At 55.0% G+C, this 57,671-nt stretch carries 53 protein-coding genes (1 of these 53 running past the window's edge); 27 read left to right on the top strand and 26 right to left on the bottom strand.

All coding sequences use genetic code 11. The features are described from left to right. Positions 1 to 398: the beginning of a YicC/YloC family endoribonuclease gene (locus VOI14_RS11470; RefSeq protein WP_323752190.1), read on the bottom strand. It extends 469 nt beyond the left edge of the window; only the first 398 of its 867 coding nucleotides appear in the window; it begins with the start codon at positions 396 to 398; the stop codon falls past the left edge of the window. A 182-nt stretch (positions 399 to 580) separates the two neighbouring features. Between VOI14_RS11470 and rph the strand changes: the two genes are divergently transcribed. Next, positions 581 to 1,297, top strand: a complete 717-nt coding sequence (gene rph / locus VOI14_RS11465) for a ribonuclease PH (protein WP_323752189.1) — start codon at positions 581 to 583, stop codon at positions 1,295 to 1,297. A gap of 148 nt (positions 1,298 to 1,445) precedes the next feature. Here the strand turns inward: rph and VOI14_RS11460 are convergent, their stop codons facing one another. Then, positions 1,446 to 2,252: an exodeoxyribonuclease III gene (locus tag VOI14_RS11460; protein WP_323752188.1), complete on the bottom strand. Its 807-nt coding sequence runs from the start codon at positions 2,250 to 2,252 to the stop codon at positions 1,446 to 1,448. A gap of 80 nt (positions 2,253 to 2,332) precedes the next feature. On the opposite strand from VOI14_RS11460, the gene pyrE reads away from it, so the two are divergent. Together pyrE and VOI14_RS11450 are read left to right on the top strand one after the other, a co-directional pair. Continuing rightward, positions 2,333 to 2,971, top strand: a complete 639-nt coding sequence (gene pyrE, locus VOI14_RS11455) for an orotate phosphoribosyltransferase (protein WP_323752187.1) — start codon at positions 2,333 to 2,335, stop codon at positions 2,969 to 2,971. Between the two features lie 3 nt (positions 2,972 to 2,974). After that, positions 2,975 to 3,634: a DUF4124 domain-containing protein gene (locus VOI14_RS11450; protein ID WP_323752186.1), complete on the top strand. Its 660-nt coding sequence runs from the start codon at positions 2,975 to 2,977 to the stop codon at positions 3,632 to 3,634. Positions 3,635 to 3,722: 88 nt separating this feature from the next. On the opposite strand, the gene VOI14_RS11445 is transcribed toward VOI14_RS11450, so the two are convergent. Next, a complete protein-coding gene (locus VOI14_RS11445; protein ID WP_323752185.1) occupies positions 3,723 to 4,118 on the bottom strand; it encodes a hypothetical protein in 396 nt (131 codons plus the stop codon). A gap of 266 nt (positions 4,119 to 4,384) precedes the next feature. Here VOI14_RS11445 and VOI14_RS11440 point away from each other — a divergent pair, with 266 nt between their 5' ends. Continuing rightward, positions 4,385 to 4,846: a fibronectin type III domain-containing protein gene (locus VOI14_RS11440; protein WP_323752184.1), complete on the top strand. Its 462-nt coding sequence runs from the start codon at positions 4,385 to 4,387 to the stop codon at positions 4,844 to 4,846. 23 nt (positions 4,847 to 4,869) lie between these two features. Here the strand turns inward: VOI14_RS11440 and VOI14_RS11435 are convergent, their stop codons facing one another. After that, positions 4,870 to 5,214, bottom strand: a complete 345-nt coding sequence (locus VOI14_RS11435) for a DUF2782 domain-containing protein (RefSeq protein WP_323752183.1) — start codon at positions 5,212 to 5,214, stop codon at positions 4,870 to 4,872. 99 nt (positions 5,215 to 5,313) lie between these two features. Here VOI14_RS11435 and polA point away from each other — a divergent pair, with 99 nt between their 5' ends. Then, positions 5,314 to 8,034 carry a DNA polymerase I gene (gene polA / locus VOI14_RS11430; protein ID WP_323752182.1) on the top strand — a complete coding sequence of 907 codons (2,721 nt, stop codon included), beginning with the start codon at positions 5,314 to 5,316 and terminating at the stop codon, positions 8,032 to 8,034. A 63-nt stretch (positions 8,035 to 8,097) separates the two neighbouring features. Here polA and VOI14_RS11425 read toward each other — a convergent pair whose 3' ends face one another. The 3 genes from VOI14_RS11425 to VOI14_RS11415 form a co-directional block, all read right to left on the bottom strand. Beyond that, positions 8,098 to 9,534, bottom strand: coding sequence for an OmpP1/FadL family transporter (locus VOI14_RS11425; RefSeq protein ID WP_323752181.1), 1,437 nt, complete (start codon positions 9,532 to 9,534; stop codon positions 8,098 to 8,100). Between the two features lie 145 nt (positions 9,535 to 9,679). Further along, positions 9,680 to 10,801: a PilT/PilU family type 4a pilus ATPase gene (locus tag VOI14_RS11420; protein ID WP_323752180.1), complete on the bottom strand. Its 1,122-nt coding sequence runs from the start codon at positions 10,799 to 10,801 to the stop codon at positions 9,680 to 9,682. Positions 10,802 to 10,838: 37 nt separating this feature from the next. Continuing rightward, positions 10,839 to 11,873: a type IV pilus twitching motility protein PilT gene (locus VOI14_RS11415; protein WP_323752179.1), complete on the bottom strand. Its 1,035-nt coding sequence runs from the start codon at positions 11,871 to 11,873 to the stop codon at positions 10,839 to 10,841. 52 nt (positions 11,874 to 11,925) lie between these two features. On the opposite strand from VOI14_RS11415, the gene VOI14_RS11410 reads away from it, so the two are divergent. From VOI14_RS11410 to VOI14_RS11365, 10 genes are all read left to right on the top strand, one after another. Beyond that, on the top strand, positions 11,926 to 12,627 hold the full coding sequence (locus VOI14_RS11410) for a YggS family pyridoxal phosphate-dependent enzyme (protein ID WP_323752178.1): 702 nt from the start codon (positions 11,926 to 11,928) through the stop codon (positions 12,625 to 12,627). A gap of 75 nt (positions 12,628 to 12,702) precedes the next feature. Continuing rightward, entirely contained in the window at positions 12,703 to 13,536 is an 834-nt protein-coding gene (gene proC / locus VOI14_RS11405; protein ID WP_323752177.1) for a pyrroline-5-carboxylate reductase, read from the top strand. 21 nt (positions 13,537 to 13,557) lie between these two features. Further along, a complete protein-coding gene (locus VOI14_RS11400) occupies positions 13,558 to 14,142 on the top strand; it encodes a YggT family protein (protein WP_323752176.1) in 585 nt (194 codons plus the stop codon). A gap of 224 nt (positions 14,143 to 14,366) precedes the next feature. Next, on the top strand, positions 14,367 to 16,331 hold the full coding sequence (locus VOI14_RS11395; RefSeq protein ID WP_323752175.1) for a dynamin family protein: 1,965 nt from the start codon (positions 14,367 to 14,369) through the stop codon (positions 16,329 to 16,331). 140 nt (positions 16,332 to 16,471) lie between these two features. Continuing rightward, a complete protein-coding gene (metX, locus tag VOI14_RS11390; RefSeq protein ID WP_323752174.1) occupies positions 16,472 to 17,620 on the top strand; it encodes a homoserine O-succinyltransferase MetX in 1,149 nt (382 codons plus the stop codon). Continuing rightward, a complete protein-coding gene (gene metW / locus VOI14_RS11385) occupies positions 17,617 to 18,219 on the top strand; it encodes a methionine biosynthesis protein MetW (protein ID WP_323752173.1) in 603 nt (200 codons plus the stop codon). The genes metX and metW overlap by 4 nt, the downstream gene beginning before the upstream one ends. Continuing rightward, a complete protein-coding gene (locus tag VOI14_RS11380) occupies positions 18,219 to 18,668 on the top strand; it encodes a DUF4426 domain-containing protein (RefSeq protein WP_323752172.1) in 450 nt (149 codons plus the stop codon). Before metW ends, VOI14_RS11380 begins: the two co-directional genes overlap by 1 nt. A gap of 3 nt (positions 18,669 to 18,671) precedes the next feature. Beyond that, the gene (gene rdgB, locus VOI14_RS11375; RefSeq protein ID WP_323752171.1) at positions 18,672 to 19,271 is read left to right on the top strand and encodes an RdgB/HAM1 family non-canonical purine NTP pyrophosphatase; all 600 of its coding nucleotides are present in this window, start codon (positions 18,672 to 18,674) and stop codon (positions 19,269 to 19,271) included. 3 nt (positions 19,272 to 19,274) lie between these two features. Next, the gene (gene hemW / locus VOI14_RS11370) at positions 19,275 to 20,423 is read left to right on the top strand and encodes a radical SAM family heme chaperone HemW (RefSeq protein WP_323752170.1); all 1,149 of its coding nucleotides are present in this window, start codon (positions 19,275 to 19,277) and stop codon (positions 20,421 to 20,423) included. Next, a complete protein-coding gene (locus VOI14_RS11365; RefSeq protein WP_323752169.1) occupies positions 20,423 to 20,965 on the top strand; it encodes a hypothetical protein in 543 nt (180 codons plus the stop codon). The genes hemW and VOI14_RS11365 overlap by 1 nt, the downstream gene beginning before the upstream one ends. An 18-nt stretch (positions 20,966 to 20,983) precedes the next feature. Here the strand turns inward: VOI14_RS11365 and trmB are convergent, their stop codons facing one another. The 3 genes from trmB to VOI14_RS11350 all read right to left on the bottom strand — a co-directional run bounded on the left by trmB (position 20,984) and on the right by VOI14_RS11350 (position 23,630). Next, the gene (gene trmB / locus VOI14_RS11360) at positions 20,984 to 21,709 is read right to left on the bottom strand and encodes a tRNA (guanosine(46)-N7)-methyltransferase TrmB (protein ID WP_323752168.1); all 726 of its coding nucleotides are present in this window, start codon (positions 21,707 to 21,709) and stop codon (positions 20,984 to 20,986) included. A gap of 71 nt (positions 21,710 to 21,780) precedes the next feature. After that, a complete protein-coding gene (locus VOI14_RS11355) occupies positions 21,781 to 23,316 on the bottom strand; it encodes a YifB family Mg chelatase-like AAA ATPase (protein WP_323752167.1) in 1,536 nt (511 codons plus the stop codon). 62 nt (positions 23,317 to 23,378) lie between these two features. Next, the gene (locus VOI14_RS11350; protein ID WP_114334821.1) at positions 23,379 to 23,630 is read right to left on the bottom strand and encodes an accessory factor UbiK family protein; all 252 of its coding nucleotides are present in this window, start codon (positions 23,628 to 23,630) and stop codon (positions 23,379 to 23,381) included. A 369-nt stretch (positions 23,631 to 23,999) separates the two neighbouring features. On the opposite strand from VOI14_RS11350, the gene glnK reads away from it, so the two are divergent. Further along, entirely contained in the window at positions 24,000 to 24,338 is a 339-nt protein-coding gene (glnK, locus tag VOI14_RS11345; protein WP_091997389.1) for a P-II family nitrogen regulator, read from the top strand. 74 nt (positions 24,339 to 24,412) lie between these two features. Beyond that, complete coding sequence (locus tag VOI14_RS11340) at positions 24,413 to 25,684, top strand: ammonium transporter (RefSeq protein ID WP_323752166.1); 1,272 nt, start codon at positions 24,413 to 24,415, stop codon at positions 25,682 to 25,684. A gap of 69 nt (positions 25,685 to 25,753) precedes the next feature. Here VOI14_RS11340 and speE read toward each other — a convergent pair whose 3' ends face one another. Continuing rightward, on the bottom strand, positions 25,754 to 26,635 hold the full coding sequence (gene speE, locus VOI14_RS11335; protein WP_323752165.1) for a polyamine aminopropyltransferase: 882 nt from the start codon (positions 26,633 to 26,635) through the stop codon (positions 25,754 to 25,756). Between the two features lie 137 nt (positions 26,636 to 26,772). Here speE and speA point away from each other — a divergent pair, with 137 nt between their 5' ends. Next, a complete protein-coding gene (gene speA, locus VOI14_RS11330) occupies positions 26,773 to 28,683 on the top strand; it encodes a biosynthetic arginine decarboxylase (protein ID WP_323752164.1) in 1,911 nt (636 codons plus the stop codon). 3 nt (positions 28,684 to 28,686) lie between these two features. Here speA and VOI14_RS11325 read toward each other — a convergent pair whose 3' ends face one another. After that, on the bottom strand, positions 28,687 to 29,733 hold the full coding sequence (locus VOI14_RS11325; protein WP_323752163.1) for an AraC family transcriptional regulator: 1,047 nt from the start codon (positions 29,731 to 29,733) through the stop codon (positions 28,687 to 28,689). A gap of 254 nt (positions 29,734 to 29,987) precedes the next feature. Here VOI14_RS11325 and VOI14_RS11320 point away from each other — a divergent pair, with 254 nt between their 5' ends. Then, a complete protein-coding gene (locus VOI14_RS11320) occupies positions 29,988 to 30,587 on the top strand; it encodes a sigma-70 family RNA polymerase sigma factor (RefSeq protein ID WP_323752162.1) in 600 nt (199 codons plus the stop codon). After that, positions 30,584 to 31,219 carry a ChrR family anti-sigma-E factor gene (locus VOI14_RS11315; RefSeq protein WP_323752161.1) on the top strand — a complete coding sequence of 212 codons (636 nt, stop codon included), beginning with the start codon at positions 30,584 to 30,586 and terminating at the stop codon, positions 31,217 to 31,219. The genes VOI14_RS11320 and VOI14_RS11315 overlap by 4 nt, the downstream gene beginning before the upstream one ends. Before the next feature lie 39 nt (positions 31,220 to 31,258). Here the strand turns inward: VOI14_RS11315 and VOI14_RS11310 are convergent, their stop codons facing one another. Next, positions 31,259 to 31,996, bottom strand: a complete 738-nt coding sequence (locus VOI14_RS11310; protein ID WP_323752160.1) for an SDR family NAD(P)-dependent oxidoreductase — start codon at positions 31,994 to 31,996, stop codon at positions 31,259 to 31,261. 371 nt (positions 31,997 to 32,367) lie between these two features. On the opposite strand from VOI14_RS11310, the gene tcdA reads away from it, so the two are divergent. Both tcdA and VOI14_RS11300 read left to right on the top strand, forming a co-directional pair. Next, positions 32,368 to 33,174, top strand: coding sequence for a tRNA cyclic N6-threonylcarbamoyladenosine(37) synthase TcdA (gene tcdA / locus VOI14_RS11305; RefSeq protein WP_323752159.1), 807 nt, complete (start codon positions 32,368 to 32,370; stop codon positions 33,172 to 33,174). 21 nt (positions 33,175 to 33,195) lie between these two features. Next, a complete protein-coding gene (locus VOI14_RS11300) occupies positions 33,196 to 35,043 on the top strand; it encodes a sodium:proton antiporter (RefSeq protein ID WP_323752158.1) in 1,848 nt (615 codons plus the stop codon). Positions 35,044 to 35,065: 22 nt separating this feature from the next. Here the strand turns inward: VOI14_RS11300 and VOI14_RS11295 are convergent, their stop codons facing one another. From VOI14_RS11295 to VOI14_RS11285, 3 genes are all read right to left on the bottom strand, one after another. Then, a complete protein-coding gene (locus VOI14_RS11295; protein WP_323752157.1) occupies positions 35,066 to 36,046 on the bottom strand; it encodes an NADP-dependent oxidoreductase in 981 nt (326 codons plus the stop codon). Between the two features lie 96 nt (positions 36,047 to 36,142). Continuing rightward, positions 36,143 to 37,228: an SMP-30/gluconolactonase/LRE family protein gene (locus VOI14_RS11290; RefSeq protein ID WP_323752156.1), complete on the bottom strand. Its 1,086-nt coding sequence runs from the start codon at positions 37,226 to 37,228 to the stop codon at positions 36,143 to 36,145. Positions 37,229 to 37,336: 108 nt separating this feature from the next. Then, positions 37,337 to 38,128, bottom strand: coding sequence for an alpha/beta fold hydrolase (locus tag VOI14_RS11285; protein WP_323752155.1), 792 nt, complete (start codon positions 38,126 to 38,128; stop codon positions 37,337 to 37,339). Positions 38,129 to 38,515: 387 nt separating this feature from the next. Between VOI14_RS11285 and VOI14_RS11280 the strand changes: the two genes are divergently transcribed. From VOI14_RS11280 to VOI14_RS11270, 3 genes are all read left to right on the top strand, one after another. Continuing rightward, entirely contained in the window at positions 38,516 to 39,559 is a 1,044-nt protein-coding gene (locus tag VOI14_RS11280) for an AraC family transcriptional regulator (protein WP_323752154.1), read from the top strand. Beyond that, complete coding sequence (gene cls / locus VOI14_RS11275) at positions 39,556 to 40,992, top strand: cardiolipin synthase (RefSeq protein WP_323752153.1); 1,437 nt, start codon at positions 39,556 to 39,558, stop codon at positions 40,990 to 40,992. Before VOI14_RS11280 ends, cls begins: the two co-directional genes overlap by 4 nt. A gap of 70 nt (positions 40,993 to 41,062) precedes the next feature. Further along, entirely contained in the window at positions 41,063 to 41,722 is a 660-nt protein-coding gene (locus VOI14_RS11270; RefSeq protein WP_323752152.1) for a GntR family transcriptional regulator, read from the top strand. Here VOI14_RS11270 and VOI14_RS11265 read toward each other — a convergent pair. Together VOI14_RS11265 and VOI14_RS11260 are read right to left on the bottom strand one after the other, a co-directional pair. After that, positions 41,716 to 43,926 (bottom strand): patatin-like phospholipase family protein, encoded by a 2,211-nt coding sequence (locus VOI14_RS11265; RefSeq protein ID WP_323752151.1) that lies wholly within the window; start codon positions 43,924 to 43,926, stop codon positions 41,716 to 41,718. The genes VOI14_RS11270 and VOI14_RS11265 overlap by 7 nt on opposite strands. 16 nt (positions 43,927 to 43,942) lie before the next feature. Continuing rightward, entirely contained in the window at positions 43,943 to 44,545 is a 603-nt protein-coding gene (locus VOI14_RS11260; protein WP_323752150.1) for a hypothetical protein, read from the bottom strand. 239 nt (positions 44,546 to 44,784) lie between these two features. Between VOI14_RS11260 and VOI14_RS11255 the strand changes: the two genes are divergently transcribed. Next, entirely contained in the window at positions 44,785 to 45,150 is a 366-nt protein-coding gene (locus VOI14_RS11255) for a hypothetical protein (RefSeq protein ID WP_323752149.1), read from the top strand. 6 nt (positions 45,151 to 45,156) lie between these two features. On the opposite strand, the gene VOI14_RS11250 is transcribed toward VOI14_RS11255, so the two are convergent. From VOI14_RS11250 to lptM, 7 genes are all read right to left on the bottom strand, one after another. Further along, the gene (locus VOI14_RS11250; protein ID WP_323752234.1) at positions 45,157 to 47,799 is read right to left on the bottom strand and encodes an ATP-binding protein; all 2,643 of its coding nucleotides are present in this window, start codon (positions 47,797 to 47,799) and stop codon (positions 45,157 to 45,159) included. A 147-nt stretch (positions 47,800 to 47,946) separates the two neighbouring features. Further along, a complete protein-coding gene (locus VOI14_RS11245; protein ID WP_323752148.1) occupies positions 47,947 to 49,344 on the bottom strand; it encodes a diguanylate cyclase in 1,398 nt (465 codons plus the stop codon). Between the two features lie 11 nt (positions 49,345 to 49,355). Then, positions 49,356 to 50,285, bottom strand: a complete 930-nt coding sequence (gene xerC, locus VOI14_RS11240; RefSeq protein ID WP_323752233.1) for a tyrosine recombinase XerC — start codon at positions 50,283 to 50,285, stop codon at positions 49,356 to 49,358. Between the two features lie 38 nt (positions 50,286 to 50,323). Next, positions 50,324 to 51,079: a DUF484 family protein gene (locus VOI14_RS11235; protein WP_323752147.1), complete on the bottom strand. Its 756-nt coding sequence runs from the start codon at positions 51,077 to 51,079 to the stop codon at positions 50,324 to 50,326. A gap of 17 nt (positions 51,080 to 51,096) precedes the next feature. Continuing rightward, positions 51,097 to 52,011: a diaminopimelate epimerase gene (gene dapF, locus VOI14_RS11230; protein WP_323752146.1), complete on the bottom strand. Its 915-nt coding sequence runs from the start codon at positions 52,009 to 52,011 to the stop codon at positions 51,097 to 51,099. 14 nt (positions 52,012 to 52,025) lie between these two features. Further along, positions 52,026 to 53,276 carry a diaminopimelate decarboxylase gene (gene lysA, locus VOI14_RS11225; RefSeq protein ID WP_323752145.1) on the bottom strand — a complete coding sequence of 417 codons (1,251 nt, stop codon included), beginning with the start codon at positions 53,274 to 53,276 and terminating at the stop codon, positions 52,026 to 52,028. 38 nt (positions 53,277 to 53,314) lie between these two features. Beyond that, positions 53,315 to 53,506 carry an LPS translocon maturation chaperone LptM gene (gene lptM / locus VOI14_RS11220; protein ID WP_323752144.1) on the bottom strand — a complete coding sequence of 64 codons (192 nt, stop codon included), beginning with the start codon at positions 53,504 to 53,506 and terminating at the stop codon, positions 53,315 to 53,317. Between the two features lie 218 nt (positions 53,507 to 53,724). Here lptM and VOI14_RS11215 point away from each other — a divergent pair, with 218 nt between their 5' ends. Continuing rightward, positions 53,725 to 56,169: an EAL domain-containing protein gene (locus tag VOI14_RS11215; protein WP_323752143.1), complete on the top strand. Its 2,445-nt coding sequence runs from the start codon at positions 53,725 to 53,727 to the stop codon at positions 56,167 to 56,169. A 50-nt stretch (positions 56,170 to 56,219) separates the two neighbouring features. Here VOI14_RS11215 and argH read toward each other — a convergent pair whose 3' ends face one another. Continuing rightward, complete coding sequence (argH, locus tag VOI14_RS11210) at positions 56,220 to 57,626, bottom strand: argininosuccinate lyase (protein ID WP_323752142.1); 1,407 nt, start codon at positions 57,624 to 57,626, stop codon at positions 56,220 to 56,222. Between the last annotated feature and the right edge of the window lie 45 nt (positions 57,627 to 57,671).

Here is a 57,671-nt window from a genome sequence, read left to right as displayed (position 1 = left end):
TCCGCCGCAGCGCGCTGAGCGGCACTGTAATCGTGCTCGGGCAACGACATCACACCGGGCCAGCGCAGAATATCCAGCGCGCTGATGTGAGCCGGATTATCCAGCATCCGATTAATATGATTAGCCGCCTCATTCACCGCCTTGGCAATTTCGTCATTAATCTCAAAACTCTGCACCTCATTTTCGGCAGATTGCAGGCGCATCGAGATATCCACCTTGCCCCGTTTCAACCCCTTACGGAGCTCTTCCCGAAACCGGTTCTCCAGCTCCCGGAACGCCTCTGGCAAACGGAATGAAGGCTCCAGATAACGATGATTCACCGTGCGAATCTCACAAGTGAGAGTGCCCCAGTCTCCACGGGCATCCTTACGGGCAAAAGCAGTCATGCTGCGAATCATAAAGGCTCCAATAGCAATCCATGATCCATCGAGTTTAACAGGCATCCGCCCGGAGCGGCGACCCGGACCAATTGCGGACTCCACTCACCCGCTCCCAAGCCCCGGCATGCTATACTCGCCGCCCTTTCGAAACACCGACCGGCTCAGCGCCGGACATTCATCTTCATATAACAGGACACACTATGCGACCAAGTGGCAGAACGCCCGAGCAACCCAGAGACGTCCGGATCACCCGTAGCTACACCCGCCACGCCGAAGGCTCTGTGCTGGTTGAGTTCGGAGACACAAAAGTAATCTGCACCGCCTCTGTGGAAAACAAAGTACCGCCATTCCTGCGTGGCGAAGGCAAAGGCTGGATCACCGCTGAATACGGCATGCTACCCCGCTCCACCGGCAGCCGCATGGGCCGTGAAGCTGCCCGTGGCAAACAAGGTGGCCGCACCGTAGAAATCCAACGACTGATCGGCCGCAGCCTGCGCGCCGCAGTCGACATGGAAGCGCTGGGCGAACACACCATCACCATCGACTGCGACGTCATCCAAGCCGACGGCGGCACCCGCACCGCAGCCATCACTGGCGGCTGCGTAGCTCTGGTTGATGCCCTGAACCACTTGGTAGAAACCAAGCGCCTGAAGAAATCCCCGCTGAAGCAAATGATTGCGGCTATTTCCGTGGGCGTTTACAAAGGCACCCCAGTTGCTGACTTGGACTACCCGGAAGATTCAGAAGCTGAAACCGACATGAACGTCATCATGACCGACAAAGGTGGCTTCATTGAGATTCAGGGCACTGCGGAAGGTGCACCTTTCGAGCAGACAGAACTGGACAGCATGCTGACGCTGGCACGCAAGGCTATCGACCAGTTATTTGAAATTCAGAAAGAAGCTTTGAACGCCTAAAACCGAAGCTTGGGCGTTGGCGGGGATGTCGCCTCCCATAATGTAGAAGGCCAAGGATGGCCCGAGAGAAGCGCACATGAATGTGCTCGTAACGGTTCTGGGAAGCGACATCCCTGCCAACGCTTCCCCTCCAAGTTCACGACTGAACTTAGAAACCAATCTCAATGTCGTAATCCATCACCACAGGAGCGTGGTCAGAGAAGCGCGAACTGCCATCAATCCAACCATCACTGATGGTCTTGCGAATACCCGGTGTCAGCAACTGATAATCCACCCGAATCCCCGCCTTCTTGCGAGAACCTTCGGTTTGCTCAGGCCACCAAGTAAACTGATTGCTCTGCTTATTGATCTCACGGAACGCATCAATACAGCCCATTTCATCAAACAAACGATCTAACCAAGCACGCTCATGAGGTAAAAAGCCGGAAAAATCGGTCTTGTGATAAAGCGGACTGGCGTCTGTCACATGATGGGCGGACTGCAGATTAGCGCAGAAAATAAACTGTCGACGCTTACGCAGAGTCTTCTGCATATGCAGACCAAACGCATCGAGGAACTCGTCTTTGTGATCCAGAACCGTCAGATCGTCATCGCCGGTCAGCTCCTCCTCACGCCCCAGGGCACACGGCGCCAGAACACAAGCCACAGAGACTTTATCGAAATCGGCCTGAATAAACCGACCTTCACGATCGGCCTGCTCATTGGCAAAACCGTACATGATCGCCTTCGGGAAGTGACGGGTATAAATGCCGACCCCACCATGCTCATTCAGCTCACCATCAATGAAGTAAGCCTCATAACCTTCTGGAATCAGATTTTTGTCTTCGACTTCATAGGCACGCATGCGGTGGTCTTGAACACACACCACATCGGCGTCCTGCTCTGCCAGCCAGTCAAAAAAGCCCTTCTCAACAGCCTGTTCCAAGCCATTGACGCTAATGGATACTACGCGCATACGTGTTCCCTGATTCGGTTTCTGTGTATGATACCGGTTTTACGCCTTATTTAAAGTCAAACTCCGCCAGAAGCCTTGTCATGCACGACTATCAGAAAAATTTTATCGAGTTTGCCATTCAGCGAAATGTTCTTCGTTTTGGAGAATTCACCCTCAAATCCGGGCGCACCAGTCCTTACTTTTTTAATGCCGGACTGTTCAACACCGGTGACGACCTGCTGCAACTGAGCAAGGCTTACGCCGCCGCTATCGAGCGAAGTGGGTTGGATTATGACATCATTTTCGGACCCGCCTATAAGGGCATTCCGTTGGCGACGGTAACTGCCATGGCCCTTGCTACAGACGGTAACAGCAAACCCTTTGCTTTTAACCGTAAAGAAAAGAAAGATCACGGTGAAGGTGGCAATATTGTCGGCGCGCCATTAGAAGGCAAGGTATTGATTGTTGACGATGTCATCACCGCCGGCACTGCCATTCGCGAGTCCATTGAGATTATCCGGGCGGCAGGAGCCGAACCTGCTGGCGTGCTGATCGCCCTTGACCGCCAGGAAAAAGGCAACGGCGAGCTTTCAGCCATTCAGGAAGTCGAGCAAGAGTTCGGCATCCCCGTGGTCAGCATCATTCGACTGGAACAAGTACTAGACTACATTAAGTCTAACCCCGAATTTGCCGGTCACGCCGAAAACGTAGCCAGCTATCGGGACCGCTACGGAGTCTGATACATGCAGCACCGCCTCACCAAAGCCCCAGTTCTTGCCGGTCTCTTATCACTGGGACTGCTAACCTCGGTTGCAGTGCAGGCGGGCATGTATCGCTATACCGATGACAACGGCCGACTGGTGATCAGCAACACCATCCCCCAAGAAGCCACCAAACGCGGCTACGAGATCATCAGTGACCGCGGCCGAATCCTCGAAACCATTGCACCAGCCCCCACCGCCGAAGAGCTCGCCGCCCGCGAAGCCGCCAACAAACGCAAGCAGCAGCAGGAAGCCCAGCTCGAACAAGACCGCCAGCTTCTAAAGCGATTTAGCCATCCGGATCAGGCTGTCAGAGCGATGCATCGGAAAGTGGAGGAACTGGAGAGTGTCATTTCTTTGAAAAGAGGTAACATCTCGGTCCTCTCAAACCAGCTCGATAACGAACAAAGCCGAGCGGCTGAACTGGAAAGAGCCGGCAAAACCATTCCCGACGCCACACTGAAAAGAATCTATCGCATGGAAGGTCAGGTGCGCGATATCGAACGGGAAATCGCGGCACAACAACTGGAAATCGATACGATTGCCCAGCGTTTTCTGTCCGAGATTGAACGGCTGGAAGAAATTACAGGTTCAGAGCGAACTCTGCCCCTGAAAGATACAGACGCAGCCAGTTCAGAGTAACGCCACCCATTCCCGGCAGAACCCTCAGGCACAAAAAAAGGCGCTCACCATGGAGCGCCTTTTTCGTAACTGCAATGAACTAAAACGATTAGGCAGAGGCTTTCTTCTTGGCTGCAGTCTTGCGAGCCGGCTTCTTGCCTTCAACGGCTTTCTTCGTATCTTCAGCAGCTTCAGCAACGTCTTCAGCCGCTTCAGAAACCGCTTCTGCGCCTTCCGCAGCTTCTTTCTCAAGCTTGGCAACCAGCTCGGCAGCGAAATCACCGAAACGGGTGTTCAAGCTACGCAGCTGGTTGAACAAAGTGTCGGAGTAACCGTTGTAACGCTCACGCAGAGTCTGAACGGTGTATTCGCGAACTTCAGCTTCCAGCTTCTCAGCGTAGTCGAAAGGCTTGGCTGCCAGCTTCTTCTGCTGCTCTTCTGCAGTGGAGATACCTTTTTCAACGATGTCCTGAAGCTGCTCTTGGTAAGATTTAAGTTTACCCATAATAACTCTCCTTGAGTTGGTCTCTTTCGGCCCGGTAACCGGAAAGCCCGGTGGCCTTTAGTAGATTTCAACTCCAAAGGTACGGATAAAAATTAGAATGTTCATACTAAAAGTGATTACCCAGTCTTTACTAAATTGTCACTTGATCACTTCTTCACCACAGGCATAATTCCAACTGCTTTTTATAGCCAGTCTCCCTGTTGTATTCAGGCTCCATACGAACCTATTAAAGGGGCTTTTTAATCGACCCCGTATGCGAGTGAACCATGAAACTATTTTTGCCAGCCTCACTGCAGGCTCCCCAGCGTGCACTGCTCGCGCTCACACTGATGTTGGCCGCTCTGATTCTGGCGGGCTGCCAAGAAGGCGGCAAAACTGCCCAGACGGATATCGAACAATCTTCTCAGTCCACTGACTCCGGCCTGAAGCAGCCAACCGGGGATCAAACTTCGGCAAATCGATTGGAGCCTAAGACTCTGGTTTGGAGTGCCCCACTGACCCGTGAGGATGGATCCTCGCTGGCTCCGGGACAAATTGCGGAATACAGGATTTACTACCGCCTGAAATATAAAGACCGCTTCGAAGTGATTTCGGTAAAGGACACCGACACAACGAAATACCCTCTCGAGGCCATGCCACCTGGTGCCTACGAGTTCGCCATCACCACGGTGGACGTAGAGGGTCTGGAAAGCCGCCGATCAGAATCGGTCGAGGTCAACCTCATCTAAACGGCGCAGCAGAAAGGAATCGCTTACCAGCGGAACAGCACCCAGCTGGGGACAAGGAGGTCCGAATCCGTGTCCTGCACCCAGCCACCGCCATCGGCAGGCACCAAGTAATACTCAGGCCCCACTTCAGGCACCACTTTGATTTCCATGAGCTGCCCGTTAACCCGATATTCATAGAACACTTCGCTGTCACCCGGGCGGATCACAATTTGGGTTCCCCCCGCCGGCGGCTGATAGTCTGTGATTACCAGTGGTTCTTTCGGCGTCTCCACCGGAGTGGTATCCAAGGCCCCTTCATTCTGAGCCATCAGCGGCACAGAGAAACAGCCCAGCAACAGGGCGGAACAGGCGATTCGTTTCGTTTTCATGGTACCCTCTGACTCATCATGCAGGCTTTGAATTGCGCACTACCTTAAGAGTTGCACAAGCCAACCCACGCTTCAATCAGAATCCGGATTTGCATCGACATGACTGAGAAAAAGACCCCACCCGTGGTTCTGGTAGACGGTTCGTCCTACCTGTTCCGTGCCTACCATGCACTACCCCCGCTGACCACCAGCAAGAACCATCCGACCGGCGCCATCAAAGGCGTTGTTAGCATGCTGCGCCGGCTGGACCAAGACTTCCCCGAATCAAAAGTGGTGGTGGTGTTTGATGCCAAGGGCAAAACCTTCCGTCACGAGATGTATGAAGAATACAAAGCCAACCGGCCACCAATGCCAGAAGACCTCACCATACAGATTGAGCCGATCCACGAGATAGTTAAGGCCATGGGTCTTCCGCTGCTGATCGTCCCGGGGGTTGAAGCCGACGATGTCATTGGCACGCTGGCTCATGAAGCCACCCACAAAGGCATTGATGTGGTGGTGTCCACCGGCGATAAAGACATGGCCCAGCTGGTTAGCGATCACGTCACCCTGATCAACACCATGACGGAAACGGCGATGGACCGCGATGGCGTAATCGAAAAGTTTGGCGTGACTCCGGAGCAAATCATCGACTACCTCGCACTGGTGGGCGATAAAGTCGATAACATACCGGGGGTCAACAAATGCGGTCCGAAAACCGCGGTTAAGTGGCTTCAGGCCTATAACGATCTGAGCACCCTGATCGAGCACGCCGGCGAGATTAAAGGCAAGATCGGGGAATACCTGCGAGAAGCCATCGACACCCTCCCCCTCAGCCGTGATTTGGCCACCATCCGTCTGGATGTGGAACTGGAGTTTGGGCTGGAAGATCTGAAAGATCGTGAGCAGAACAACGATGCTCTGCTGGAGCTGTTCGAAGAATACGAGTTCCGGGGCTGGATTGCCCAGCTCGAGAACCGTGATACCGACAAGCCGGCCGCCGCTGCTCCCGAACCGAAACAGGCCATTGAAAAGACCTATACCGTAATCACAGACCAAAGTGAGTTCGATGTTTGGCTGGAGCGCTTAAAAGCGGCCGATCAATTTGCCTTCGACACCGAGACCACCAGTTTGCGCTACATGGACGCCGAAATTGTCGGAGTGTCTTTTGCCATTGAACCTGGCGAAGCGGCGTACGTACCCGTTGGCCACGATTACATGGGTGCGCCGGAACAACTGGACCGGGATCAGATACTGACTCAGCTCAAACCACTTTTGGAGAATCCGAAGCAAGCCAAAATCGGCCAGAACCTGAAGTACGACAAGAACGTCCTGGCAAATCACGGCATTCATCTCGACGGCATCAGCGACGACACCATGGTGGAGTCCTACGTGCTCAACTCCGTGGCCACCCGGCATGACATGGATAGCCTGGCCAAAGCTTATCTGGACGAACAGACCATAAGTTTCGAATCCATCGCGGGCAAAGGTGCCAAACAGCTGACCTTCAACCAGATCGATCTGGAAAAAGCCGGCCCCTACGCCGCCGAAGACGCAGACATCACCCTGCGCCTGCACCATGCTTTAAGCCCGAAGCTGAAAGAAACCGGCAAGCTGGAATCCGTCTACCGGGACATTGACCTGCCACTGGTACCAGTGCTGTCCCGCATGGAACAACGCGGCACCCTGATCAGTGCCAGTACGCTGCACCAGCACAGTCAGGAACTGGCCGAGCGTATGGCGGAGCTTGAGAAAGAAGCGCACGACGTCGCCGGTGAATCTTTCAATCTGGGCTCACCCAAACAGCTACAGGCCATTCTCTACGACAAGTTCGGCCTAAGAGTCATTAAGAAAACCCCGAAAGGTGCCCCCTCTACTGCAGAGCCGGTTTTACAGGAACTGGCGCACGAGCACGAGCTGCCCCGGTTGATCGTGGAACACCGAAGCCTGAGCAAGCTCAAGTCTACCTATACCGACACGCTGCCAGAGCTGATCCATCACCGGACTGGCCGGGTGCACACGTCTTACCATCAGGCGGTAACCGCTACGGGCCGACTCTCTTCCTCAGAGCCGAACTTGCAGAACATTCCTATTCGGACTCAGGAAGGCCGCCGGATTCGCCAAGCGTTTATCGCGCCGGAAGGCTATAAACTGCTGGCCGCGGACTACTCCCAGATCGAGCTGCGCATCATGGCTCACCTGTCTGGTGACAAGGGGCTGCTAAAAGCATTCGAGCACGGCGAAGACATCCACAAGGCCACGGCTGCGGAAGTGTTCGGCGTGAGTCTGATTGAAGTGTCCTCCGACCAGCGCCGCAGCGCCAAGGCCATCAACTTCGGCCTGATCTACGGTATGTCGGCGTTCGGGCTGGCCCGCCAGCTGGGCGTAGAACGTAAAGTGGCGCAAGAATACATTGACCGCTATTTCGAACGTTATCCAGGCGTCTTGCGCTACATGGACAACATTCGCATGCAGGCTCACGACGATGGTTATGTAGAAACTCTTTACGGCCGACGCCTGTATCTGCCAGAAATCAACGCTCGAAACAAACAGCTGCAGCAGGCCGCCGAGCGCACCGCCATCAACGCGCCTATGCAAGGCACCGCCGCAGACATCATCAAGCGCGCGATGATTGATGTGGACCAATGGCTGTATGAAAACCACGCCGACGATGCCGTGATGACCATGCAAGTACACGATGAACTGATCATCGAGGTTCGAGAAGCGGCTGTGGAAAAAGTCCGGGCAGGACTGGTGCAGCGCATGTCTGCCGCCACCAAACTGGACGTTCCGCTAATCGTGGAAGCGGGTGTCGGTGATAACTGGGATCAAGCCCACTAACGCAAAACGCCCGGCGAGCTTCCTCGACCGGGCGTTTTTTATTGCGGTTAACAAAGCGGCTTCTTAGAACGCTTTGCTGACCTCGATCGCAGCACTCCAAGCGCTGAGTTCGTACTCGCCTGTGTAGTTAGATGCTCCAGCGTTAGGATCCTTCTGTGATGGAGCACTGTGGAGATACTGGTACTCATCAACCTTCGCGTCATCCGCAAAAATCAGGGTTCCGATAGCCGCATCAACGGTCCAGCCGCTTGCCACGTCGCTCCACTGAGTGCCCAACGTCAACCAATGACGGTCTTCAGACGGAATACGTGCCGTCAGGTACTGGTCCACCGGTGACTCATCAAACGCATAGCCCGCCTTGAAGGCCCACTCTGGGCTCGCTTGCCAGATACCACCCACGTTGAACTGCCAAGTGTCTTTCCACTTTTCAGTGATGTGGGTAACCGGTGTATCACCAGTTCTACCAGTTACCTGGCTTATCTGTCCTGAGTCTCCCTCACGGCTAAAAATATCCAACTCTTCAAAACGACTCCACCGAGCGAATGTGGCACCGGCCAGCAGTGTTACCGAGTCGGTCAATTGATGCCTAGCACCCGCTGTGATGCTTTCGGGGATAGCCAAAGGTACACGAACCTTCTCGTTCAATGTTGCAGGTGCCAAGCCAATTGGCGACTGTCCGTTCTGAACGGGGAAATTACTGATCTCGGCATCCCCTTCCAGCTCAAATTCAGTACCGGTTTGGGCCGTCAGACCAAACTGGGTACGCTCAGACATTTCATACAAAAAACCAACACGGAAATTAACGGCAATATCGTCGCCTTCAATATCCGCGTAAGGAGCGCCAAACTGCGCTTCATAAGCGGCAGCCAAAGGACCCGCGTTGGCTGCTCCAACTTGTTGTGCAAGTGCCCCGCGAATGTCCTGATACTTTGTCAAACGACCTTCTGCGTACATGATGTTCATGCCGATACCCATCGACAAACCTTTGCCGTTGTTAACCGCAACAGATGGCGTAAACGCGATCGCCGTTAACTCTGTTTTGTCCGCAAAAAACCGACCTGTAAAATCGTTATCATAGTCAGCAGCCAAACCATAAGGGGCATGAATTCCGAAGCCCACGTCAATGGAATCACTGATTTCATGAGTCAGGTAAAAATTCGGAAGCACTGCAGGGTCTGCAATATCACCTCCATTACTACCATCGACAGGAGCACCCAAGGTGTTTGTGGCACTGGCGCTTTTCGCCTCAGCATCAATATCAAGAATCGCCGCACCAAAAGAAATGTTGGTACCGGACAGCTGGCTCATACCTGCTGGGTTAAAGAAGACAGTGGTTGCGTTTTCCGGGTTGGCAGCGGCGCCGGCGTTGGCCACACCCATCTGACTGGCGCTTTGCTCATTCAATGAAAAACCACCTGCCATAACGGTTGCAGGGGTGGCTACAGCGGCCAAAGTGGCAAAACGAATTGCCTTCACGAGTACGTTGCTATTCTTCTGCATGGTGTCTCCTTATTAGTTCGCGCGGAGTATACGCAGCAGTGGGTTATGGCCTCAAATGCCAAAACTACTTATTTGCAAAGCTAATCTTTTCTGCTGCATCTAAAACGCAAAAAGCCCCCTAGAGGGGGCTTTTTGCCATGAAGAATTAGTCGTCCTGAATCGTCAACTTATCAACGGATGAAGATAAACTGTCAGCACCCTTAGCATCACTACCAAGCTTAATCATCAAGCGCAGATCGTTAGCCGAGTCTGCGTGTGCCAAAGCATCTTCGTAGGTGATCGAGCCTTCTGAGTAGAGTTTGTACAGCGCCTGATCGAAGGTCTGCATGCCGCTCTCGTTTGATTTCGACATCAGCTCTTTCAGTTTGTGCACCTCGCCTTTCCGGATCATATCGGCCACCAGCGGCGTATTAATCAGCACCTCAATGACCGCCTTCCGGCCCTTACCGTCCGGTGTTGGCACCAGCTGCTGAGCCACGACGGCTTTCAGGTTGAGCGACAAGTCCATCCAAATCTGGTTGTGCTGTTCAGCTGGGAAGAACTGGATAATCCGATCCAAGGCCTGGTTCGCGTTATTCGCGTGCAAGGTCGCCAAACAGAGGTGACCGGTTTCAGCAAACTGCACCGAATACTCCATCGTCTGACGGGTACGCACCTCACCAATCAAGATGACATCGGGAGCCTGGCGCAGGGTGTTCTTCAGCGCCACCTCGAAGTTTTCGGTGTCGATGCCCACTTCACGCTGAGTCACAATGCATCCTTGGTGCTGGTGCACAAATTCGATGGGGTCCTCGATGGAGATGATGTGACCGCGACTGTTCCGATTGCGATGCCCCAACATTGCCGCCAACGAAGTTGACTTACCCGTGCCTGTGGCACCGACAAACATAATCAATCCGCGTTTGGTCATCGCCAGATCTTTGATGATTTCAGGCAACGCAAGCTCGTCAATTTGCGGTATTTTCACCTCAATGCGCCGCAACACCATGCCGCACAAATTGCGCTGAAAGAAGGCACTGACGCGAAACCGCCCGATCCCCCGGGCACTGATCGCAAAGTTACACTCGTGACTTTCATCAAACTCAGCGCGCTGTTTTTCGTTCATTGCGCCATAAACGAACTCTCTGGTCTGTTCCGGCGTCAACGCATTCTTGGTAACAGGCAGCACCTTCCCATTCACCTTCATGCTAGGCGGAACACCGGCGGTGATAAAAAGGTCCGAACCGCCTTTCTCCACCATTAGCCGCAACAGCTTTTCAAATTCCATTTCACGCACCTATTTGTCTCAAGAAGGTTGTTAAGGCTTAAAAATTATCCGGAATCTTCGCCTTCATACGGGCATCTTCGCGAGAAATCAGCCCTTTTCTGAGCAAGCCTTCCAAACACTGATCCAGCGTTTGCATGCCGAGAGAGCCGCCCGTCTGGATGGACGAATACATCTGCGCGATCTTGTCCTCACGAATCAGGTTCCGGATGGCCGGAGTACCAATCATGATCTCGTGGGCAGCAATTCGACCACCCCCCATTTTCTTCATCAGAGTCTGGGAGATAACCGATTGAAGCGACTCGGACAGCATCGACCGCACCATGGACTTCTCTTCGGCCGGGAACACATCAACCACCCGGTCAATGGTTTTGGCCGCGGAGGTGGTGTGCAAGGTGCCGAAAACCAAGTGACCTGTTTCCGCAGCGGTGAGCGCAAGGCGAATGGTTTCAAGATCTCGAAGCTCACCCACCAGGATGATGTCGGGATCTTCCCGCAGGGCTGAACGCAGGGCTTCGTTAAAACCAAGGGTATCCCGGTGGACTTCCCGCTGGTTCACCAAGCACTTTTTCGATTCGTGAACGAATTCGATCGGGTCTTCGATGGTCAAAACGTGCTCATAGCGGGTATCGTTGATGTAGTCCATCATCGCCGCCAATGTGGTCGACTTACCCGAACCCGTTGGGCCTGTGACCAAAACCAGACCTCGCGGCACCGAGGCGATGTCCTTGAAAACCTGACCCATGCCCAGATCTTCCATGGTCAGCACTTTCGAAGGGATGGTCCGGAATACAGCACCAGCGCCACGATTCTGGTTGAATGCATTTACACGGAAACGAGCAACCCCCGGGACTTCGAACGAAAAGTCGGTTTCCAGAAATTCTTCGTAGTCCTTGCGCTGCTTGTCGTTCATGATGTCGTAAATCAGCCCGTGCACCTCTTTGTGCTCCATCGGAGGCAGGTTGATTCGGCGTACATCGCCGTCTACACGAATCATGGGGGGAAGGCCTGCAGATAGGTGCAAATCCGACGCACCTTGTTTGGCCGAAAAGGCAAGCAGTTCAGTAATATCCATAGGGATCCTCGGAAGGCTTTTTCTTTTAATACAGACGCGGCAAACTCACACTATGAGCAGCATAGCAGACAACATCAAAAGCGTAACCCGACGCATACAAAAAGCAACACAGCAAGCCGGCCGAAAGCCCGACAGTGTGCGGTTGTTGGCAGTTAGCAAGACTCGGCCACCGGAAGACATTCGGGCGGCGGCGCAAGTGGGTCAAACGGCGTTCGGAGAGAATTACTTGCAAGAGGCGCTGGACAAAATCGAAGCGCTGAAGGATATCGAGACTCTTGAATGGCACTTTATCGGGCCCATCCAGTCCAACAAAACCCGACAGATCGCTGAATCTTTTTCGTGGGTACACAGCGTTGATCGCCTGAAGATTGCCCGCAGACTCAGTGAACAGCGCCCTGAGGATCTCGGCCCGTTGAACCTTTGTCTGCAAGTAAACGTCAACGAAGAAGATAGCAAATCCGGCTGTTCTTTAAGCGAATTGCCAGAACTGGCCGCCGCCATCAGCGAACTGCCTAATCTGACTCTGCGAGGACTGATGGCCATTCCTGATCCGAACCAAAGCGAGGCAGGTCTGAAAGAGAGCTTTCAGAGGCTGGCTGGCGCGCTGGCGCAACTCAATCAAACGCGACCCAACGCGCTGCAACTCGACACCCTGTCGATGGGCATGTCGAGCGATCTCGAACCTGCTATCGCAGAGGGCGCAACTTGGGTTCGAGTAGGCTCAGCCCTGTTCGGAGCGCGACCGGCTAAATAGAGCTTAAGCTGAATCCATGCGTTCCTGTTATCATCAGGAATACATCATTTACCGAGCAAACACTTGGAGCGAACGTTGAGCAAATCACCCGTCATCTCGTTTATCGGCGCCGGCAATATGGCCAGCGCTATTATTGGAGGCATGCTGGACAAGCGCTTCGAAGCCGACAATGTTTGGGTTAGCGCGCCCGATGACAGCCACCTGCAAGCCGTTCGAAATCAGTTCGGCGTAAGCGTTACCACGAACAATCGCTACTGCGTCGAACAGGCCGACATCGTCGTTCTCGCGGTGAAGCCTCAAGTGATGTCAGACGTTTGCCGTGACATCGCGCCGGTCGTGCAGAACACCCGACCGCTGATCGTCTCCATTGCCGCAGGCCTGACGGCCGAAACGATCGACCAATGGCTTGGCGGCGGACTGCCGCTGGTTCGCGTTATGCCGAACACACCATCCCTTGTCGGGAAAGGCGCTGCAGGCCTGTTTGCAAACGACAGGGTGTCGGATGAACAGAAATCCATGGTACAAACGGTGTTTGAAAGCATTGGCACCGCGCTTTGGGTGGAAGACGAAAACCTGATCCACGGCGTGACAGCGCTATCAGGCAGCGGCCCGGCCTACTTCTTCCTGATGCTAGAAGCGCTGGAAAGTGCCGCGACGGATGCCGGAATCGAGCCCGCCACCGCCAGAACACTGGCCATTCAAACCATGGCTGGCGCTGCTGAAATGGCGGCACGCAGCGAGCACGAGCCGGCTCAGTTGAAACGCAATGTTATGTCCCCCGGTGGCACCACCGAGCGGGCGATTAACACCTTTGAAGACGGTGGCATGCGCGAATTGGTGAAAAAAGCCTACGATGCCGCGTTCGAACGCTCTGAAGAGATGTCACAAGAACTGGCAGACAAACAGTAACCGCTACGGAGACACAGCTTCATGCTGGCAGACATTCTGATCACAATCCTGATGATTGCATCCACCTTTTATATGTCGGTGGTGCTGCTTAGATTCCTTCTGCAACTGGCCCGGGCCGATTTCTACAACCCGATTTCCCAGTTTGTTGTGAAAGTAACGAATCCACCGTTACGGCCGCTACGCAGAATTATCCCGGGCTGGGGCGGCGTCGACGGAGCCGCACTGATACTGGCGGTCTTGATTCAAGCCGTCACGTTCTTTTTTATGTTGCTGATTTACAACTCAGGCATGCCTTCCTTCAACCCACTCACCTTACTGGTTTGGGGTGCTTTGAACGTTCTCAGTCTGATCGTAAAAATTTACTTCTGGTCGGTCATCGCGGTGGTGGTGGTTAGCTGGATCGCCCCCCAAAGCGGGCACCCGGCCATACAACTGGTCGCGCAAATCACCGAACCGGTCATGCGCCCTGTCCGGAACATCATGCCATCCATGGGCGGCCTCGATTTATCGCCGATCATTGTGTTTTTGATTCTTAATGTGCTGGATGTGGTGCTGAATCATATGAAGATTGCTGCGGGGATGGGCTTTCTCGGCGCCGGAATGTAATCTGCCTCACAACTATACATATCGTTACATAACGCCAAAACATTAAACATCCCAAGGCCGGCCCATCAAGTCATTGATGTGTCGGCCTTTTTCTTCTCCCTCTTGATATCAGCTACCTCCGACGGCTCCAGGAGGCCATTCCAAGAATGGACAATCCAGCTATGATTGCCAACATTTAACTTGGGACGATCTACCTCCCGAACGTCGCGCCAAAGGATTACTCCATGAGCCAGCAGGGAACACTGTCGCAGCAGGTGGAAGCCTACCACGACTGGAAGAAAGATCTGATACGCCAGATCGGTCGATACCGGCTGTGGCTTCAGGACAACAATCTTTTTTCGGAAGACATCAGCACCCGCATCCGTCACGGTCTAGAACTTCTCATTGAAGATGAATTGACCATCGCCTTTGTTGGCGAGTATTCCCGTGGCAAAACCGAACTGATCAATGCGTTGTTCTTCGCCAGCTACGGCCAGCGGCTGCTGCCGTCCGAAGCTGGGCGCACCACCATGTGCCCCACCGAACTGTTCTTCGATCGGACCAACAACAAAAGCTATCTCATGTTGCTCCCGATCGAAACGCGCACCGGTGAGCTTTCCCTCCAGCAACAGCGAAAACGGCCGGAAAACTGGGTTCGACACGAACTCGCCGAGGACAATCCGGCGGTTATGCGCGAAGTGCTGTCCGAGGTCGCCAGAGTTAAAAGCGTGTCCATGGGTGACGCCAGAAAACTCGGGTTTGATGAAGACATGCTGGAACCAGACCCCAACACCCCGGGCAATGTACTAGTCCCGGCGTGGCGAAATGCACAAATCAGCATTCGCCACCCTCTGTTTGAGCGGGGCCTACGCATTCTCGACACCCCTGGCCTGAACGCCTTGGGTTCAGAGCCCGAACTGACCATGAGCATGCTCCCGCGTGCGCACGCGGTCCTTTTTGTGCTTGGCGCCGACACCGGCGTCACTGCCAGCGATATGGCCATCTGGAAGGAACACATCAACACGAACCACGCAGACCATCGCGCGGGCCGTTTTGCCGTGCTCAACAAAGTTGATGTGCTCTGGGATGACATCCAAGGCGAAGACCACGCGGCCAACTCCATCGAACGCGTGCGCACTTATACCGCCGAACACCTCGGCATGAACCAACACGATGTAATCCCGCTCTCCGCCAAACAAGGTTTGCTGGCGCGCGTGCGAAACGATGCAGAGCTGTTCGGACGATCGAACCTCGGGTTGCTGGAAAAGCTGATTGTTCAACGCATCCTCACCCATAAAGAACAACTGATCACCCAGCACCTCATCAGCGATCTGTTGGGCATGCTGCAAAATAGCCAAGCGGCGATGCAGTACCGGCTTAAGTCGCTGGAAGAAGAGCACGCGGCTTGTACAGGCTCAGCTCTGGATAAACCGGCACTCGCCCGGCTCGCAGAAAGAGCGCAGAAAGACTACGACTTCTACTATAAAAAACTGATCACTCTGCGCTCCTCACGTCGATTAATGGACTCACAAGGCGAGATCCTGAACAACTTGGTCAGCGAGAAACGCTTTGAAGCCCATGCCGATAAAGTGCGCGCCATTATGACCAAGAGTTGGTCCACAGCCGGTATGGTCCGTGCGATGGATCACTTTTTCGAGCTACTTGAGGTCGACCTGGGCAACTTGCTTGCCGAAGGCCAATTGGCCGAGAAAATGGTCGGTTCTATCTACCGACGTTACAACGAAGACTCTCGCGCCAGACACCTTGAGCCCATCCCGTTAAGAGCGGGACGCCATGTCATCGCCATTCGGGAACTACGCAAGAAAGCGCGACGTTTCCGTATCAGCCCCAAGAATCTGATGTCTGAACAGTCGATGCTCATTCGCCGATTCTTCAATGTGATGGTCAGCGAAGCCCGCACACTGCATAGTCGGGCCAGGTCCGACGTTGAACGCTGGCCGCACGAAGCCCTACTGCCAATCATCCAATATTCCATGGAACAGAAGCAGTTGCTGGAGCATCAAATCAGCAGGCTCAGGGACTTCGTGCGCAACGACCGTGATAGCCGCGCCGAGAGAGAGCGTTTGCAGAATTCCATTGCGGATCTGCGTAAGCAACTCGAACTGGCCGACAACATGGTGCGTCATATTCGCAAGCCGGCACCCACCATGATCCAGCAAAAAGTCGTTAATATTTACGGCTCCGCCTGAACCCTTGGCTGCAGCAGGCGGCACGCGCCTGTTGCAGCAACCACCCCCCGCCTTTAAACTGCCCTATCGGCGCCAGCTTCTGCGCCACCTCAGGCCTATTGCCTGACTCATGTGGACTGGATCAGGATACCAACACACTCATGCCCGACTCCCTGCCTACGGATTCCGTGGGCCTCGTTAGCCCGCAAACCCTACATTTCGGCACCCCCATCGAATTGGCCTGCGGCCAATCCTTGGAAAGCTATGATTTGGTCGTGGAAACCTACGGCACCTTAAATGCCGATGCCAGCAACGCGGTTCTCATTTGCCACGCCCTTAGCGGCCATCACCACGCCGCGGGCTATCATTCTCTCGATGACAAGAAGCCTGGCTGGTGGGACAGCTGTATCGGCCCGGGAAAACCGATCGATACCAACCGTTTTTTTGTGGTTTGCCTGAACAACCTCGGCGGTTGCCACGGCAGCAGCGGCCCCAGCTCCATCAACCCCGCCACTGGCAAGCTTTACGGGCCGGATTTCCCGGTCATCACGGTTGCCGACTGGGTAAAAAGCCAAGCTCGCCTGGCCGACCGTCTCGGCATCAAGCAGTGGGCGGCCGTTGTTGGCGGTTCCCTGGGCGGTATGCAGGCCCTTCAGTGGAGTCTGGATTATCCTGACCGCATTCGGCACGCGGTAATCGTTGCCTCAACGCCGCGACTGACCGCGCAGAACATCGCCTTCAACGAAGTCGCCCGCCAGGCCATCACCTCTGATACCGAGTTTCATGAGGGCCGCTATGACGACGCCAACACCCTTCCACGGCGGGGCTTGATGCTGGCTCGGATGGTGGGGCACATCACTTACCTTTCGGATGCAGCGATGGGTGAGAAATTCGGCCGTGAACTTCGGGAAGAAGCGTTCAAATTTGGTTACGATGCCGAGTTTCAGGTTGAAAGCTACCTGCGCTATCAGGGCGAACGTTTCTCTGAAACCTTTGACGCTAATACCTACCTGCTGATGACTCGCGCCCTGGACTATTTTGACCCGGCCTACGAATTTGGCGGCGACCTGTCCAAAGCGCTCGAACCTGCCCAGTGCGAATACCTGGTGCTGTCCTTCAGCACAGACTGGCGTTTCTCGCCTGCTCGTTCTGAAGAAATGGTGAACGCAATGATTTCCGCTCGCAAGAAAGTCAGTTACGCCGAAATCGATGCACCTTGGGGCCACGATGCGTTCCTGATCCCCACGCCCAGATACACCAACGCCTTCACCGCGTACATGGACCGGGTAGCCCGGGAGGTCGGCGCATGAGAGCGGATCTGGAGATTATTCAGCAATGGGTTCAGCCTGGCCACCACGTACTCGATCTCGGCTGCGGTGATGGCACTCTGCTGCACTACTTACAGCAGGAGCGAAACGCCACGGGCTTCGGTCTGGAAATCAACCCTGACCACATCACCACCTGCATGGGTAAAGGCGTGTCGGTTATCGAGCAAAATCTGGACACTCAAGGTCTGGAAAACTTCGATGATGGCATGTTTGATATTGTGCTGATGACACAAGCCCTCCAAGCCGTGCGCAGACCCGACAAAGTGATTGATGACATGCTACGGGTTGGCCGCGAAGGCATTGTGACTTTCCCCAACTTCGCCCACTGGCGACTGCGCTGGGGACTGACCCTGAGCGGCCGCATGCCTGAATCAGACGCCTTGCCGTATAAATGGTACAACACGCCTAACATTCGCTTATGCACCTTCAAAGACTTCGAAGCGTTGTGCCGACAGAAAGGGATAAAGATTAAAAGCCGACGAGTCGTCGACGGCCAACACCAGAACAGCTGGCTGGCCCGTGCATGGCCAAACCTGCTGGGTGAGATAGCGATTTACCGAATCACACGGGAGAACACCTAATGATTATGCGTTCTGTCACCGGTTTTATTACTCTGATGTTTGGCCTGCTGCTCATGGCCGGCCAAAGCTATGCGGGCGAGAAAGACTTTGGCGAATACCAATTGAACTGGAACGTTTACCCCAGCACCTTCCTGACCCCGGAAGTCGCTAAAGCCAACAACCTCCAGCGCAGCAAGAGCATTGGCGTGGTTAACATCTCCATCATGACCGATAACGAGCACGGCCAGCCTCAACCTATGGGCGGCCAAGTAGAAGGTCAGGTCGCGAATGACATTCAACAGGTTAAGTTTCTGGCGTTCCGCCGGATTCAGGAAGGCGATTCGGTTTATTTCATCGCCCAGTATCAATATCGCCCTGGCGAGTTGATGACCTTCAACATTACGGCACGACCAACAGGCTATCCACAAGGCCTGAAGGTGCGCTTCGCCCACTCTTTGTTTAACGATTAAACCATGCCTCAGAAACTCGTTATCGCCAGCAACAACAAAGGCAAAATTGCCGAACTGACCGACCTACTCAGACCGTTAGGGTTAACCCCGGTCGCTCAGGGCGAATTGGGCGTAGGTGAAGCGGAAGAACCCGCCGTCACCTTTGTTGAGAATGCCATCTTGAAGGCCCGCCACGCCGCCCGTGAAACCGGTTTGCCGGCTCTGGCCGACGACAGCGGCCTGTCGGTCGATGCCCTCGACGGTCAACCCGGCGTGCGTTCTGCGCGCTATGCCGGCCCCCATGCAACCGACGCTGACAATGTTGAAGCGCTACTGGAGGCCATGCAGGATATTCCGGAACCAGAACGTGGAGCCCAGTTTCATTGTGTTCTGGTTTATCTGCACCATGCAGACGACCCCACGCCGATTATCTGCCATGGCCGTTGGCCCGGCCGGATTCTTGGCGCACCGAGCGGCGCAGGTGGCTTCGGCTATGATCCGGTTTTTTTCGCACCGGAACACGATTGCAGCGCCGCCGAACTCACGCGCGAACAAAAAGGCCGCATCAGCCATCGTGGGCGGGCTCTGGCCAGCCTGCTGGTTCAACTCAAGGGCACGAGCTGAACCGTGCCCTCCACACTCCCTGCGGCGGTTTGTCCGCCTCTGTCGCTGTATATCCATGTGCCATGGTGTGTGCGCAAGTGTCCTTACTGTGACTTCAACTCTCACGCTATACAGGGTGACATTCCTGAGACCGCCTACCTCGCCGCTCTACTGGAAGACCTTGAGTACGACCTAAGCTTCGTGCGCGGCCGTCCGATTGAGAGCGTTTTCATCGGCGGTGGAACACCATCGCTCATGACCAGCGACTTCTACCAACGCTTGTTTGAAGAACTTCGCCAGCGACTGACCTTCGCGCCCGATGCCGAAATCACGCTCGAAGCCAACCCCGGCACCCTGGAAGAAGGCCGTTACGAGGGTTTCCGCCAAGCGGGCATTAACCGGCTTTCTATTGGTGTGCAAAGCTTCCATCAGGAACACCTTAAAACACTCGGGCGCATCCACGATGCCGACGCCGCCCACCGGGCTATTGAAACCGCGAAAGCGGCCGGGTTTACCAACTTCAACGTTGACCTGATGCACGGCCTACCCGATCAGACAGCGGAACAAGCCCTGGATGACTTGAAGCAGGCGCTGGATCATCAACCCTCGCACTTATCCTGGTATCAGCTGACCATTGAGCCCAATACCGAGTTTTTCTCCCGGCCACCGGATTTACCGGACGACGACCACCTTTGGGAGATCTACCGGCAAGGTTCTGAGTATCTTCGCGCCCACGGTTTCGATGATTACGAAGTGTCTGCCTGGAGCCTGGCCAACCGGGAAAGCCGGCATAACCTGAACTACTGGCAGTTTGGGGATTATCTTGCGCTGGGAGCCGGCGGGCATGGCAAGATCAGCCTCGCTGATGGCCGTATCATCCGATACTGGAAAACCCGACAGCCGGACGCCTACTTGAACCGTATTGGCTCACGCACGGCGGGTAGCGAGGAGATCGAACCGAAAGATCGGCCGCTGGAGTTCATGATGAACGTTTTACGGCTCAAACAGGGCGCTGAAGAAAAACTGTTCACCGAACGTACAGGTTTACCCCTGACCCCGGTTGAGGTACAACTTGAGCAGTTGCGGAAGCAAAACCTGCTGGTCAGCCACCGGATACAAACCACTGAGCAAGGCCAGCGCTATCTGAACAGCCTGTTGGAGCAATTTCTCTGATGGCCCCGGCCCGACATCCACTCAAGCGCCCCCCTGGATTAACTTTGGTGGCTTCGATTGCGCTCAGTGCAGCCTTGTTCGTTGCGCTTCTCGTAATGAACCAGCCACTGAAAACAGCCAGCGCTCCGCAAGGTATGGTCAGTTTCCAGTTGGCGGGGACCGCCCAGCAAGCACAAGCGATTCTGGCCAGCTGGGCCCCGGACAGTCTGTCTCTCGCACGCACCTCGCTCTGGCTCGATTTTTTGCTCATCGCGGCCTATATGGCAACGCTGCTTCAGCTGACCCGGAGATTTTCGGTAGACCGTCCCGGCGTCCGAGAACGGATGGTCACCAAATGGGTGCGCACGCTATTTCTGGTGGCTGGCGCCAGTGATGTGGTTGAAAACATTGCTCTACTGAACAACTTCAATCCCCCGGACAACAGCTTGAGCGTGGCAGCCAGTATTTTCTCGCTGATGAAATTCACTGGACTGTTGCTCGGTTTGGCGGGGCTGATCATCGTCCGCGCTTCCCGCCGGCAACCATTAACCCCGGCCTCTTAAAGCCGGGGTTCGCTGAGCTTAGTTGGTGCGGTGATATAGTAAGTCCCAAACACCGTGACCCAGCTTTTCGCCACGTTGCTCAAACTTGGTAATCGGACGATCGTCCGGGCGCGGTGCATAACCGCCCTGCTCTTGCGTGTTTGCAAAACCTTCCGAGGCGTCCATCACTTCCACCATGTGCTCGGCATAGTTCTCCCAATCCGTGGCCAGGTGCAGTACACCGCCCACACGCAATTTATGGCGAATACGCTGCACGAACTCCTGCTGCACCAGTCGACGCTTGTGGTGCTTCTTTTTGTGCCAAGGATCAGGAAAGAACACCATCACACGGTCGAGCGAGGCATCCGGCAGGCACAGGTCGATAACGTCATTGGCATCGATGTTGTAAACCCGAACGTTTTCCAGCCCACGATCTTCAACCTCTTTAAGCAAGGCGCCAACACCGGGCAGATGCACTTCCACACCAATAAAGTCCTGCTCAGGCGCAGCTTCCGCCATATCAGCCAACGAGCGCCCCATGCCGAAACCGATTTCCAGATTCAGCATGCTGTCGCGGCCAAACACTTCCCGGGGGTCAATCACGCCGTCTTCCCGAGCCAGCCCGTACTTCGGCCAGCTCCGCTCGAAGGCTTTTTTCTGGCCTTCGGTCATCCGGCCTTGGCGTAACACAAAGCTGCGGACGCCGCGGCGCGTGGTAATCGGGTTTTCACCGTTGGAATCTTGCGAGTCGTTCTGGTCGGGCATTTGTTGTCCTCAACCGCCACTGCGGATCTGATTGCTGAAATTTACCGGACAGTTTAACAGAGTCCGGGGCATCAAGCGGAGACCAAAGCACCTTGTCCTTGTTGACGATCCAACTGGCGATACCCCAGCGCTTCAATCAGGTGTTGTTGAGACACAGTTTCGTGCCCGTCCAAATCGGCCAAAGTACGCGCCACACGGAGAATCCGGTGCAGTGCCCGCGCCGACAAACCCAACCGCTCCATCGCATGGGCCAATAACTTTTCGCTGCTGGCATCGATACGGCAGGCCTGATCCAGCACTTTACCCGCTAACGAAGCATTCAAGCTGCCACGCTGACGCTGGAAGCTTCTGGCATTCATCACCCGCTCTTTGACACCGGCACTGCTCTCGCCGGATTCTCCTTGACGAAGCAGAACATCTCCAGCCTGCACCGGCACCTCTACGTGCAGATCAAACCGGTCCAATAATGGACCAGAGATCTTGGACCGGTAGCGCATTATCTGACTGGGCGTGCATTGGCATTCAATATTGGGATGGCCACTGTAACCGCATGGGCAAGGGTTCATGGCAGCGACGACCTGGAATTTTGCCGGAAACGTGACTTGGCGAGCGGCGCGACTGATGGCAATTTCGCCGGTTTCCATGGGTTCGCGAAGGACTTCCAGCACGCGCCGCTCAAACTCTGGCAGCTCATCGAGAAACAGCACCCCGCGATGGGCCAGCGAGATTTCTCCCGGCCTTGGACTACTTCCGCCACCGACCAGAGCCACCGCTGAGGCAGTGTGGTGGGGCGAACGAAACGGCGGCTGACGCCAACCCCCGGGCTGCAGCGGGTGCCCTGCAACTGAATGAACACTGGCTACCTCCATGGCACAGGCATCGTCCAGCGCCGGCAATATCCCCGGAAGACGGCTCGCCAACATGCTCTTACCCGTACCCGGCGGTCCGAAAAACAACAGGTTGTGACCACCTGCCGCGGCAACCTCCAGCGCTCGACGAGGCACCTGCTGCCCACGCACATCGGCAAGATCAGCCACATTTTCGCCGCAGGCCGTTTGGCCAGCCGCTGTGTCAGGCTTCGGCACCGGCACCAGTTTCGCCCGCCCAGTCAGATGTTCGCAGACCGTCAGAATGTGGCTCGCCGCGAGCACATCATTCTGACTCGCAAGCGCAGCCTCTTCCGCGTTGTCTTGCGGAATCAGAAGCGAACGCCCCGCCTCACGGGCCGCCAGCACCGCGGGCAACACACCTTTCAACGGACGCAAGGCGCCATCGAGAGACAGCTCTCCCATAAACTCCAATGTTGTCAGGCTGTCAGAAGGGATCTGACCCGAAGCGGCCAAAATACCCAATGCAATGGGCAGGTCAAAGCGGCCACCTTCTTTCGGGAGATCTGCAGGTGCAAGATTGATGGTGATCCGGCGGGCGGGAAACTCAAAACCGGCATTGAGCAATGCACTACGAACACGGTCTTTACTCTCGCGGACACCGGTTTCCGGAAGACCTACAATGGACAGTGCCGGCAGACCGCCCGACAAATGCACTTCAACCGTTACTTCAGGGGCGGACACGCCTATGCTGGCGCGCGAATGGACAATAGCTAGCATAATCACCTTCCATGGTGGACTGATCGTTTTCGGGCGCATCCTGCGCCCACATCACGAGAGGGTTACGACTGAGCTTTTTGCTCCAGCTCGGCTACCCGCTTCTCCAACGCTTCGACTTTCTCACGAGTTTTCATCAAAACGGCTTGCTGCCCTTCAAACTCTTCACGAGTGACCAGCTCCAGCTTGGACAGCACAGACATTACCGTCGCTCTGGCCTGGGTTTCAAAATCTTCACGGGCGGCCCGTGCCATATCCGGAACAAACTGACCAAATTGACCTTGTAGTTGTGCGAAGAAATCTTGGGGGCCTTTCATGTCATACCTCGTGAAATCGATCTTTCTGCTCGATCAGGCGAATTGCCCGCCGAATACTAACGAAGCCATCAGTGTATCACACCGCTGCCCCTGCCATACTGCACCCGATCGGCATTATAATAAACGCTAAGCCGTGCCCCTTGACGGCTCTACCTTGTGTCAGAATGGGGCGTAGCGCCCCAAGTTGGTGCGCACAATTGCGTCATTTCGGAACACTCAATAACTAACAGATTGTTTTTACTGTAATTTTTTGCGTTGGCATACCTGATGCTAAACCTAGTACACGATCCGCACAATTGATGTGCGAGGTGGCAGCATCCCGAACTCAACAACTCAAATAGTTGAGATAGCTTTACCAAGGAGAAAGCAATGAAACTTGTGACAGCGATCATTAAGCCTTTCAAATTGGATGATGTCCGTGAGGCACTATCCGAAATAGGCGTGCAAGGCGTAACCGTAACGGAAGTTAAAGGTTTTGGGCGCCAGAAAGGCCACACCGAACTCTACCGTGGCGCGGAGTACGTGGTGGACTTCCTGCCAAAAGTAAAAGTTGAGATCGCCATCGGCGACAACCTGCTGGATCAGGTAATCGAGTCCATCACCAAGGCAGCCAATACTGGCAAAATCGGTGACGGCAAGATTTTCGTGACCGAGCTACAACAAGCGATCCGAATCCGGACCGGCGAGACGGGCGAAGAAGCCGTTTGATAGCGGCCTAACCCCAGATTCAGCCAACGCAAAAAAAACTAAATACCTGACGGGCCTTGTGCGGAGGGCTTCCTATGGAAAGCAATATTTTTCACCTGCAGTATGCTATTGATACCTTTTATTTTGTAATATGCGGCGCATTAGTCATGTGGATGGCCGCTGGCTTTGCCATGCTAGAAGCCGGCTTGGTGCGCTCCAAAAACACCACTGAAATTCTTACCAAAAACGTTGCCCTGTTTGCGGTTGCCAGCACCATGTACATGGTGTGCGGCTACGCCATCATGTATGGCGGCAACCTGTTCCTATCCGGCATCGCCGATGTCGATGTGAACTCCGTGCTGGGCGATTTCGCCAGCCGTGAAGATGGATTTGAAGGCGGCTCCATCTACTCGGGCGCCTCTGACTTCTTCTTCCAGGTCGTGTTCGTAGCTACCGCTATGTCAATCGTCTCCGGTGCAGTTGCTGAGCGCATGAAACTGTGGGCATTTCTGGCGTTTGCAGTGGTCATGACCGGCGTCATCTATCCGCTGGAAGGTTCCTGGACTTGGGGCGGCCAAGATGTGTTCGGCCTGTATAACCTGGGCGACCTTGGATTCAGCGACTTTGCTGGCTCCGGCATCGTACACATGGCTGGTGCTGCCGCTGCTCTGGCGGGTGTACTCCTGCTGGGTGCTCGAAAAGGCAAATACGGCGCTAACGGTGAAATCCGCGCCATTCCGGGTGCAAACATGCCACTGGCCGCTTTGGGTACCTTGATTCTGTGGATGGGTTGGTTCGGCTTTAACGGCGGCTCAGTCCTGAAGCTCGGTGATATCGCCAGCGCAAACTCGGTAGCCATGGTGTTCCTGAACACTAACGCCGCCGCAGCCGGTGGTGCTATCACAGCCTTGGTTGTTGCCCGCATGCTGTTCGGCAAAGCCGATCTGACCATGCTGTTGAACGGCGCGATCGCAGGTCTGGTGGTGATTACCGCCGAACCTTCAACGCCAAGCGCTTTGACCGCAACCCTCTGGGGCGCTCTGGGCGGTGTTCTTGTTGTGTTCAGCATCGTCGCGCTCGATAAGCTGCGCATTGATGATCCGGTTGGTGCAATCTCTGCCCACGGTGTTTGTGGCTTCCTCGGTCTGCTGCTGGTGCCTGTCACCAACGGTGACGCGACCTTCAGCGGCCAGCTGATTGGTGCTCTGACTATCTTCGTCTGGGTATTCGTCGCAAGCTTGATCGTCTGGAGCATTCTGAAAGCCGTAATGGGCATCCGGGTCAGCGCTGAAGAAGAGTATGAAGGCGTCGACATTGCGGAATGTGGCTTGGAAGCCTATCCCGAATTCGGCAGCAACAAGCAGTAACGCTGCAAGCAAAATCAAAAAGGGCGCCATCTGGCGCCCTTTTTTGCAACAATTTTAACCCCTACTCAATCAGCCCTCTTCCGGCCTTACCTGATCTTCCAGTGCATCAATCATGAATTGGGGCATGGCCAACGCACCATAATGTATACCCGCATTGTAATAGCGAGTCACAAACGGACGATCATTAACGTCTTCTTCGCGGAAATACTTCAGCGGATTATCCTTGCTTCCCATGGTGCAGCTCCACCAACCAGTGGGATACACCGGCTGTGGGAACGGCAAGGTTTGCACATGGCTGAAGCCCGCCTTGCGCATATCGGTGTGGATATCCTTGATGATCGATTCGGTGTGCAGCAGAGGCGACTCACTTTGCTGAACTACGATGCCACCATCCCTGAGCGCGACCATCGCATCGCGATAGAAATCCAGAGCAAACAGGCCCTCCGCTGGGCCGACGGGGTCAGTGCTGTCGATAATGAGCAAGTCGATGCTGTTTGGTTCCACTTCCCGCATCCACTGCACACCATCCCCAAAGAAGAAATTGGCCCGTGGGTCAGCGTTAGCTTCGCACAGCTCCGGGAAGTACTTTTCGGACATGCGGGTGACTCGCTCGTCAATCTCCACCTGCCAAGCTTCCTCCACACCCGGGTGCTTTAACACTTCTTTCAGAGTGCCGCAGTCACCGCCGCCGACGATCACCACTTTCTTCGGGTTTTTATGGGTGAACAACGCTGGATGCGTCATCATCTCGTGATAAAGGAAATTGTCACGAGTGGTCAGCATCACACAGCCATCAAGCACCATCAGGTTGCCGAAGGTCTCGGTTTCGTATATTTCGAGCTTTTGGAACGGTGTCTGCTCCTCATGGAGCTTGCCCTTTACCTGCAGGGAAAAGGCCGTGCCCTCATCCTGGAATACCTCGGTAAACCAGCCTTCATTCAATGCTGTCATTTCTCTCTCCAACTGTATGCCGCCGCACCGCGCCCAGGCATCTCGAAAGAGGCGTATTGTAGGGGCAGCAGTCAGCTCCTACAATGCAGCCTTTAACGGTTTTCCCGCCGACCGGGTTTCCTGACAGGATAGCAATAATGGCAGAATCTACCGCATCACCTGCACAGAAGGTTTTCAACATCGCTCACTGGAGTGACGGCTATATTTCCGTCAATGCCGAGGGTGAAGTGGAGATCTGTCCAGACCGGGGTCGAAGTCCGGCCCACATCAATCTGCCGAAGCTGACACAGTCGCTTGCCGAAGCCGGCCTTGCTCTACCCGTGCTGGTTCGATTCACGGATATCCTTCACGACCGGGTTAACAAACTCTGCGGCGCTTTCAACAAGGTGACCAACGAACAAGGTTACCAGGGCCGATACACGGCGGTTTACCCCATCAAGGTCAATCAACAGCGACGGGTCGTCGAAGAACTGGTGGCCGCCGAACCTGCCGCATCGGCCAATCAAATTGGTCTCGAAGCGGGCAGTAAGCCCGAACTCCTCGCTGTATTGTCCCTCGCTCGCAAAACCGGCTCGGTGATCGTGTGCAACGGCTATAAAGACCGCGAATACATCCGACTAGCGCTGATCGGCCAGAAGTTGGGACACCGAGTGTTTATTGTTGTAGAAAAGCAGTCGGAATTGCCGCTGATTCTGGAAGAAGCGAAGAAACTTGAGGTTTCACCCTTAATTGGTGTGCGAGCCCGCCTGGCCACTATCGGAAAAGGTAACTGGCAAAACACCGGCGGTGAAAAATCGAAGTTCGGGCTGTCCGCCAGCCAGATACTGGAAGTCGTCGACACTCTGAAACAGGCCGGCGCCCTGGACACGTTACAGCTACTGCACTTCCACCTGGGCTCGCAGATTGCCAACATCCGCGATATTCAAACCGGACTGAAAGAGTGCGCGCGATTTTACAGTGAGTTGCGTCATCTGGGCGCGCCCATCGGCACGGTCGACATTGGCGGCGGACTGGGCGTGGATTACGAAGGCACCCGCTCTCGCAGCAGTTGCTCGATGAATTACACCGTCTTCGAGTATGCCTACAACGTGGTGCACGTCCTGCAAGCTGAGTGCGACCGCTTAGGCTTACCTCACCCGGATCTGATCAGCGAATCCGGCCGAGCCCTGACTGCGCACCATTCGGTGTTGATCACTAACGTGATTGACCGAGAAACCCCCATTCACCGTGAAGTCTCGGAGCCGGCGATCACCGCGCCAGCCCCGCTACAGGATCTATGGCGTGACCTGCGCAGTCTACAGGATGACCAATGCCCTCGTTCGTTGGCTGAAATTTACCACGATGTGCTGCATGCCATGACCGATGCGCACGCCCAGTTCGCTCACGGCCTCTTGTCGTTAACCGAACGCGCTCAGGCCGAAACGTTGTACACCCGCTGCTGCCGTTTGATCCGAGGCCAGCTTGATAGCGCCAACCGGGCGCACCGGGAGATCATCGACGAGCTGAACGAGAAGCTGGCCGAAAAACTGTTCGTGAACTTCTCCCTGTTCCAGTCACTGCCGGATGTCTGGGGTATTGACCAGATTTTCCCGGTCATGCCGATCAACGGATTGAATCGGCCGCTGAACCGACGCGCGGTGGTGCAAGATATTACCTGCGACTCGGATGGACGAATTGACCAGTACGTGGATGGCCAAGGCATAGAAACCACCCTGCCCTTGCCAGAGCACAACCCGGACGAGCCGTTGTTAATCGGTTTTTTCATGACCGGCGCTTACCAGGAAATTCTGGGCGATATGCACAATCTGTTTGGTGACACACACTCGGTGGATGTGCGCCTGAATGAGCATGGCGACTATGTCATCAGCGAACCCATCACCGGCGATAGCGTTGCCAAGGTACTGCGATATGTGAACTTCGAACCAAACCATATCTTGCAGACGTACCAACGCAAATTTCAAGAGAGCAGCCTCTCCCCTAAGCTACAGAAAGACCTGTTGGCCGAACTGGCGGCGGGACTCGACGGGTATACCTATCTGGAAGAGTAGTCCTCAGGCTAAGCGATCGGTGTGCAAACTGCGCCATGCAGACGGCGAAATACCTTCCCATTTGCGAAAAGCGCGGCTGAAATTGGACGGATCACTGTAGCCCAGTCGCTCGGCGATCTCATCAATGCTCATCTGGTCGTTACACCGCATCAGCTTCAGAGCGCGGTGATGACGAACACGATCTTGCAGATCCTGAAAACGTGCGCCTTCAGAAACCAGCTGTCGGCGCAGCGTTCGGGCTGACACGTGCATTTGCGCGGCCACGTCATCCAACCCCATCAAACGCCCATCGCGAACGGATTCCAGCAAACGCACTACCTGTCCAGTCACCGAGGTAACCATCTGCAACTTACGGGCTTGAACCTCACACTCGGCTTCCGCCACCCTCCGCGCCACCGGATTTGCCAGCGGCATAGGCAACTCCAGACAGCTCTTATGGAAACGCAGCTGATTCACCCCCGAGTCAAAGCAGATAGCTTCACCAAACAGCTTGGCGTACTGTTTCCCCCCCGCTGGCCGCGGATACTTCACCCGACAGCTAGCCCCCTCGAAAATACGAGGACCCACCAATAAATGACTGACATCCAGCAACGCCGCCAGGAACACTTCCAGGTTGAAGCGGTACAAGTCGAGCAAGTCATGCACCGTATCCATTTCAACGACGGCCTCGTCACCGTCAACCGACAAATCCATGGTCAGGTATGGGAAACGGATGTGAAGATACTTCATCAGCACATGGATCGCCTGCCCCAGAGTGTCACAGCTGATTGCCGCCTGAGACATGGCACCGTGAGTGGTAAACTTTAGCTGTCCACCAAATTCCAGCCCCAATCCCGGATCACCGGTGAGGTCCAGCGCCTGCCGGCACAGTTTGGAAAACTGGTTGCCGGTAACAAGATTTTCCGGATGGCTCAGCTGGCTATTCCGGATACCCGCGGCCACAAGCAAGTCAGCACGCCGAACGCCCTTTTGTTCCGCAAGCTGGCACAAAATATCAACGTAATGCGCCCGCATGACCGGCTGCGCACCCTGACTGGAGGTGGGATTCATAACGTGGTTATCGGCTGTTCCGTGACGCCCTTATCGAGCTGATTCCAGAAAGACTAGCCCCAACTTAACCGGCCAACAATTACCCCTGTGACAGCACCCACCCGACAGCCCGGCCAGCCAGCCTTGAAAAACTTTGCCAATCAACGATCCAGTTCACTGCCATCTGCGTAAAACAATCACTGACAAAAACGTGGTGAGTGCATAGAATCATGACCGTAGCCAAAATAAATCAAGCGACAGTCAAGGAGCGTCCAGTGACCACACTGGAACAGCAGCCAGCGAAAAATGAGGGTCGTAAAGATCCATGGGGCGCTCTATTGGAAAAAGTGGGGCGGAATCAGGACAAAGCCGCCTACCAATCGCTGTTCGAGCACTTCGCACCTCAAATCAAGTACTACGCCATCTCCAACGGCATCGCCAGCCATGCTGAAGAGCTCGTTCAAGAGGTCTTTATTGCAATATGGCGACGTTCCAGCCTCTACGATTGGCGCAAGGCCGCGGCATCCACCTGGATTTTCACCATTGCTCGTAACCAGCGCATTGATATGCTGCGCAAGATGCAACGCAGAAGCGCCGAAATGGCAATAGAAACGGAAGACCTGTGGCAGATCCCGGGCGAGCACGACGAGGAACCGGTAAGTTCCCTGCACCGACTGACCTCAGAACGCCGGATTCGAGACTCGTTGAGCCAGCTGCCGCTCGAGCAGGTGACGGTGATTGCCAAGGTCTATATGGAGCACAAATCACACCAGATGGTGGCCGACGAGCTCGACCTTCCCTTAGGCACAGTGAAAAGCCGCGTCCGCCTGGCATTGAACAAACTGAAAGTGATTTTGCAGGACCAGAACGTATGACTCGACATCATCCGGACAGTTTAAGCCTAATGGAGTACAGCGCAGGCAATCTGAGCGAACCCCACGCCCTGTGCATTCGCTTGCATCTGGACCAGTGTGGTCATTGTCGCAGCCGAGTTGACACTTTGAACAGCTTGGGCGCTGTGATGATGGGTCAGCAACCTGACGTCGCCGTCTCGGACACCAGTTTCGAACAGCTGTTGGCACGCATCGAGGAAGCGCCAGAGGCCCTTCCCGAACAAAAACCGCGGTGTATAAGCCCACTTCAAAAATTACTGGGTGAAGACATTAACGCGCTGCCCTGGAAGCGGCAATTGCCAGACGTCAGTGTTGTCGATATCAGCGACAAATTTCCCGGCCAGAAAGAGCGGGTGATTCTCCAGAAACTGGCTGCGGGCGGGAAGGCTCCGGCCCACACCCATCGGGGTACTGAAACCACCATCGTCCTGCAAGGCGCCTTCTCCGACTCAAACGGCGTATTCAACCAGTGGGACTTCGTGGTTCTGACAGATCAAGATGTGCACAAACCGGTGGCCATTGGCCATGAAGACTGCATTACACTCTCGATCCTGAGTGCACCACTGAAGCTCACCGGTCCCTTTGGACGCTTGCTAAACCCGTTTATTAGCTAAGCCGCTGACACTGCAGACTCCCCCCGCCTGCAGTGTCGCTTACCACGGCAAATCTTGCCCATCCCAACTGATAAACCGCCCGTTATCCGCCTCAGACACATCCGAAAGAATCCCATATAGATGCGTCGCTGTCGCATCAGGCTCATGCACGGTCAATTTCGCCAGCGACTGGCTAAACGGTTCGCTCAAGACCGAGCGCGTGGTGCCCGGATGCAAGGCAACGCATGCTATGGGCGAATACTTCCTGGGCAACTCGACCGACAGGTTCTTCACCATCATATTCAACGCGGCTTTTGAGCATCGGTAGGCATACCAACCACCGAGCTGGTTGTCACTTATCGAACCCACCTTTGCCGACACAGCTGCCACGCGGGTCAATTGCTTGCCGCGAAACCAGGGCGCCAGCGTCTGAACCAACAGGCCAAAACCGACACAATTCACTTGAAACGCCCGGAGCAGGCTAGCCTGATTAATATCCTCCACCCGTTTTTCAGGGGCGATGTCGCCGTCGTGAAGCAATCCCGTCGCGTAGATCAAAGAAATTTGCCCGTGCGCCGACTCGAGTAGAGCTTCCACGTCCGGATGCTGAGTCAGGTCCAGCGGAAGCTCCGCCTGCCAAGCAATCAGATGCACTCCAGGATGTTCCCTGAGCCGTTCGCCCACCTTATCCAGATGCCGGGCCAGCCCGATCAGCGGCTCGTCCGGCCGCTCTGTCAGAAACCGTTCAGCAAGCGCACTGCCAATGGCCCCGGAAATCCCAGCAATGACAACGGTCATAGTCCTATCTCCTGAATGAATACCCACTCTGTTTTTGTGTTATACGCGCAAAGGCACCCATCAGCTTGCTGTCAGGCCTCACCAAAGAGCCTGGCCGGAAATGACCGATTAATGGCAGCTTTTGACCTTCAATACAACTGTCGGACAATGAATACTGAAGACGTTGATTAGTGTCTCTGAACTAGTCCAGCCCAACTTTTCGAGTTGGGTGTCTTCTTTTAACCACGCTCTTGCGTGGTTTTTTTTATCCTAGATAAAGCCTACCGTCATTCCGGCCAAGAGGGCACTACCGCATAGCCCCACCACAGCCCCTGCGTTACAATCCTTACGTTTCTAGCACAATACGCTCCATCCAATACCAAGAGCCCCGAATGAACTCTGACTCCCAGCAGCCTGACGATTACAATTTCCGCTTTGGTGGTATAGAACGACTCTATGGCCGTAAAGCGCTGACCGCCTTCCGGAGCGCTCACATTGTGATTGTGGGCTTGGGGGGCGTGGGCTCCTGGGCTGCTGAGTCGTTGGCCCGAAGCGGCATTGGCACCATTACGCTGATCGATATGGATGACATTTGTGTCTCCAACACCAACCGCCAATTGCACGCTTTACAGGGCCAATACGGCCAAACCAAAACGGATGCCATGGCGGAGCGGCTACGGGCCATCAACCCCCAAGCTGATATTCGCGTGCACTTTGGTTTTCTGACCACAAAGAACGTGCAGGAATTAATTTCCGATGACATCTCCGGGGTGGTGGATGCGATCGACAGCGTGAAAGCCAAAGCCAGTCTGATTGCGCACTGCCAACGCCGAAAAATCCCTGTGGTGGTTGCCGGTGGTGCGGGGGGGCAAATGGACCCCACTCAAATTCAGGTGGCCGATCTCAGCAAAACCACTCAAGATCCTTTGCTGGCAAAAGTTCGCAACCTGCTGCGCCGTGAATATAATTTTTCTCGTAACCCAAAGCGCCGTTTTGGCATTGAAGCCGTATACTCACTGGAACAGCTGACTTACCCGGCTCCCGATGGTGAAGTCTGCCATCAGAAACCCGCTACGGAAGGCCCGGTCCGACTTGATTGTGCCTCAGGCTTTGGCGCTGCCAGCCCGGTCACTGCGAGCTTCGGTTTTTTTGCAGCCTCCAGACTCCTTAATCGAATTGCTCGCCGAGCCAACGTATAAATTATTCAACCGGAAGCCCATATGGCCGCTAGTACTGCTCTAATTCTCGCCGGTATCGGTGTTACTTCTCTGTTTTGCCAATGGTTTGCGTGGCGCGTGCGCATGCCTGCCATCCTGTTTCTATTAGCGGGGGGCATTATCGCCGGACCGGTGTTGGGGTTTCTGCAGCCCGAGGAAGTCTTTGGTGATCTCCTGTTCCCGGTAATCTCCCTTGCGGTCGCTATCATCCTGTTTGAAGGCAGCCTGACGCTCCGCTACGACGAGATCAAAGGTCACGGCAAGATGGTACGGAACCTCGTGCCCGTTGGCTCCATCGTCACCTGCGCCATCGGCACCCTGGCTGCCCGCTGGATTCTGGGCGTGTCGTGGGAAGTTGCGCTCTTGTTCGGGGCAATTTCCGTGGTCACCGGCCCCACCGTGATTGCGCCGTTATTGAGGGCGGTCCGACCCACTGCCAAGCTCTCCAACATCTTGCGCTGGGAAGGCATTATTATTGACCCGGTCGGTGCACTGCTGGCGGTTCTGGTCTTTGAAGGCATTGTTTCCTGGGGCCAGGGCAACGTCTTCGGCCACTCACTGTATATTTTCGGTAAAACGCTGGTTGTCGGCTTTCTGATAGGCGCTATCGCTGGCTACCTGAATGGTCAGGCCCTGAGAAAACACTGGCTACCCGAGTACCTGCATAATGCGGGCACACTCACCTTCATGCTCGGCGTTTACGCTATTTCCAATGAGATTGCCCATGAATCCGGCCTATTAACGGTTACCGTGATGGGGATCTGGATGGCCAATATGAAGCGGGTTCCGATCGACAGTATTCTGGAGTTCAAGGAATCCCTGAGTGTTCTGCTGATCTCCGCTCTGTTTATCATTCTGGCAGCGCGGGTCGAGTTCTCGGCCATTATCGATCTGGGCTGGGGGCTGGTGGCCGTTCTGGCCTGCCTGATGTTTATCGCCCGCCCGATCAGCATTTTCCTCTCCGGTATCGGGACATCGGTGAGCATGCGCGAAAAGCTGTATCTGAGCTGGATCGCGCCCCGCGGCATTGTTGCCGCGGCGGTCTCCGCGCTGTTCGCCTTCCAGTTGGAGAGGCTCGGATATGAAGGCGCTGAAGCTCTGGTACCGCTGGTGTTCATGCTGATCATCGCCACCGTGACGTTGCAGAGCCTCACGGCCCGGCCGATCGCACAACTTCTGGGCGTGAAAGAGCCGCCAGCACACGGCTTCCTGATCCTGGGAGCCAATCCCATTGCTCGGCTGATTGCGCAATCGCTGAAAAAACACGAAATCCCAGTCATGCTCTCAGACACCAACTGGGAGAACGTACGCCAATCCAGAATGGAAAACTTGCCGGTGTACTTTGGCAACCCGGCCTCTGAACACGCCGCAACTCATATGGACCTGACGGGCATTGGTAACCTGCTGATTTTGTCCCCGTACAAGCAGATGAACAGCTCGGCCACCTACCATTTTATGGATTGGTTCGGCGACAACTCTGTTTTCGGTTTAACCGAGGGGGATCAAGATCAGAGAGCTCGTCTGCAGACTGCGGGCAAAGTGCAACGTACCAGAGGGATTTTTGATGGGGTGAGCTACGCGAAACTCGCCAGTTTGGTCAGCCAAGGCTACAACGTCAAAACCACCCAGCTCAGCGATGAGTTCAGCTATGAGCAGTTTCTGGGGCAATACCAGCAACAGGCTCTTGTGCTGTTCGTCATCGACAGCAAAGAGCACATTTATCCAGTGAAAGATATGGATTCGCTGGAACCCGAAGCCGATTGGCTCTTAATCAGCCTGGTGCCGCCGCAGCCTCAAAAAGATCGGGACAGCAACGGCAACCAGAGCTCAGAGGACAAGACTGACGGTTAATGTCGCAGCCTGAAGCAGCAGGCTAGCGGCAATCGAGCACCAATTTGCCTCGAACATGACCTGCTTCCAGCAGGTCATGAGCTTCACGCACCTGCTCCATCGCGAACACTTTTTCGACGTGCACGCGCACGTCTCCGTCTTCGATCAACTCGGCAATTTCTTCGAGATGGAACACATCAGGGCGAACACGCATACCGTGGGCACGGACGCCCATAGCTTCAGCAGCGCTGACAACGTCATCCGCGGTGACCGTCGGTATGGTGACCAGAACTCCTGATGCTCCCAAGGTGTGAAGGGAACGTATGCCGGCCTCGCCCCCGACCAGATCCAAAACCAGGTCCAAGCCGAAGCACTCATCAGCAACGTCCATCGTTTTGTAATCAATGACTTCATGGACACCAAACTCCGCCAAAAAGTCACGGTTACCTGCGGAAGCAGTGGCGATTACATGAGCGTCACGAGCCAATGCGAACTGGATCGCGAAGTGGCCAACCCCACCGGCGCCAGCGTGTATCAGTACCTTTTGGTTAGGCTCCAAACGGGCAATTTCAAACAATCCCTGCCACGCGGTGAGCGCAGCCAATGGCACACACGCTGCGGTGACCAAGTCCAGTTCTTCCGGGACGATCGCCAGTTCGTCGGCACGGGCAACCGCAAATTGCGCATAAGCACCGCCCGCCACGGGAAACCCAATCATCCCCATCACCCGGTCGCCCTTCGCGAGGGTCGTGACATCGTCGGCTACGGCAACCACCTCTCCGGCGGCATCGTAACCCGGCCCCCACGGCAGGCCATTTTCAATCTGGGTGGCCACAAAGCCCAAGCCCAAGCGAGTCTTCCAGTCGATGGGGTTCAACCCGGCTCCGTGAACACGAATCAGCACCTCGCCTTTGCCGGGTTCAGGAATCGGCGCGTCGATTACCTGCAGCACATCACTGCCGCCAAACCGGTCGTAAATCACTTGGCGCATGGTTTCAACTTCGATTCGTTCCGAGGGATCCATGGGCGTCTCCAGACAGCGGTGTATCAGGTGCCAACTAAGGCGATCGTGTTCAAGTTCAGCCTAGCAGAATTTCCACTCAGCGCGTTTTCAGCGCGCTCATGGTGTGTCCCCGATATCGGGAATGGCCTGCAACGACAGTTTTCCGATACGGTCATTATGCAGTGAACCGAAATACAAGAACCCGTTGTGAGGGTTCACCGAGGTAATTTCCTGCAAATGCTTACCGGTGGTGTCATGCAGGCTAACCAACGCCTTGCCGGCTGCATCGAACGCAAGGACCAGACCATACTCTTGCGGCTTTGGTTTTAAACTGTCGGGCAGTTTCGCCACCATATCCTTCATCCAGGGCTTGGCGTGCATCGCATCGATCTGGGCGTTTCGCAGCGTAGGGAATGCGACCCAATAACGGCCTTCGTGATCGATGGCGAGATTATCCGGAAACCCTGGCAGATTGTCGGCGAACACTTCCGTCCGGCCGGCGTCAGGGCCCGCTATCCAGTGTTTCAGAATGCGATATTTCCAGGTTTCATTCACCAGTACGTAATCGCCTTCAGGCGAAACCGCAACACCGTTGGGGAAGTACAAATCGGCAAGCAGCACTTCTGTTTTCTGAGTTTTCGGGTCATACCGGAGCAAGCGGCCATGGGGGCGCATTTCCAAGAGGTCCAGCATATAGTCCTGCTGGCCGAAGCGAGAACTGGCATCGGTAAAATAGATCTGGCCACCGGGCGCAACGATCACATCGTCGGTAAACCGAAACGGTGTTCCTTCAGCCTCCCGGGTGAGCACGGTGATGGTGCCTTCCGGTGAAACCGACAGCAATCCCCTACCGGAATCAGCAACCAGCAGGTTGCCCTGATGGTCCATCACCATCCCCAACGGCCGGCCTCCGGTTTCCAGCCAGTTATCAACCTGACCATCCGGGTGCACGCGAATGATTCTGCCATCCTGAGTACCGGCATAGAGCACACCATCGGCACCGACTGTCGTATCCTCCGGGCCGTACACCCGGCCTTTCGCTAACAACTCCGCTTGGCGCAATTGTTCATTCGGGGCATACACACCGGTCATCGGCGGCGGAGTTGGCGCTTCCCAGGCTTGGCTATCCACAGGGGACGGTGTCAGCAAAAAACCACCGCATAACAGGAACAAAGCCAGCAAACCGATTAATAACCACTTCATGATGTACAACCATTCGTTTTTATCATTGTTCTTCCTCAAACGTCCCGAGTGCTTATAAAGCCTCCATAACCTTAGCAAAGATCGAGGATATCTTGGGATGATCGGTGATCACTGCTCCAAAAATTGCCGACACATGGTGGCAAAGGTATCTGCTTTTTCCGCATGCAGCCAATGGCCTGTGCCCTCAATGATTTTGAGTTCGGCGTTGGGAAACAAGCGTCGAATCGTGTCTTGGTGCTTGTTCTGAATGTAAGCGGAATCCGCCCCTTTGATAAACAGAACCTTGCCTTCATGGGGACCGTCGCCTTCCGGCGCAGCTGCAAGATGGGCGTAACTGCCATCGATTACGGGGAGATTCAAACGCCAGCGGAACAGCAAGTCCTCTTCCGCGCTCTCTTCTTTGGGAATGCGCTCCAGATTTTTCAGCAGAAACTGGCGCACGCCCGGTATCTCAACGTACTCAGCCAAACGTGCATCCGCCTCGGTGCGCGATTTCACACCCCGCAGGTCGAGGCTTTTCATGCCTTCAAGAATGGCATCGTGGCGTGCTGGATAGGTGACGGGGGCAATATCAGCAACGATGATCGCTTGCACACGTTCTGGGTAACTCAAAGCTACCTGCATAGCCACTTTACCGCCCATAGAATGGCCAAGGAGGCGAGCTTTTTGGATGCCTTTAGCATCCATATAAGCAACCACATCTGACGCCATCGCCGGATAATTCATCTCATCACTATGGGAAGAACCGCCATGATTGCGCTGATCCAGAGCGTGGATTTGCCAATGATCTTCCAGGCGGCGGGCGATGCCTCCCAGGTTTTCCAGCGAACCAAACAACCCGTGCAGCAGGATCAACGGTTCGCCTTGCCCGGATATCCGGTGATTCAGTTCAACACTCATAGTGGGTCAGTCTCCGGCTCATAAAATGTAGCCAACTACATTACCATTGCCAGATATCGGGGCAAGAACAAATTTTGGCAGGTAATCGCCCACAAAAAAGCCGGGCATCTAGCCCGGCTAAAACCATGTCGTCCGCATGCCTGATTGCTCAGCAGTAGTAGATTCCAGAAAGGTACTCTGCCAGTGCGACAACGTTCTCACGTTCACTTTGACTATGGGGTACAAAGATTTCCTGTTGCATACAACACCTCCACTATGACCTTTCGGTACTTCAACCTAGTGCCACACATGCTATCGTTTATGGAGTGATTGGCCGTTGACGCGCCGTGCCATTCATTTGACATTTTGTAACACTTTCAACAATCACCACTGAATTCAGGCACTGGCATGATCGATGTCCATCCAGATAATGCACAAATCCCACACGTTGCAGCCTCCAGCACGCTCGCGCTGGTGCACTATCTGGAGACAAGAGGCCTTCTTGATTCTGCAGAGATAGAACGAGAGACGGAGCTCGAACTCAACAAGCTGGAAGATCCTGATCTTCGTATTCCGGCCACCACCCATTACCGCCTTTGGGAGCTTGCAGAGCAGTTAACCAGCGATCCGGGTGTGGGCCTGCATGCCGGTCAGGTTATCGACCCAGATCGGATGGGGCTGGTGGGGCATGTGTTTTTTAACTGCGACACCTTGGGCGAAGCGGTCATCCAGTACGTGCGTTTGTACCGTTTGATTAATGAATCGGTCACCCTCAGTTTCGAGCAAACACAGAATCAGGCGATACTAACCTGGCAGCCCGACAATCCGGATTATTACTCTCGTCTGGACATGGATCGCACGCTGGCTGCGGCTATCTGCCGAACCCGCCATTTTATTCACAAAGGCATCAAGGCCGACTGGGTTGAAATCGCCCACCGGGAGCCGTCCTACGCGAAGGAATACCAGAAATTGTTTGGCGGTCCCGTTATATTCGGCTGCGGCGTAACCCGACTCGCATTCTCGGGCGAACATCTGGACCACCCCATTCCACACCGCAACCCCTATGTGTATTCCGCGGTATTGAAACAAGTCAATGCGGTGCTGGCCCGGCTGCAAACCCGTCGATCGTTCGGCCGCAAGGTGCGCCGGCTAATCTCCCGGCAAATGGCAACCGACAAAATCGACGCAGACACTTTGGCGCGGCAATGTCACATGAGCCGACAAACGCTTTATCGCCAATTAAAAAAAGAGGGGTTGAGCTTTCAGGAACTGGTGGAACAAATACGCCGTGATAAAGCACTCAGGTACGTAGCCAACGATCAATACGCGTTGGGAGAAATTGCCTTTCTACTCGGTTTCTCAGAACTTAGCGCCTTCAGCCGGGCTTTTAAACGCTGGACAGGCGTTGCGCCGGCCCAATTCAGAGCCGAACACAAGGACAGTACCCCATGATCGAGGACACCTTTACGTTGTTGGCGATCCCGCTTGGGCTGTTCTATCTCGCGGCCTTGGCCTGTATCTATCGTATTCTGTTGACGTATCGCACCACTCAAGGTGCTATCGCGTGGATCACCACGCTGATCGCACTGCCCTACGTGACCGTGCCGTTGTTCATACTTTTTGGCCGTTATCGTTTCGGCGGCTACATGAAGGCCCGGCGTATGGGCAACAAAGCTCTCAAAGGTCTTCTCGAGCAGTTCGAACGCCAAACAACCTCGATACCAGAGCCCAATCAACAGGAGTTCGGGGACGAGCTGCAAGTTCTGTGTAAATTAAGCCGCCAACCCTTTACCAGCGACAACAAAGTTACCCTGCTGAAGGATGGTGAAGCCACCTTCGAGGCGCTGTTCCAAGCCATGGAGGAAGCCAGGCAGTACATCTTGCTGGAATTCTACATTGTCCGCTCCGACCGCGTTGGCCAACGCATCAAAGCCATTCTGGAGCGCAAGCTGGCTGAAGGCGTGAAAGTGTGGTTGCTGTACGACGATATTGGCAGCCTTTCGCTGTCTCGTCGCTGGCTCAAGGAGTTGGCGGACGCAGGGGCCAGCGTTGCCTCCTTCGGCAAAGGCAACATTCGCCGTCGCCGCTTCCAGATTAACTTCCGGAACCACCGAAAACTGCTGGTCTGTGATGGCAAAACCGGCTTCGTGGGAGGGATTAATTTAGGCGATGAGTACCTTGGCACCGCCATGGATCAAGAGCCTTGGCGCGATACCCATTGCCGGATCGAAGGGCCAGCCGTTACCGGCTTGCAACTGGCCTGGCTGGAGGACTGGAACTGGGCCAGCAACACCAAACCCAAGTTAAATTGGTCCCCGAGTTTTAGCCCTCCCGGTGACGACAAGGTTCTGGTGCTGCCAACCGGCCCCGCCGATACCTGGGAAACTTGCGCTTTATTTTTCCTGAACAGTATCAACAACGCTCGAACCCGAGTCTGGATTGCCTCCCCCTACTTTGTGCCAGACGTTCAGGTCATCAACGCTCTTCAGCTGGCCGCTTTGCGAGGGGTTGATGTCCGCATTCTGATTCCCGAGAAATCCGACAGCCGACTCATCCGAGTCGCGGCGTACTCCTATCTCATTCAGGCCCGTCAAGCCGGCATCGGGATCTATCGCTACCAACCCGGCTTCATGCATCAAAAAGTGGTTTTGGTGGATGATCGCTATGCTTCGATTGGCACCGCCAATCTGGACAACCGCTCCATGCGCCTGAACTTTGAAATTATGGCCATCAATACCAGCCCCCCGTTCATTCAAGAAGTGGAGGCGATGCTGGAAGAGGATCTGAAGCATTGCAGGCTGATGACGGAAAGCGATTATGAAGATCGTTCTTTACTGTTCCGCCTATGGTGCCGAACCGTTCGCCTTCTGGCGCCGCTGCTTTGAACTGGTTCTCAGTTAGGGCTTGTGCGAACATGACGTTCCTGAAAATAATCGAAATAACCACAGAACGTACATGACTGCATTCAAGCCCAAAGAGACACTGACGGAACAAGTCGCCCGCCACGTTGAGAATCTGATTGCCTTCGGGAAACTTCGTTCGGGCGAACGTATTTACGAAAGTGCTATGGCCAAAGAACTGAACGTCAGCCTAGGTTCAGTCCGCGAAGGCCTGCTCTTGCTCGGAAAGCGACATCTGGTAAAAAACGTCCCTCGCAAAGGTGCGTTCGTGACCACGCTGGATGAGCATTTCGTGCACAGTCTGTATGAAACGTTGGAGTTGTATCTGACCCACACAGGTCGAAAACTGGTTAGCCAGTGGCAACCCGAAGACATGGAGCGGCTGGAATCACTGCGTGAAAAGATGCAGCGCTGTTACGAGCAAAACGACTTGTTGGCTTTTCTGGAATTAGGCATCGAGTACACTCAGGCATCGCTGGTTTACGCGGACAACTACTTCATCGTTTCGGCGATCGACGACTTGTGGCCGTCAGCAAAGCGGTGTGCTTTTGTGGCTTTCCGTCAAGGGGGCAAACAAGTCCTTGAAGACAATCTGGCGCATATGGAACAGTCCATTCAAGCCATTCGAGCCCGCGATGAGCGAGCCTTGGCGGAGATTCTCCACAGGTACGCGCTGCAGCAACGCCAGCAGGTGCTCACGGCACTCGCTCAGTAGAACAATTGAGTAAACGAAAAACCGATATTCATGTAGGCTGTCCAATCGTCTTCGTTATTGTAGGCAACAGACAATTGAACCGGCCCGACAAACGTATCGACGCCTGCAAATACGCTCCACGAACGGACTAAGTTGTCCCAGCGAGCATCGTCGATACGTTCCCATGCATTACCCGTCTCGAACCCAACCCCGGCAAACCAGGGCAGGAACGGTCCGCCAAACTCTCTTCGGGCATAGGCCGCGGCCAAGGCAGCGTCACTGCCACTCAACTCTCCGGCCGCATAGGCCGACAGCCTTCTGAAACCGCCCAGACGTGCAGCGTTTTCAATACCGGATTCGCCATTCACAACCTGCTCCGTGAACAACAAACCGGTCACGTTGAAACGTCGCCAACTGGTCGTTCCCAGCAACATCCCTGTGACCGAGTCGAAGTCTCGATCAGACCCAAAATCACTTCGTTCAAAGCGAGCCCGTACTCCCGCAAACGCGCCTGATTTCGGGTAAAACGTATCACTGAGTGAGTCGTGTACCAGTTGCACATTGACATAGCCCTGATTGATTCGGCCTGAAGGGGCAACTTTCTCGCCGACTTCCTCATCTACTTTTGCAGAGCCCCGAACATAGCCAATGCGAACTTCGCCGTCGCCCCCCAGTTCCATGCCAATGGCCATATCCGCCTTGCTCAAGGTCACATCAATCTGCGCAATTCGGCTGCCATCTTCGTAAACGCTGTAGTCGTCTCGCTGGTGTTGCACACCGATCACGGCAAATCGTTCGTAACCGAAGTCCAGTGGCTGATACCACTGAGTACGCACCCACGGCTCAGTGCCCAATTGCACGCCGGTATGCCACTCGGCCCCCAGACTGTTGAGCTCGGTCATCCGGAGCCCGGACGCCAGATTAAAACGGGTGTCGCCGTCAAAATTATCTTCGTAGTTCACGCCAAAAGAGAGGTAGTTCGGGCCCCAACGCTTCTCACGAGCCTGAATATTCAAAACCGGCCCCTGCTCTGACGGCCGTAAAGACCAAGACACCGTTTCGTAATAACCCAGTCCATAGATTCGTTTGAGATCAGACTCGAGTAACTCCACATCCAGCCTTTCTCCTTCTTTCTGCCGCACCCGCTCCTTGAGAAATTCTGTCGATAACCTGCGACCTTCCTGGAATTCGATGCGGGCTACCGGATCGGCAGACTCAGAACGCTTTCCCAAACCCTCCCGAAAGGTTTGCCACTGCTCTTCCGATACAGCCAGGCGATTAAGCGATACCGCATGCGCGCGAGCCGCCGTTGCCCCCAGTTCAAAAAGCACCGGCCCGTCAAAAAAATCTGCAGAGCCGTATCCTTCCAGCTTGGGCCGAATAAGCACGTCGTTATCGGTTAACAAAGCGAGTTGGTCTTCAGTATTCCGGCGGGTCAGCAGCGTTGTAAGCTGGCCGACGACTGAAAAAGCTTCTTTTATCTGTTCGGTTTTCAGCAGCGGGTCGGTGATATCCACGGCGATAATAATGTCGGCCCCCATCTCCCGCGCCACACTGACCGGCAGATTATTCGCCACGCCGCCATCCACCAATAGACGACCACCTCGTTCAGCGGGCGCGTAGACTCCGGGAATGCTCATGCTGGCGCGAATGGCCTCCGCCAGATTGCCGCTATCAATGACCACCTCTACCCCGGTTTCCAAATCCGTCGCTACCGCTCGGAAAGGGATGGGGAGTTGATCAAAATCCTCCACCAAAGCGGCATCTCTGGTCAGTTCGTTCAGAATCAGACCGAGATTCTGGCCCGTCACCAATCCCCCGCCGACCCGCAGGCCTTCAGTGTCGACACCGATTCCGGGGGTAATGGGCAAGCGCCAGTCTGATTGTTTACGACGAACCGGTTTGTATACGCGCCCCGGGTTATCCTTGAAACTGGCCAGCCAATCCAGATCAATAAACCGTTGTTCGATTTCATCAACCGACATGCCTGATGCGTACAAGGCTGCAACTGCGGAGCCGGCGCTGGTACCGACGACCATATCCACCGGCACCTTTATTTCTTCCAGAACTCTGAGCACACCGACATGCGCCATGCCTTTGGCGCCGCCACCGCTCAGCACCAACCCCACTTTAGGGCGGACTTCCTGGGCAGCACCGGACACTGGCACTGCGCACAGCGCAACCAGAGCGGAAATCAGAGCAAAAATTTTTGAGAGAACGTTCAAAGTGGCTCAGTTCGAATCAACTGGATTTGTCGTCGTCGACCAACGAGATATGGGATGTATCCGGCACGATGGGAGGCGGCACTTCCCGCTTAACACCCAGATCAGAGCCCGGCGGCGCCAAACTCCACTCATCCAAATGCTCGAACATGGGCGTTTCTACTTCCTGATGTTCTGCGAGCGTTACCCCGACCGGGTCTAGGCTAAGGCTCGAATCGGCCAGAATCTCATCCACTTTTTCACCGGCCACCGGCAGACGCTCGCCCGGCTCCACTTCTGGCGTTTTACCTGATATTGATTTGGGCGCTGGCGCTTTCTCTTCTGGAGCAGGCCGCGTGTCCCCGGCCTTCGTTTCAGCGGCAACCTTGCGGGGCGGCACCGATGTCTGCCTGCCTGCAGTAGCCATTGGCTGTATATACACCACCATGCCATGTTTGTTGAGCACTGCCTGGTATTTCTCTGCTTGCTCCAGGTCCAACTTGTTGCGGATCACCACCGCCTGACCACTAAACATACGGTCCAGTTGCTCAACACTGGCTTTAAATAAAGCTGTGGCGTTGGAGCGGGCGGTGTTCAGATCAGTGCCTGATGTACATTCGCCCTTGAATACGAGCTGGAACATGGCATTACCTCATTTTTCTTTTCAGGGTGCTCGGTTTCATCATAGCTGAAAACTGTCCCGCAAGAGACCAGCGGAGTTCGATGCTTCGCTTAACAAACGCTGATTGTGTCAGCATTGCAAACAATTGAAAAATTCCGGGAGTTTTGGCAGAAAAAACCGGCACTCTCTGCAATAATCAATTGTAACCAAAACTTACATTTGGTTACGGTGATGTTTTTATTGTCCGACGAGATAGGCCTATGCGAATTCGAACCCTTGCCTTGTCTTTGGCGCTGTTGAGCGGCGTCACGGCCACCAATGTTCAGGCAGGTAATCTGGACATTCTCATGCAGCAGGTGTTTCCACACGCTGAAGCGACCTACATCGGCTTTAAAAGCGTTGAGCGCGAGGATATCCCGGCAACGGCAGACGTTGACCGCAAATATCTCGTGGTGGATTTTCGCTTCAAAGGGTCCCTGCCATCGACACAGCAACTGCAAGCCAAGGTACACCAAGTGTGCATGACCTTGTTTCGGGATCAACAACTGATGCAATCACTCACAGACTCCGGGTATGACATGGTGTCCGTGGCCTTTGATCGTCAGTCCCAGTTCGATTGCCTGTAACCAGCCTCAGCCTTGACCCAGTAGACGGGGAAACGCCTCCAACGCGGTGTTCACCGAATCCAGATTAAAGGCATCCACGTCCGCCAACAGCTTTTCACCGTAACGGGTAACGGACAGAGAACGATGACGCTGGCCCCAATCCACAACTCTCAGGGCAAAGTCTTTCATTTGCTCCGGGTCGCCGCTCTCTCGAACGTCTTGCCACTCATCGCCAAAGTCTCTGGCGAGACTTTCCCGCAACCAGCCACGCTCCTGCATACTCATGGTCTGGGCCAACAGACGCTCGGACTCTTCCGGTGTACCGTCGTCTTCTGCTTCTTCGACGGTGGCCTCAACCCTGGGCAAAACGATGGTAAACGTCGACCCGACATCGGCTTCACTCTCGAGAGTTAACTCGCCCCCCATCATCTCCACCAGCTTACGGCTGATGGCCAGCCCCAGCCCGGTACCGCCATAGCGTCTGGAGCTTTGACCTTCGTGCTGTTCAAAGGCATCGAATATTCGGCTCTGCTGGTCCGGAGCAATGCCGATGCCGGTATCCTTGACCGTCACCACCATCCGGTAGTATCGGACGTCAGCCTCGCTTTCGTCTGGTTCATCCAATAACTTGGCTACCACCCGGACCGTCACTTCACCTTCGTGAGTGAATTTGATGGCATTACCGACCAGGTTAAACAACACCTGCCGCAATCGCGTTTCATCGAGCACCATGGCGGACGGCAAACCTGCACCGACACTAACCTCCAGCGCAATGCCCTGCTCCGTTGCCCGCAGATCAAAAATATGACGAACATCGCTCAGCAAACGACGCACAGAAACCGGCGCAAAATCCAGACGCATTTTGCCCGCCTCAATCCGCGACAAGTCCAGGATGTCATTGATCAACATCAGCAGGCTTCGGCTACCCGCACGAATGGCGTTCAGATAATTCCGCTGCTGGGGATCGGTAACCGAGTTATAGAGCAGGTCGCTGTAGCCAATCACCGCATTCATCGGTGTCCGGATTTCATGGGACATATTGGCGAGAAATTCGCTTTTCGCGCGGTTTGCCAGCTCCGCTTCCCGAGCCAACCGTTCGGCTTCCAGTTTGGCGGCTCGCAGCTCGTCCTCACTCCGCCGCAACGCGTTTTCTGACCGTATGCGTTCATCGACTTCTAACGATAATTTTCGGTTCCAATACAAGAAGATAAGCACCACAACGATGGCGATCAGGATAATACGCCGGACCACCGTGTAATCAGTCTCCTGTTCAATATCCAGGTGGATCCAGCGATTGTAGACGGCCTCGCCCTCAGCCTCCGGCAAACTGCCCAGAGCCTTGTTAAGAATCCGGTGCAATTCGGGATTGTTCTTTCGAACCGCTAAGCGCAAATCATACTGGTACGGTGTGATGCTGGTAATTCTGAGGTTCGACAAGCCCAAGCGCGCAACCGTGTAACTGACAGCGGGGATATGGGTGACCATCACATCAAGATCGCCATTGGACAACGCCAGCAATCCATCGGCCACGGTGTCCTGTGGGTAGAGGTCGAGATCCGGGTGATTGATCAGTAAATAATCATGACTGGCCTGGCGGTTAACCACGCCAACCTTTTCGTCACGTAATTCACGCAGATCACCGATGAATCGGCCGCTATCGCGAATCGCCAAGGCAATGGGCACGGTCACGTAGGCCCGGGTAAACAGAAATTCCTGCTCGGTTCGGGGTGTCCGAGACAACCCTGGCAGAATATCCACACTTCCAGCCTTTAATTCGTCTTCGGCAGAGGCCCGTGTCTCCATGACTTTTTTGTGGAAGTGGACGGCCAGATTATCTTCCAATCGACGGATCAGATCGGCAACCAATCCAGACGGCCGGCCGTCCTGCTGAAATTCGAAGGGGGCCCAATCCCTTCGCAGCCCGACCTTGAGGTTCGGATTTTTCTCAAGCCACGCTTTCTCTCCCACGGTTAGCGCTACGCCCCGGCCCTCCAGCATGGGCACATTGCCTTGTAACCATGACAACTGGATTCCCTGGTGTTCGCCAGGGCTGATGGATAAAACCGCCCTATCAGCAACGCGAAATAGCTGGTGCTTTTCGGTCGGCACCTGAAAGACCACATCCACTGGCCGGCTATCCAGAAGAACCGCCAACCCGATGCCGTTGACCATCGTTGATTCGAGATAGTCGGAAACCACTGGCACCGGAGCCAGGAATGCGTCGGCATTGCCGTCCAACACTTGGCTGATGGCTCCTGCGATATTCTCTACCGGTACGGGTGTGAAGTTATTTACGGGGTCGAGTAGCGGAAACTGGTTTGGATCATCCCCTATGATCGCGACATTCGCCGACTCCAGATCCGCCAATGTACGAAAACCAGCATCCCCGGCATTCACGAAGACCCCATAGGTGAGGCTCATGATCGGTGTGGTGTGCCGCAATCCGGGTATCACGGGCGCGCCAGGAACCCGGGTTGTCAACACGAGATCCGCAGATTGCTCCTGCTCATTCAACATGAACGGCTCAACCGGAAGGTCGAGTTTTCGAGAAAGAAGATCCAGATAGTCTGCCAGCAGACCTACCAACTGGCCGTTTCCGCTGTCAAAAATGAGCGGCATTTGGGTTTCCCGGACACCAACTCGAATGCTGTCGAGCTCCTGCAGCCACATCAAATCATCAAGACTTAGAACCGGAGCGGGGGAATTTTGTGGCGGGTCAGCTTGCGCAGCTGCGGTCGAAAAACTTACCAACAGAAACAACACGAGCTGGGGGAGAAACGTCACTGCATACCCTCACGGTGCCACGAATGTGGATTATTAATTAGCTACAACACGGTTCCGGCCTGTTGCCTTGGCCCGGTAAAGCGCCCGATCGGCCCGCTCGAATGCTTGATCCTCACTGTCGCCAAGAACAAATGAAGCCAGTCCCGAAGAAAACGTAATGCTGACCGGATTCCCGCCAAAATGAAACGGCAGGTTCTCCACATAGCCTCTCAGCTTATCCATGACAGCAAGGGCTTCCCCCATTCCGGTCTCCGGCAGCAGCAGCGCAAACTCTTCGCCACCAATACGCGCGATGAAGTCGGTTGCCCTTAATCGCCCCTGAAGCTCCCGAGCAACCAATTGCAAGACACGATCACCCGCCTTGTGCCCATAGGTATCGTTAATTCGTTTAAACAAATCGATATCCACTACCGATACCGTCAAAGGATGGCCATAGCGCTGCCAGCGGTTGTATTCAAAATGCAGCCGCTCTTGCCAAGCTTCGCGGTTTGGCAGCTGAGTCAGCAGATCGGTCATGGCACGAGCGCGTTCCCGGCGAATTTGTTCCTGCATCTGCTCGGAGCTAGCTTCCATTGCAGCCATTTTTTGCTGCATGGATTCAAGCTGTTCGGCCATCAGGCTTTCCCGCTTATTTTCCTTCTCTTTGAAACGCCCCAAGGCTTGGGCAATCTGCTCAAATCGCTGCCCCACCGACTGTTTCAGGCTTTCTAAATCTTGACTGACCCTGAGGTCTTCGTTAACCAAATCAATCTCTTCATGAATTTCCCGATCGAGTATCTCTGTATCATCCTTGCGTGAAGAATTGGATTCTGACTGATGAGCAAAGTGCTCGCGCAAGGTTTCAAGTCGGGCATTGAGCCGCGTTAAAAAGGCTTCGAGTTCACGTTGATGATGGGTAATCGCACGGATTAACAATTCAGAGACGGCTTCGAGGCTCGTGCGCAACGTGCTCCAATCAAGATTGGAAAGCAGCGTTTGTTGAAGCTCTCTGGCCCTTAATTCAGCATCTGGGTCAAGCGTCACTTTCTCCAATACCTGACTGAGCAAATTCCCCACCCGCCGGGCGATGAGGAGACGGTGATCCTTATCCGAAATATCAATGCCGTCATCGCTGCCGCTGGCCGGTATAGGTTGCCGCGCAGAGTCATCATCGGACGCGGGTGTTTTTTCGCCGTCTAACAGGGCAATCTGCCGATCAATCTGCTCCTGCAGCCGGAACCACGCCTCTGTATCAAGGGTCTTGCGTCGAAGGGCTGTTCGCATCCGGCTTAGCAACTGATCAAGCTCGGGGCGCAGACCTTTCGAGGCCACGCTGGTTCTTACCAACATGCGTTCAAGCAGCTCACGCTGCTCACGGCATTGACGTTCCTGCTGCTCAGCTTCTTTCAGTACCTGTTGATATTTTTTCTTCCAGGATTGCTCCGATGCCATGCAGTGCTCCGTTATAGGTCGGCCAAGTCCCTGTCAGAGCCGGACGCTTTCGCATCCGTCCGCCGACGAGCCCGGGGGTGGCTTTGATCGTAAACCCGGGCAAGATGTTGAAAGTCCAAGTGAGTATAGACCTGAGTGGTCGTTATGTCCGCATGCCCCAGCAGTTCTTGCACTGCTCTTAAATCACCACTGGACTCGAGCATATGGCTGGCAAAGGAATGGCGAAGCATATGCGGATGCATGCGCTGATCCGCGCCCTGCATTGTTCCCCACCGCGCCAGACGAGCCTGGATACTGCGCCGGCTCAGTCGGTTGCCCCGCTGGCTGACAAACATAGCGGGTTCACCGTCAGCCACGAATTCAACGCGGCACTCCAGCCACCGGCGAACGGCTCCGGTAGCTTTGATTCCCACCGGAAGCACCCGCTCTTTATTGCCTTTCCCCAACACCCGGACTTCCCCGCCAGCCAAATCCAGGGCATCCAGATTGAGACCGGCCAACTCCGATAGCCGCAGGCCCGAAGAATACATCAATTCAAACATGGCCAAATCACGAATTTCCAGCGGATCGTCCGGATTAACCTCAAGCAATTGATTCAGCTGATCCACATCCGCGACTTTGGGCAATCGGCGGCCACTTTTCGGGGCGTGGATATCCAGTGCTGGATTATCTTGAGCAACCCCTTCCCGAAGGAGAAACTGGTAAAAGCGGCGGATAGAGGATAGGTGTCGAGCAATGCTTCGCCCACCTAGACCTTCTTTACTCAAGGTGGCGACGTACCGCCGTATGTCGTGACTTGTCACCTGCGCCCATTGTCGAATACCGGCTTCAGTGAGCCAACCGACCAAACGCTGGAGGTCGCGGAGATAGTGTTCGCAGGTTCGTAAAGAGTGGCGTTTTTCCGAGGTTAAATGATCTGAAAAACCAACCAACGGCACCATAAGCGCCTCTGACTGCGCCCCATCGAAACCTGCTTCGGTCACCCTTGACCACTCTCCACGGTTAACTCGGCTACTTTTGCGGCATCCGAACCATGCCGTTTAAGCACCGGGGGCAACAACCGGCTAAGCGTGTCACTGATGTAACTCAGAAACAGCGACCCCATATTCTGATCAAAGTACCCAGGCTCGCAACTGCCCACGGCAAAGACTCCGACCAGCCCTTCATAACGCAGAGGTACCAGCGCCACCGAGGCTATGGGTTCATCACGATCCGGGAACAGGAAAGCTCGCTCCGTTTCCCTAAACTGACCACACACGGCCCGATCACCGTCCAACAGGGCTCCCAAGCGCTGCTCAGCCTGCGCTTTGCCCACGATGTGCAGGGCACCATGAGACTGCCCCAGCTTGTTCACATCCCCGAACAACAGAATCGAGGCAGCATCGAGGCCGAAATCCCCCCGAATGCTGTCATCAATAGCCGACGCCATGTCCTGCAGGTTTTTAGCTTCAATCACCTGCATCAACAACCGTTTGCTCTTTTCGAACAATCGGTCGTTATGGCGAGCAATAGAGACCAGCTCCATCATTTCACTGCGCAGGGTATCCCTCTGTTCTCGAAACAAGTGCACTTGCCGTTCAACCAGAGATATCGCCCGCCCACTGGCGTGGGGCAGCGTCAAACTGCGCAACAGCTCGTCCTGATCGAGAAAGAAGTCAGGATTGGCTCGAAGGTACTCGGCCACCTGCTCCGGGGTAAGTTCGCCGGCCTTCTGGCGGGCCGTTTGTTCTGTCATCACGTTCTCCTGAACCATCAGGCCCTGTTTTTATGCGTTCTTGAACTTTTCCGTCGGCGGGGCGGCGGGTCGCCCGGCAGCCGCAACTGGCCGTCAAAGACCGTTGTTGCAGGGCCTTCCATCATAACAGGGGACCCTTCACCCTGCCATTCGATGACCAGCGGCCCACCTCTCAGCTCCACTTTCACCTGCGAGTCCAGCAGTCCCCGGATTTGGCCAACCACAACAGCGGCACAAGCCCCGCTGCCACAGGCCAAGGTTTCACCGGAACCTCGCTCATACACGCGTAAACGAGCATGGCTCCGGTCAATGATCTGCAAGAAACCAATGTTGGCGCGGGCCGGGAAACGCGGATGTTTTTCCAGCAGCGGCCCCAAGGTTGAAACCGGCGCTGTATCCACATCATCGACCACCAAAACACCGTGGGGATTGCCCATGGATACAGCAGAGAGCTCCACGGTCTGATCCATAACATCCACCGTATACACTTTCTTTTCGCAATTGGCGGCGAATGGAATCGCCGGCGGGTTCAGTTCAGGCACGCCCATATTCACCATCACCTGACCATCTTTGCCGATTTTCAGCTCGATGATGCCTTTGGCGGTCTGCACCCGAATCACCCGTTTGTTGGTCAAACGCTGATCCCGGACAAAACGGGCAAAGCAACGCGCACCATTGCCGCATTGCTCAACTTCAGAGCCGTCGGCATTAAAAATCCGGTACCGAAAATCGACATCGGGCAGGCCTGGAGGCTCAACGACCAGAAGCTGATCAAACCCAATGCCGAAATTCCGGTTAGCCAAATCCCGAATCATCTCCGGGCGCAGGCGAAATTGCTGGCTGATGGCATCCACCACCATGAAGTCATTGCCCAAACCGTGCATTTTGGTGAACCGGAGCAACGGGCCTTGCCCCCGTCTTTGCTGCGTCATATGCGGCTCCCCACTCATTCCGGCAAACAACTTTCCGGAGCCAGCTGATCGTCCAGAGTTTCCCGGCGACGAACAACATGTACCTGATCACCGTCAACCATCAACTCCGGCGGACGATTACGAGTATTGTAGTTAGAAGCCATGACGAAGCCATAGGCACCGGCTGACCGGACCGCCAGCAAGTCGTTGGATTTCAAGGTCAGCGCACGATCTTTACCGAGGAAATCACCGGTCTCGCAAACCGGACCCACCAGATCCCAGACCTTCTCTTCACCCTCATTGTGGGGCTTGACCGGAACAATCGCCTGCCAGGCACTGTAAAGAGCGGGGCGAATCAAATCGTTCATAGCGGCATCGATAATGGCAAAGTTGCGGTGTTCGGTGCACTTCAGGAATTCCACCTTGGTCACCAAGATACCGGCATTGGCTGCGATAGAGCGGCCCGGCTCGAGTATCAACTCCAGCTGACGATCTCCCAGTCGTTCCGATAAGGCCGTCACGTACTCGGAAGGCTCGGGCGGGGTTTCCTGATCGTAGGTCACGCCCAGTCCGCCACCCAGATCGAGGTGACGAATATTTATGCCCTGCTCGGCTAACGCATCAACCAACGCCAGCACGCGGTCCAAGGCATCCAGGAACGGGGCGACGGTGGTCAACTGCGAACCAATGTGGCAATCAACGCCTTTGATGTCCAGATTCGGCAAGGTCGCCGCACGGGCGTATACCCGAGCGGCTTCCGCGATATCAATGCCGAACTTGTTTTCTTTCAGCCCGGTCGAGATGTAAGGATGCGTGCCAGCATCAACATCCGGGTTCACTCGCAGAGAAACCGGTGCTTTCACACCCAGCTCACCCGCCACGGCATTCAGTCGGTCAAGTTCGGTATCCGATTCCGCGTTGAAGCAACGTACACCGGCTTCCAGAGCTCGCTTTATCTCCCACTCTTGCTTACCAACGCCCGAGAAAACAACCTTGCGAACATCGCCACCGGCTCGGAGCACTCGTTCCAACTCACCAGCCGAGACAATATCAAACCCGGCACCTAGCCGGGCCAACACATTCAGCACAGCGAGATTGCTATTGGCTTTTACTGCGTAACACACCAGGTGCGGTCGATTACTCAGCGCATCGTCATAGGCCCGATAGTGCCGTTCCAGAGTGGCGCGGGAATACACATAAGCCGGCGTACCGAACTGCTCTGCAATTTGGGCAACCGGAAGATCTTCAGCGTAAAGCTCGCCATCGCGGTAATTGAAATGATCCATTCTTTTCCTGAACTCGTTAGGTAGGGTAAACGTGAACGTCAGTGTGCCGTTTTCTCGTTATCGCGCGCATCATCGACTGCTTCGGACACATCCGGTGCGCCCTCAGGAACATCGACTGCCACGGGCGCATCCCGGTACAGCGGTCCCTTCTGACCGCAGCCACTGATGACGAGCATGGTCAGCAGACACAGTGCCACATAGCTCAACCGAAGCGCTTTCATTGTCTGCATACGTTTACCCTTGCGTGAATAATAGGCGAAGTATACCCGAGACCCATCCCGCACCGCGAGGCCAGCTCCGTGTCGAAGCGACAGGTTGAACCCGAGGTTTTTTTCATCTTGATAGCCAGTATCATGGGCTGCTCGTAGCAAGGCTGGCAAACAACCATAAGAATAACCGGTTCCGGGCTGATTCCGGGACCGGCAGATCATGATGAGGCATCTGCGCAGTGAAAGAGTTCCTGATCCAACGCTATCGCCCCGACCCTTCCGGGCCCGCCATTCATCCGACGCAACTTCGGGTCGATGTTGATGGCTGCATTACTCACTCGGACAGGCATGCGGAAGCCATGTTTGGGTACGACGCCAGCGAACTCACGCAACTGTCAGTGCAACACATTCTGGCCTCGCGGCAGGATGACCCCTTCGCGCCAGCACACCGTCACCGTTTAACCAACGGTCAAACCGTACTGGTCACGTTCAAGCACAAAGAAGGTTTCTTTTTCACAGCATCGCTTGGCCTTCGGCTTGAAACACTGCAGAACGATCCGGAAACCAGCACCTCCATCACGCTGAAAGACAGCCAGCAAATGGACGGTCGCCTGCTCGGGCTGGCGGAACACAGTGCAAACTTCGGCTTTTGGGAATTAGACGTTACTTCCAATGAAGTGTTCTGGTCTGAAGCCATGTATCGATCGCTGGAGCTGCGCACGGGCACTGACCTCTCGCCCGAACAGGCTTTGTTCTACTGTCAGTCACACCAAAACCGGGTGCGCGCGTTGTTGCGTCGGTGTAGACGCTCCGGCCAACCATTCAGTATCGAGCTGTCGATCATAACCAGTCGCCAGCGGCTGGTGCGAGGCACGCTAGCCGGACGCGCTCTTAAAAGTGGCGGGCGCATTCAGCGGTTAGGAGGCGTATTCGTCAATCACAGTTCAGCCATGCGACATGACCAGCAAAAACAACAAGCTCAGCGCTTGCTCAAAGCCACAGCAACCGCCACCCCCGATTTGGTCGTTGCCATCGACACTGACTTCAACTTGCTGCATTTCAATGGTGTCTGGGAACAGCAATTTATAACCGCCTTCGATCTTGAGCCCCAGCAGGGGGACAATTTGAAAGCGCTGCTCAAAAATTTTCCAAACGAGCGGCGATTAATGGAAAGTCTGTGGCATAAAGCGTTCGAACGAGACCACTTCGTTGCGGAAATGCCACTGTTCAGCGAAGACACATCCTCTTCCTTATTCGAACTTCATTTTCAGAGCATGCACAACGACAGCGGCGAAGTGATTGGCGCCGTCCGCATCGCCAAAGACATTAGCAGTCAGGCCCTTCAAAACAGCAGCGGCGATTACCGTATGCGCCACGATCCGATTACCGGCCTGATGAACCGCCGCGCATTCATCGCCCATCTTGAGCGCGCCATCAGCCACAGGCACAAGCGCCCGTCGGTCGACAGCCTGCTGTTTCTGGACATTGATGACTTTGATGGCTTCAGCAAACTTGCAGACAGTGGCACCTGCGAGCGGTACCTACGCGAACTGGCCAGCACACTGAACCTGCGCGTTCGAAAACGCGATGCTCTGGCCAGACTGGGGGGTGATACCTTTGCCCTCTTCATCGAAAACTGCCCCGAAGCACGCGCCCGGAAAATTGCCGATGAAGTACGAGAACAGATAGCCGAATTCCAGTTCGAGTGGCAGCAAACAACGCTCCAGACGACGGTCAGCGGCGGCTTGCTGATCATCGACAACGATGCCCCTGAGCAACCTGAGACCCTGTTAAGCCAAGCCGCCGATCTTTGTCATACCGCAAAAACCTCCGGCCGGAACCGCATTCACACCGCTCATGCCTTACCACCTGAACAAGATAGCGAGACCGGAAGCGAGCGGCGATTACAACAATTGCGCCAGGCTCTGGATGAAGAGTCTTTGGTTCTGGAGTTTCAGGCGCTGAAACCTGTTGCCAGTGCCACTTGGGGCGACCATGTCGAAATACTGTGCCGCCTTCCTGCCGGCTCGGATAACGGCCTGCTCAAACCCGAACAGTTTCTGCCGGTGGCGGAACGCTACGACCTCGCGAAAAGGCTGGACCGGCAAGTTATCCGACAAACACTCACCTGGCTCAGCCAGCACCGCTTGCTGGAGCCGCGTCTGAAATACTGCGGATTCAACCTGTCCTTGGCATCGGTTCTGGATGACACCTTTGCCGACTTCATGAAGCAGGCCGTCGCTCAAACCCCGTTTAACGCGCGTTGTTTTGTCCTGGAGATTCGGGAGTCCCACGCGACACGGTATCCGGATGAGGTTGCCGTACTCTGCGATGCACTGCATCAGATCGGCTGCAGAGTTGCACTGGAAGGCGCAGGGGCCTCGGTGGAAAGCTACAGTCTGGCGGCCAATTTGCCGGTCGACATCATCAAACTCGACAAGCGGGTGATGCACAAACTGGAGAGCGATCCGGTTCAACAGATCATGGTCGATGCTCTACACCGAATCGCCGAAACAACTGGCAAAGAAACCGTGGCAACCTTTATCGAGAATAACGAAACCCTTCGAAAAGTGCGCTCACTGGGCATTCATTTCGGGCAGGGCTACCGGCTCGCACGACCTCAAGCACTGGAAGAGCTGACGCCCGTGGTGGTGGAGTTAAGCACTGGGCGCATTGGAGGGTAACGGAATACCGGCCGAAAGCAGGCGCCGGTATTCCGTCATACGCTTATTCGTTAAAGCGCCGCTCTGGCACGCGCAACTGCGGCCAAAACCTGATTCGGCGCGGTACCACCCAAGTGATCGCGGGCCTGCACTGAGCCATCCAGCGTCAGCACATCAAACACGTCGTCGCCAATCACGTCAGAGAACTGTTGCAATTCTTCCAGCGTCATTTCAGACAGATCACGGCTTTCGGCGACACCAAACGCCACAGACTTGCCCACAATTTCGTGGGCATCGCGGAACGGTACACCTTTTTTGACCAGGTAATCCGCCAAATCCGTCGCTGTCGAGAAGCCGCGCTTAGCCGCTACCCGCATGTTGTCCGCTTTCGCCTTGATGGCGGGGATCATATCGGCATAAGCCTTCAGGCAGCCTTTAATGGTATCCACGGTATCAAACAGCGGCTCTTTGTCTTCCTGGTTGTCCTTGTTGTAGGCCAGCGGCTGGCTTTTCATCAGCGTCAGCAGGCTGATCAAATGACCGTTCACCCGACCGGTCTTGCCACGCACCAATTCCGGTACGTCCGGATTCTTCTTCTGAGGCATGATGGACGAACCGGTGCAGAAACGGTCTGGAAGATCGATGAAATCAAACTGGGCCGATGTCCACAACACCAATTCTTCACTGAAACGAGACAGGTGCGTCATCAACAAGGAGGCAAAGCTGCAGAATTCGATAGCGAAATCCCGGTCACTGACTGAGTCCAGCGAGTTTTCGGAGGCACGGTCAAAGCCCAACAGTTCCGCCGTCATGTTGCGATCGATCGGGTAGGTGGTGCCCGCCAGCGCCGCCGCGCCCAAAGGCATAACGTTCACACGCTTGCGGCAGTCCTGCAGGCGCTCGGCATCCCGAACCAGCATTTCGTACCAAGCCAGAAGGTGATGGCCAAAGGTGACCGGCTGGGCAGTTTGCAGGTGGGTAAAACCAGGCATGATGGTAGCGGCTTCGCGCTCCGCCAGATCCAGCAGCCCAGCTCTCAGTCGCGTTAATTCTTCGGCAATGACATCAATTTCATCGCGCAGGTACAGGCGAATATCGGTAGCCACCTGATCATTCCGGCTACGGCCGGTGTGCAGTTTCTTACCGGTAATACCAATGCGTTCGGTGAGCTTGGCTTCGATGTTCATATGCACATCTTCCAGACTCACAGACCACTCAAAACGGCCAGCTTCGATCTCTTCCTTAACGCCCTTCAAGCCTTCGATGATCTGGTCGCGCTCGGCGTCGGTCAGCACACCTACTTTGGCCAACATGGTGGCGTGGGCGATGGAGCCGGTAATATCATGGTGGTAAAGACGCTGATCAAAACCCACCGATGCCGTGAAGCGTTCAACAAAGGCATCTGTCGGCTCACTGAAGCGGCCGCCCCAAGGTTTTTCGGAGGATGTGGTCTGGTCAGGTTTTTTCTGATCCGTCATGGTCTATCTTTCCTGCTGATAGCCCGGCATCATCAGGCCGGCCGT

The organism is Marinobacter sp. (genome assembly GCF_034669625.1).
Taxonomy (GTDB): domain Bacteria; phylum Pseudomonadota; class Gammaproteobacteria; order Pseudomonadales; family Oleiphilaceae; genus Marinobacter.
The sequence above is the reverse complement of the archived record's forward strand: the minus strand, read 5'-3'. Positions and strand labels throughout refer to the sequence as shown.

Excerpts from the sequence above, each read along its gene's own strand:
- VOI14_RS11365 (WP_323752169.1), top strand. The coding sequence starts at position 20,423 with ATGGCCCCGGCCCGACATCCACTCAAGCGCCCCCCTGGATTAACTTTG.
- lptM (WP_323752144.1), bottom strand. The coding sequence starts at position 53,506 with ATGCAGACAATGAAAGCGCTTCGGTTGAGCTATGTGGCACTGTGTCTG.
- VOI14_RS11250 (WP_323752234.1), bottom strand. The coding sequence starts at position 47,799 with ATGTGGCTGCAGGAGCTCGACAGCATTCGAGTTGGTGTCCGGGAAACC.
- VOI14_RS11280 (WP_323752154.1), top strand. The coding sequence starts at position 38,516 with ATGATCGATGTCCATCCAGATAATGCACAAATCCCACACGTTGCAGCC.
- VOI14_RS11350 (WP_114334821.1), bottom strand. The coding sequence starts at position 23,630 with ATGAAAGGCCCCCAAGATTTCTTCGCACAACTACAAGGTCAATTTGGT.
- polA (WP_323752182.1), top strand. The coding sequence starts at position 5,314 with ATGACTGAGAAAAAGACCCCACCCGTGGTTCTGGTAGACGGTTCGTCC.
- VOI14_RS11355 (WP_323752167.1), bottom strand. The coding sequence starts at position 23,316 with ATGCTAGCTATTGTCCATTCGCGCGCCAGCATAGGCGTGTCCGCCCCT.
- lysA (WP_323752145.1), bottom strand. The coding sequence starts at position 53,276 with ATGGATCATTTCAATTACCGCGATGGCGAGCTTTACGCTGAAGATCTT.
- VOI14_RS11295 (WP_323752157.1), bottom strand. The coding sequence starts at position 36,046 with ATGGATCCCTCGGAACGAATCGAAGTTGAAACCATGCGCCAAGTGATT.
- VOI14_RS11285 (WP_323752155.1), bottom strand. The coding sequence starts at position 38,128 with ATGAGTGTTGAACTGAATCACCGGATATCCGGGCAAGGCGAACCGTTG.
- VOI14_RS11260 (WP_323752150.1), bottom strand. The coding sequence starts at position 44,545 with ATGTTCCAGCTCGTATTCAAGGGCGAATGTACATCAGGCACTGATCTG.
- VOI14_RS11340 (WP_323752166.1), top strand. The coding sequence starts at position 24,413 with ATGGAAAGCAATATTTTTCACCTGCAGTATGCTATTGATACCTTTTAT.
- pyrE (WP_323752187.1), top strand. The coding sequence starts at position 2,333 with ATGCACGACTATCAGAAAAATTTTATCGAGTTTGCCATTCAGCGAAAT.
- VOI14_RS11300 (WP_323752158.1), top strand. The coding sequence starts at position 33,196 with ATGGCCGCTAGTACTGCTCTAATTCTCGCCGGTATCGGTGTTACTTCT.
- xerC (WP_323752233.1), bottom strand. The coding sequence starts at position 50,285 with ATGGTGCCGTTGGTTGGTTTTTCAGATCATTTAACCTCGGAAAAACGC.
- speE (WP_323752165.1), bottom strand. The coding sequence starts at position 26,635 with ATGACAGCATTGAATGAAGGCTGGTTTACCGAGGTATTCCAGGATGAG.
- glnK (WP_091997389.1), top strand. The coding sequence starts at position 24,000 with ATGAAACTTGTGACAGCGATCATTAAGCCTTTCAAATTGGATGATGTC.
- VOI14_RS11410 (WP_323752178.1), top strand. The coding sequence starts at position 11,926 with ATGAGCAGCATAGCAGACAACATCAAAAGCGTAACCCGACGCATACAA.
- VOI14_RS11270 (WP_323752152.1), top strand. The coding sequence starts at position 41,063 with ATGACTGCATTCAAGCCCAAAGAGACACTGACGGAACAAGTCGCCCGC.
- VOI14_RS11310 (WP_323752160.1), bottom strand. The coding sequence starts at position 31,996 with ATGACCGTTGTCATTGCTGGGATTTCCGGGGCCATTGGCAGTGCGCTT.
- VOI14_RS11460 (WP_323752188.1), bottom strand. The coding sequence starts at position 2,252 with ATGCGCGTAGTATCCATTAGCGTCAATGGCTTGGAACAGGCTGTTGAG.
- VOI14_RS11445 (WP_323752185.1), bottom strand. The coding sequence starts at position 4,118 with ATGGGTAAACTTAAATCTTACCAAGAGCAGCTTCAGGACATCGTTGAA.
- VOI14_RS11315 (WP_323752161.1), top strand. The coding sequence starts at position 30,584 with ATGACTCGACATCATCCGGACAGTTTAAGCCTAATGGAGTACAGCGCA.
- VOI14_RS11395 (WP_323752175.1), top strand. The coding sequence starts at position 14,367 with ATGAGCCAGCAGGGAACACTGTCGCAGCAGGTGGAAGCCTACCACGAC.
- speA (WP_323752164.1), top strand. The coding sequence starts at position 26,773 with ATGGCAGAATCTACCGCATCACCTGCACAGAAGGTTTTCAACATCGCT.
- argH (WP_323752142.1), bottom strand. The coding sequence starts at position 57,626 with ATGACGGATCAGAAAAAACCTGACCAGACCACATCCTCCGAAAAACCT.
- rph (WP_323752189.1), top strand. The coding sequence starts at position 581 with ATGCGACCAAGTGGCAGAACGCCCGAGCAACCCAGAGACGTCCGGATC.
- VOI14_RS11235 (WP_323752147.1), bottom strand. The coding sequence starts at position 51,079 with ATGACAGAACAAACGGCCCGCCAGAAGGCCGGCGAACTTACCCCGGAG.
- VOI14_RS11380 (WP_323752172.1), top strand. The coding sequence starts at position 18,219 with ATGATTATGCGTTCTGTCACCGGTTTTATTACTCTGATGTTTGGCCTG.
- VOI14_RS11325 (WP_323752163.1), bottom strand. The coding sequence starts at position 29,733 with ATGAATCCCACCTCCAGTCAGGGTGCGCAGCCGGTCATGCGGGCGCAT.
- VOI14_RS11245 (WP_323752148.1), bottom strand. The coding sequence starts at position 49,344 with ATGGCATCGGAGCAATCCTGGAAGAAAAAATATCAACAGGTACTGAAA.
- dapF (WP_323752146.1), bottom strand. The coding sequence starts at position 52,011 with ATGACGCAGCAAAGACGGGGGCAAGGCCCGTTGCTCCGGTTCACCAAA.
- tcdA (WP_323752159.1), top strand. The coding sequence starts at position 32,368 with ATGAACTCTGACTCCCAGCAGCCTGACGATTACAATTTCCGCTTTGGT.
- VOI14_RS11420 (WP_323752180.1), bottom strand. The coding sequence starts at position 10,801 with ATGGAATTTGAAAAGCTGTTGCGGCTAATGGTGGAGAAAGGCGGTTCG.
- VOI14_RS11440 (WP_323752184.1), top strand. The coding sequence starts at position 4,385 with ATGAAACTATTTTTGCCAGCCTCACTGCAGGCTCCCCAGCGTGCACTG.
- VOI14_RS11400 (WP_323752176.1), top strand. The coding sequence starts at position 13,558 with ATGCTGGCAGACATTCTGATCACAATCCTGATGATTGCATCCACCTTT.
- VOI14_RS11425 (WP_323752181.1), bottom strand. The coding sequence starts at position 9,534 with ATGCAGAAGAATAGCAACGTACTCGTGAAGGCAATTCGTTTTGCCACT.
- trmB (WP_323752168.1), bottom strand. The coding sequence starts at position 21,709 with ATGCCCGACCAGAACGACTCGCAAGATTCCAACGGTGAAAACCCGATT.
- VOI14_RS11435 (WP_323752183.1), bottom strand. The coding sequence starts at position 5,214 with ATGAAAACGAAACGAATCGCCTGTTCCGCCCTGTTGCTGGGCTGTTTC.
- rdgB (WP_323752171.1), top strand. The coding sequence starts at position 18,672 with ATGCCTCAGAAACTCGTTATCGCCAGCAACAACAAAGGCAAAATTGCC.
- VOI14_RS11415 (WP_323752179.1), bottom strand. The coding sequence starts at position 11,873 with ATGGATATTACTGAACTGCTTGCCTTTTCGGCCAAACAAGGTGCGTCG.
- VOI14_RS11450 (WP_323752186.1), top strand. The coding sequence starts at position 2,975 with ATGCAGCACCGCCTCACCAAAGCCCCAGTTCTTGCCGGTCTCTTATCA.
- VOI14_RS11255 (WP_323752149.1), top strand. The coding sequence starts at position 44,785 with ATGCGAATTCGAACCCTTGCCTTGTCTTTGGCGCTGTTGAGCGGCGTC.
- cls (WP_323752153.1), top strand. The coding sequence starts at position 39,556 with ATGATCGAGGACACCTTTACGTTGTTGGCGATCCCGCTTGGGCTGTTC.
- metX (WP_323752174.1), top strand. The coding sequence starts at position 16,472 with ATGCCCGACTCCCTGCCTACGGATTCCGTGGGCCTCGTTAGCCCGCAA.
- VOI14_RS11290 (WP_323752156.1), bottom strand. The coding sequence starts at position 37,228 with ATGAAGTGGTTATTAATCGGTTTGCTGGCTTTGTTCCTGTTATGCGGT.
- metW (WP_323752173.1), top strand. The coding sequence starts at position 17,617 with ATGAGAGCGGATCTGGAGATTATTCAGCAATGGGTTCAGCCTGGCCAC.